Genomic DNA, 55,800 nt, shown 5'->3' with positions numbered 1-55,800 from the left:
CAGACGGCTGCACGCCGGGCGCGGGAGTTCATGCGACCCGCGCGCATTCCCGGATCGGAGACCTCGACGTGACCCAAGACCTGACCGGAAAAACCGCCGCGATCACCGGTGCAGCCTCGGGGATTGGCCTTGCCTGCGCGCAACGCCTGCTCGCCGCCGGATTGCGCGTCGTCCTCATCGACCGTGACAGTGAGGCTCTCGCGAAGGTCTGCGCGCCTCTCGGCCCCCATGCCATTCCGCTCGTCGTCGACCTCACCGACCCTGCCTCCGTCGCCGGCATGCTGCCTGCGATCCTCGACAAGGCTGGGCCGCTCGACATCTTCCATGCCAATGCCGGCGCCTATGTCGGGGGACCGGTCAGCGAAGGTGATCCCGATGCCTGGGACCGCATGCTCAATCTCAACGTCAACGCTGTCTTCCGCAGTATCCACGCCGTGCTGCCGCATATGATCGCCCGCAAGACCGGCGACATCCTCGTGACCAGCTCGGTCGCCGGCGTCGTCCCGGTGGTCTGGGAACCGGTCTACACCGCCTCGAAACACGCGGTGCAGGCCTTCGTGCATACGCTGCGCCGCCAGGTCATTCCGCATGGCCTGCGTGTCGGCGCCGTCCTGCCCGGCCCGGTGGTGACAGCGCTGATCGCCGACTGGCCAAAGGAAAAACTCGATGCCGAACGCGCCCGCGGCGGCTTGATCGAGCCTGAAGAGGTGGCGGAAGCGGTGCATTTCATGCTGAGTCGCCCGCGCAACGTCACGATCCGCGACCTCGTGATCCTGCCGCAAAGCACGGATCTCTAGCCGGCAACGGTCTTCGACCGCAGCGAGGTGAACGAGCCTTAAAATACAATTGTGTCATCAAACATTCATTTGTATGATCCAAGGCAAAGCCGCTGCCCGGCGCTCGCACCGGGGATAGACGGTCGCCCGATGAAGTGGCGAACTCCGGAGGGAACATGCAGCGTATCGTGCAGATTTCCGACACGCATCTGAGTCCGACCAAGCGGCATTTCGCCGATAATTGGGCTCCGCTGACCGAATGGCTCAGCGCACAAGCACCGGACCTCGTCATCCATACCGGCGACGTCACGGTCGATGGTGCGGATATCGACGAGGACATGCGTCATTGCCGCGCCCTGCTCGATACGCTGGGCGTGCCGGTGCTCAGCATCCCCGGTAATCACGACGTCGGCGAGGCCTATCATCCGCATCAGCCGGTGAACGACGCCCGCCTCGGGCGCTGGCGCCAGCATCTCGGCGCGGATTTCTGGGTTCGCGATCTGGAAGACTGGCGACTGATCGGCCTCAACTCGATGCTGTTCGGTAGCGACGAGGCCGAGGAGGCCCGCCAGCTCGGATGGCTCGACCGGCAGATCGCAGGGGCGCAGGGCCGCCGGCTCGGCTGGTTCCTGCACCGCCCGCTTTTCGTCCAGGCGCCCGACGAGGGCGACATGGGCTACTGGAGTGTTCCGCCGCGTCCACGCGCGCATCTGCTCGATCTCATCAGTCGCCACGAGGTCGCCTTCGTCGCCTGCGGCCACCTACACCGCGCGCATGACTTCACGATCGCCGGCACGCGCTACATCTGGGGGCCCTCATCCGGCTTCGTCGTCGGCCCCGAATTGCAGCCGGGCGTGGCCGGTACGACGACGCTCGGTGCCGTCTCCTATGTCTTCGACGGACGGGATTTCTCCGCCGAAATCCACGAAATATCCGCGCTGAAGACGCTCTGGATCGACGACGTGATCCACGAGGTCTACCCGCCGCGCGCTGCCTGAAACGCCTCCCGGCCGCCACCGGGCGCCGGGCCGAAACACGCCCAACGATGAGCCCGCAGGGCCGCAGAAAGGCGAAGCCATGGCCAAGGTCACACTCTCCTCGATCGCCAAATCCTTCGGACCGACGAAGGTCCTGGGCGGCGTCGATCTCGATATCGCCGATGGCGAGTTCCTGACGCTGGTCGGCCCGTCCGGCTGCGGGAAATCGACGCTGATCCGGATCATCGCCGGACTGGAGCATCAGGACGGCGGCAGCGTCGCGATCGGCGGCAATGGCGTCGACCATCTGCGCCCGCATGAGCGCCGCGTCGCCATGGTCTTCCAGACCTATGCGCTCTACCCGCATATGAGCGTCGGCGCGAACATCGCCCTGCCCCTGACGATGTCGCGGCTCAAGCTCTGGCAGCGCCTGCCGCTACTGCGGCAGATTTCAGCCCAGCGCAGGACCGTGATGCGCGGCATCGAGGCCGATGTCGCGGCAGTGGCGACACAGCTCCAGCTCGACCATCTGCTCGCCCGCAAACCGGCCCAGCTTTCCGGCGGGCAGCGCCAGCGCGTCGCGCTCGGTCGCGCGATGGTGCGCAACCCCGACGTCTTCCTCATGGACGAGCCGCTCTCGAATCTCGACGCCAAGCTGCGCGTCCATATGCGCACGGAGCTGGCCGAGCTGCACAAGCGCCTCGGCGCGACCTTCATCTATGTCACGCACGACCAGGTCGAGGCGATGACGATGTCCGACCGCGTCGCGATGATGGATTCAGGCTCCGTGCGGCAGCTGGGCACGCCCTCCCAGCTCTACGAGAAGCCGGCTTCGCTCAAGGTCGCGCAATTCATCGGTAGCCCCACGATCAACCTGCTGCCGGCGACGGTCGCGCAGGGTGGGCGCCTCGAACTCTTCGGCCGGCCGCTGGCGCTCGCGGTTCCGCTCGCCGCCGGGCAAGCGGTGACGCTCGGCATCCGTTCCGAGGCGCTCACCCTCGTCTCGGGCGAGCCCGGCGGCCAGGGCCGGGCCTGGTTCTCGGCCCGCCTGCGGCGCAAGGAGAATCTCGGCTCCGAGTACATCCTGCATTTCGATCTCGCCGGGCGCGACGCGGCCGGCGTGACGATGCGCGCGACGCCGACCGTAGCCGCCGGTGTCAACGAGGCTGCCGAGGTCACGCTCTGCTTCGACGAGGCCGCAGCCCATGTTTTCGCCGCCGATGGCGAGCGCATCGAGCCACGCAGCCCCGGTGCTGCGACCGGCTCCGTCGTGCCGCTGAGGGCCGGGGCATGACGCTCGCCCTCGCCTCGCCCGCCGGCTTTGCTTCCGCCACGCACCGCAGGCGCTGGATCGAGCGCGTCACCGGACTCGGCTTCGCGCTGCCCGCCTTCATCCTGCTCCTGCTGACGATCCTGCTGCCGCTCGCCGTCCTGCTCTGGCTGAGCATGACCAATTACGAGTTCGGCGGCACCGACATGGACTGGGTCGGCCTCGCGAATTTCCAGAAGGCGCTGGCCGATCCGATCATCCGGCGCTCGCTCGTCAACACGCTGCTCTATGTCGCCATCGTCGTGCCCGGCGGCGTGTTCGGCGCCTTGCTGATCGCCGTGCTGGTGCATCGGCGCAAGCGCACCCGCTCCTTCTACGAGGTCGTCTATTTCCTGCCGGTGACCTCGACGCTGATCGCCATGGCGACGGTCTGGCAATTCCTGCTCCATCCCTCGCTCGGCCCGGTCAACGGCCTGCTGAAATGGCTGGGCATCGGCCCGATCGCCTTCCTCAGCGAGCCCTCGACGGCGCTGACGACGCTCGCCGTGATCGGCATCTGGCAGCTGATCGGCTTCAACATGATCCTGTTTCTCGCCGGGCTGACCGCGATCCCGCGCGATCTCTACGAGGCCGCCGATATCGACGGCTGCTCCAGCGGGATCGACCGTTTCCTGACCATCACCTGGCCGCTGCTCGGGCCGACGACGATGTTCGTCCTGGTCACCACGATGATCACCGCCTTCAAGATCTTCGACACGGTGGCGGTGATGACGCGCGGCGGGCCGGTCGGCTCCACCGAGGTGCTGCTCTACAACATCTATCTCGAGGGCTTTCAGTATTTCCACACCGGCTATGCCGCGGCGCTGACCTTCATCTTCCTCGCCTTCATCCTCGTCTTCTCAGCCGTGCAGACCTTCGCCCTCGACAAGAAGGTGCACTACTGATGACCGATCTCGCGCTCCCTGCCGCTCCGGTCACGCCCACTCATTCGGTGCTGCGCCGGTTCGTGACACTCGTTCTGGTCCACGGCGTGCTGATCGCCGGCGCTATCTTCATGCTGGCGCCGTTCATCTGGATGCTGGTGACCTCGATCAAGCCGCCAGCCGAGATCTTCAACGCCGAGATCTCGCTCTGGCCGAAGCGGTTCTACGGCCTCGAGAACTACGGCTTCGCGATGGAGAAAGCTCCCCTGCTGCGCTTCGCGCTGAACGGCGTCATCCTCTGCGGGGGAATCCTGATCGTGCAGCTTCTCGTCGCCATCCCCTGCGCTTATGCGCTGGCGAAGCTCGATTTTCCCGGCCGCAACGCGCTCTTCGTACTGGTCCTGCTCGGCCTGTGCATCCCGGTGCAGGTGCCGGCGATGCCGCTCTATATCGCGCTCGCCCAGCTTGGGCTGCTCAACACCTATTTCTCGATGATGGTGCCGTTCTTCCTCTCGGTCTTCGCCATCTTCCTGTTCCGCCAGTTCTTCCGCAGCTTTCCCGACGACATCATCAACGCCGCCCGGCTCGACGGCATGAGCGAGTTCGAGATCGTCTGGCGCATCGTCACGCCGAGCGCCTGGCCGGCCATCGCCGCCTTCTCGGTGTTCTCGGCGGTAGCACACTGGAACGATCTCTACTGGCCGCTGATCGTCATCTCCGACGCCAAGCTCGCGCCGCCGCCGCTCGGAATGATGTTCTTCGCCGATGCCGAGACCGGATCGAATTACGGCGCGCTGACCGCCGCCGCGACGATCCTGACCGCGCCGCTCGTCATCGCCTTCCTTGTCGCCCGTCGCCGTTTCATCGACGGCATCACCATGACCGGGGTGAAGTAGCCGGCAGCACTGCCGCACCCCCGCCCAAAGTTCAGGCCTGAAGCAACTGCAACCCGACAGCACCGCTGTCCATGCCAAGGAGATCACGCATGAAACCTCTCGGCAAAGCCCTTGCCGCTGCGGCATTGACCCTTCTCGCCTCGACAGCCGCGAAGGCCCAGGTCACGCTCGACGTGCTCTACGCCTTCCCGGCCTTCGCCAAGTTCCACGAGCCGATCGCCGCGGAATTCATGAAGAAGCACCCGGATATCAAGATCAATTTCCGGGCGCCGGCCGCGAGCTATGACGAGGGCCATCAGGCGATGCTGCGGTCTTCGGTGACCAACCAGCTGCCGGATGTCTATTATTCCGGCTTCCATCTGCTCACCGAACTCGTCGAGACCCTCGACAAGCGCAAGCAGGTCGTCGATCTCGGTCCGCTGCTGAAGGCCGAGCCGGAAGCCTGGCGCAAGGCCAATTACTCCGATGCTCTGCTCTCGCTCGGCCAGGTCGCCGGCAAGCAGGCGGGCCTCGCCTTCAACGCCTCGACGCCGCTGATGTATTTCAATGCCGAACTGGTGAAGAAGGCCGGCGGCGACCCCGACAAGATGCCCGATAACTGGGCCGACACGGTCGCGCTCGCCAAGAAGATCCGCAGCGGCGACACCGCTGGCGTGGCCTACAACATCCATGACTGGCCGGACGACTGGCTCTGGCGCGGCATGATCCTGCAGGGCGGCCATTCCATGCTCGCGCCCGATGGCAAGAAGGTCGCCTTCGGCGGTGAGGTTGGCGAAAAGACGCTCGCGACGCTGCGTAGCCTCGTCACTGAAGGCGGCATGCCGCTGATCGACTGGGATCAGTCGCGCCAGCAGTTCATCGCCGGCAAGATCGGCATCTTCTTCGACACCCCGGCTCGCCTGCGCCAGGTCACCGACCTGATCGGCGACCGCTTCACGCTGAAGACTGCCCTCTTCCCGGTTGACGACAAGGCCAAGGGCAAGCTGCCGACCGGCGGCAACGCCGCGCTGATCACCGCCAAGGACCCCGCCAAGCAGAAGGCCGCCTGGGAGTTCATCAAGTTCGTGACCGGCCCGGAAGCCCAGAAGATCGTCGTCGAGACCGCCGGCTACATGCCGACCAATCTGCGCGCTGGCGAAGATGCCTTCCTCGGCCCGTTCTACAAGGAGAACGCCAATTTCCGCACGATCAACGGCCAGGTCTCCCGCGCCGCGCCGTGGGAAGGCTACCCGGGCGGCAACTCGGTGCGCATCTGGCGTCAGCAGCGCGAGGTCGTCTCCGGCGTGATGCGCGGCGAGATCCAGCCCAAGGCCGGCATCGAGCGCATCGTCTCCGAGACCGAAGCCCTGATGAAGTAAGCGGCGGCGCCTCGTCGCCCGCTCAATGCCGCCCGGTCCTCACCCGGCCGGGCGGCTCTCCTGTTCCCGATTGCCGGACACGTCCCCAATGATCATCGCCCAGCTCAGCGACTTCCATGCCCGCCCGCACGGCAACCCAGCCTATGGCATCGTCGAGACCAATCCGGCGATCGAGCTGGCCGTCGACGAGATCCTGAAGCTGGAACCGCGGCCGGACTGCGTGCTGGTTACAGGGGATCTCTCTGATTGCGGCCTTCCGGAGGAATACGGCATCGTTCGCGCAGCGCTGCAGCGCCTGCCGATGCCGGTCTATGTCATTCCCGGCAATCACGACCGCCGCGACACCTTCGCAGCGGAACTAGGCCCGGCCCATCCTTACCTGCCGCAAACCGGCTTCCTGCACTACGTCGTCGACGATTTCCCGGTCCGGCTGATCGGGCTCGACACCGTCGTCGCGGGCGAGGATGGCGGCGAGATCTGCGCAGCGCGCGAGGCCTGGCTCGCTGAGCAGCTTGCACAAGGACAGGGCAAGCCCACCCTTGTCTTCATGCACCATCCGCCCTTCCCTGTCGGCGTCGACGGCATGGACATCATGCCCTGCAAGGTCTCGCCGGGCTTTGCCAAACTGATCGCTCGCCATCCCGAGATCGAGCGCGTGCTCTGCGGCCATTACCACCGGCCTATCCAGCTGCGCTTCGCCGGCACCATCGGCTATGTCGTGCCGGGAACGGCTCATCAGGTCGCCCTCGATCTCAGGCCCGGCACCGAGAACCGCTTCGTGATGGAGCCGCCGGCGCTCGCGCTCCATGTCTGGAAGCCCGGCCTCGGCATGATCAGCCATCTCCAGCCGATCGGCGACTATGGACCGCGGCGGGATTTCGTGCTCGATCCCGCCTATCCCGGAAAGCCGCAAATGGTGCCCGCTCGATGACCGAACCACGCCTTCTCGCACTGCTCGACCAGGCCGATGCCCTCGCCCGCCGCGCTGGCGACGTGCTCGTGCAGATGCAGGGCGCCGAGCTTGGCGTCACCCGCAAGGAACTGAACGACGTGGTCACGGCGGCCGACCTCGCCTCCGAGCGCCTCGTGATCGACGGCCTGCGCGTGCTGACGCCTGAGGCGGCGATCCTCTCGGAAGAGGCCGGCTTCTCCGGCTCGGAGCAGGCGCCGCGCTGGATCATCGACCCGCTCGACGGCACGGTGAACTACGCCTCTGGCCTGCCCTGGTTCTCCGTCACGCTGGCCTATCAAGAGCAGGGCCGCACCGTGCTCGGCCTCACCCATGCCCCGCTCGCCGGGCTCTCCGCTCGCTTCGCCGAAGGCGGCATCGCGACCGTCGATGGCCGACCGGCGCGCGTCTCGGCCACGACACGCCTCAGCGACGCGGTCGTCTCGATCTGCCTGACCTCGCATTACAGCACCGAGGACGCGAACCGGACGAGCGATGTCATCCGCCGTCTCGCCGGCCTGTGCCGCGGCGTGCGGGTCATCGTCTCCGGCGGGCTGGAAATGTCGCTGGTCGCGGCGGGGCGGCTCGACGCCTTCATCGGCCTCAAGGCCGATATCGTCTCGCATGCCGCGGCGATGCCATTGGTACGGGCAGCCGGTGGCAAGGTGACGACGATCGACGGCCGGGATTCGCTCGACGAGGACCTGGAGAAGGTCGTGACGAACGGCCTGATCCACGACGAGCTGTTACAGGCGATCCGCAGCGCCTGACGCGGCGGCCCGTCAGGCCGGCGCCGGGCTCTCCAGCACGGCCGCCGCCGCATCCTCGTCCGTGATCAGCACCGAGGCGAGCTTCCCGCGCAAGGTGGCCGCGATGACCTCCGCTTTGTTCGTCCCGCCGGAGGCGAGGATCACGGTCGGGATCCGGCGCAGCGCATCGAGCGGGAGCGCGATGACCCGGCGATTGATCGGATGCGCGATGGCCTGCCCGTGGCGGTCGATGAACTGGCCGAGCATATCGCCGACCGCGCCGGCTTCCGTCAGCTCGGCGACACGGACATCGCCCGGCAAGCCATAACGCACCAGCAGCGAGCGCTCGCTCAAATCGCCGGCGCTGAGGATCGCGACATCGGTCGCCCTGATCCGGCTGAAGGCCGCCTCGAACACGTCCTGCGCCAGGATGGTGTCGCGCGATTGCGGCGCCCCGGCATAGATCGGCGCCGCCAGATAATGGCATTGCGCCTGCCAGAGCCGGGCGAAATGGCTGGCGATCTCGAAGGTGTTGATCTCGATCCCATAGGTCAGCCCGCCCATCATCGAGGTGACCGCGAGGTCGCGATACTGCCCGGGGCGGATATGGCGAATGGTTTCCCGCAGCGTCCCGCCCCAGCCGACACCAAAGACGCCGGTGGGGTTCTCCTCGATGACCCGCGAGACGAACTCGCCGGCCGCCTTGCCGATCTGCGCTGCGATCTGATCGGGATCGGCGGGGCTGGGCACGACGATCGCGTCTTTCAGGCCGAACTGCGCCATCAGCGCGCGTTCAAGCCTCACGCAGCTCTCCAGCCGGGAATTGATGGTGATGTTGACGAGCCCGCTGCTGCGAGCCTCGACCAGAAGCCGGTTGACGCGCAGACGGGTCATCTTCAGCCGGTCCGCAATCTCCGCCTGGGTCAAACCTTCCATGTAATAGAGCCAGGCGGCTCGAACTTGCGTCTGCGGTTCCTCCGGCATGGCGGTATCCTGATGCGATGGGCTCCGCCTGCGAGGCGGTCGGCATGGTCTTCGAAGCTGGCTTACATCGCTTTCAGGCCATCCCACAACGCGCAGAGCCGCAGCGGTTTCGCGCTTGACGAAAACCAATGTAAATCAGAAAATACATTTGTTGAAGGCCTTCCGCGAAACGAGCGCAGACTTCCATGTCCAATGCCATCTTCCTCCACGCCGCGGGCGATGCCCGCGTCGCCCCGTTCAACCTTCGCGAGGGAGCGGCGGGGGAAACCCTGCTCGATGTCGCCGCCGTCGGGCTCTGCGGCAGCGATCTGCACTACTACAAGGATGGCGGCATCGGCTCGGCGGTGATCGCGACGCCCTTCGTGCCAGGCCACGAGTTCAGCGGCTGGCTGACCGAGGACCTGCCGGAGCTCGGCCTGACGCGCGGCGCCCTCGTCGCCGTCGATCCCAACCAGGCTTGCGGCAAGTGCGAGCATTGCCGAAACGGCCATCCCAATCTCTGTCCCGATGTCGTCTTCATCGGGGCTCCCCCGCATGACGGGGCGATGACGGAGCGGATCTGGGTGCCGAAATCGCAGATCGTGCCGGTGCCCGAGACCTTCTCGCCGAGCGAGGCGGTGATGCTGGAACCTCTCGGCGTCGCGATCCATGCGGTGGACCTGGCCAAGCCGCGCCTGCTCGAACGTGTCGCGCTGATCGGCTGCGGCCCGATCGGCCTGCTGATCCTGCAGGTGCTGCGCACGGCCGGCGTCGGCGAGATCCTGGCCTGCGATCCGCAGCCGCATCGCCGCGAGCTGGCGCTGAAGCTCGGCGCGAACAAGGCCGGCGCCAGCGTCGCCGACATCGCCGAATGGACGAAGGGCGAAGGAATGCCCCTCGTCATCGAGGCCACCAATGCCCCCGAAGGTTTCCGCGACGCCATTCGCGCCGCCCGCATCGGCGGCCGTGTCGTGCTGGTCGGCATTCCCGACGGCGACAGCTACGTGATCCCGGCCGCAGAAGCCCGCAGGCGCGGGCTCAACATCAAGTTCTCGCGCCGGATGGGCCATGTCTATCCGCGTGCGATCGAACTGGTGGCGCTCGGCAAGGTCGATGTCGAGGCCGTGGTCAGCCATCGTTTCCCTCTTGCAGAAGGGCCGGCCGCCTTCCGCCGTCATGCGTCGAATGAAGACGGTATGGTCAAGAGCATGATCTATCCGGGCGACTTGCCAGAAGACCATCGCTGAAGCCCGACACCGCTGAACCCGCGCCACAGGCCTTGATGTGACCTATATCGGCATCGATCTCGGGACGTCGTCGGTCAAGGCCGTGCTTGTCGATGACAGGCAGCATGTGCTCGGCTCAGTGACGAGAGAGCTGACCATCGCCCGCCCCTTCCCGCTCTGGTCCGAGCAGGCCCCCGCCGACTGGATCGCCGCGACGCTGGATGTCTTGCACGGCCTCAAGAGCGCAGCCCCCGAGGCTTTTCGCCGTTGCGCTGGCATCGGCCTCTCCGGGCAGATGCATGGCGCGGTTCTGCTGGACGAATGCGATCAACCGCTACGCCCCTGCATGCTCTGGAACGACGGCCGCGCCGCCGCCGAATGCGCCGGGATCGAAGCGAGCGAGCCGGATTCCCGTGCGATCACCGGCAACATCGCCATGCCCGGCTTCACGGCGCCCAAGCTGCTCTGGATACGCCGGCACGAACCGGAAATCTTCCGGCGCACCCGCAAGGTGTTGCTGCCGAAGGCCTATCTGAGGCTGGCGTTGGCCGGCGAGGCGATCGAGGAGATGTCCGACTCCTCCGGCACGCTCTGGCTCGATACCGGCCGTCGCGCCTGGTCGGACCGGATGCTCGCTGCGACCGGGCTCGATCGCAGCCACATGCCCGCCCTCGTCGAGGGCTCGCGACCTGCCGGCCGCATGCGCCCCGAACTCAGCCACGAACTCGGCTTCGACGCCCCGCCTCTCTTTGCCGGCGGCGCGGGCGACAATGCCGCAGGAGCGGTCGGGCTGGGCGCCGTCGCGCCGGATAGCTGCTTCCTGTCGCTCGGCACATCCGGCGTGCTCTGGCGCACCACCGCCGGCTTCGAACCGCGCGCCGGCAGCGCCGTCCATGCCTTCTGCCATGCCCTGCCCGATCGCTGGCACCAGATGTCGGTCCATCTCTCGGCTGCCGCGAGCCTGAACTGGTGGGCCGCGGTCTGCGGACAGTCCGAAGCCGTGTTGCTGAGCGAGCTTCGTGCGCAGGTCGAGCAACCGTCACCGGTGCTGTTCACGCCCTATCTGTCGGGTGAACGCACCCCTCACAACGATCCGCAGATACGCGGCCTCTTTGCCGGCCTCGGCCACGAGACCGATCGCAAGGCCATGACCCAGGCCGTTCTGGAAGGCGTCGCCTTCGCTTTTCGGGATGGCAAGGAAGCGCTTGAAGCCGAGGCATCGCCGATCAGCGAGGCCATGGCCATCGGTGGCGGGGCACGTTCGGATACGTGGCTAGCGATCCTTGCCGACGTCTTGAACCTGCCGCTGAGGCGCTACCGGCAAACCGAAGCCGGCGCGGCCTTCGGCGCGGCGCGTCTCGCGCGTCTCGCTTGCACCGACGAAAGTCCGGAGGCGGTCTGCACGCCGCCATCCGGCGAGGCCGATATCTTCACGCCGCACCCCGACAGGGTAGCGGCCTATGCCGAGCGCCACGCCTTCTGGCGTCGTGCCGCGGAGGTCTGTCGCACGCTGCGCTGACCGAGATGAAGTTTGACAGATGATCGGGCGAATGCTCTTCATGTGAGCATCCGTTCAAATCAACTGTTGTCCGATGCCCTCACCGCACCCGCCCTTCGACCTCGTCATCCTCGATTGCGACGGCGTGCTCGTCGACAGCGAAACCATCAGCTGCCGGACCCTGGTCGATCTTCTCTCGCCTTTCGACGAGAGCTATGATCTGGAGGCGGTCATGCGCCGCTATCTCGGCCGGCCGGCCAGCGCAGTCATCGAGGATTACGAGAGAATGACCGGCCGCCCGGCCTCGGCTGATTTCACGCAGGACTGGCGGGCGCAGCTCTTCGCGGCGTTCAGACGCGACCTCCAGCCGGTCGAAGGCGTCCGCGATGCCGTCGAAGGCCTGAGCAGTGACTATTGCGTGGCTTCGTCCAGCGACGAGGAGCGCATCGAGCTTTGCCTGCGCAAGACCGAACTCTGGGACCTGTTCGCCGGACGGATCTTCAGCACGACGCGCGTCAAGCGCGGTAAGCCCGCGCCCGACCTCTTCCTGCTGGCGGCAAGCGAGCGCGGCGTCACGCCCGAGAGGTGCCTGGTGATCGAGGACAGCGTCAGCGGCGTGACCGCGGCGAAGGCGGCGGGCATGACGGCCTATGGCCTCGCCGCCGGCAGCCATTTCGCCGTGCTCGACCAGCGCCAGGCCCTGCTGGCAGCCGGAGCCGATCGGCTTTTCGAATCCTGGCGAGAGCTCGCGCTTGCGCCCGCGCCACACTGAGACGGCGATGGCAGAGAACGACAGCGCCCGCCTTGAAGACGCCGCCCGCGCCGGCTGGCTCTACTACATCGCCGGCCGCACGCAGGACGACATCGCGCAGATCCTGAATATCTCGCGCCCGGCAGCGCAACGCCTCGTCTCGCTCTGCCGCAGCGAGGGCCTGATCAGCTTCCGGATGAACCATCCGATCAGCACCTGCATGGACCTCGCGGCCAGACTGCGTGACCGCTTCGAGCTGCTGCATTGCGATGTTGCCCCCTCCGACGGCTCGCCGGAAACCGGCGCAGCGGGCATCGCCGCGCTGGGCGGCGTGCTGATCGAACGCTGGCTGCGCTCGCGTAAATCGCTGGTCATGGCGCTCGGCACCGGCCGCTCGATGCGCGCCAGCATTGAGCGGGTGCCCTCGATGTCCTGCCCGCTGCACCGGCTGGTTTCGCTGGTCGGAACGATCTCGCCGGACGGATCGGCCAGCCCGTTCGACACGCTGGTCAAGCTCGCCGAGATCACCAAGGCACAGCATTTCCCGATGCCGCTGCCACTTTATGTGTCGAGCCCCGAGGAGCGTGCCCAGCTCGTCGAGATCGAGTCGATCCGCCGCATCCGCGCCATCGCCGGCGAGGCCGATCTCTGGGTCATGGGCATCAGCCAGATCGGCGAGGACGCCGTGCTCTATCGCGACGGCTTCATGAATCGCAGCGAATTGCTCGACATGGTCCGCCACGGCGCCGTCGGCGAAGTCACCGGCTGGGTCTTCGACGCGGAAGGCCGCTTCCTAGACCGCGGCACCAACCTGCGCGTCACCAGCGTCCCGCCGGAACCGGGCAGCAGCCGCCTGCGCATCTGCATCGGCCAGGGCCCGGCCAAGGCCCTGCCGCTGCGCGCCGCCCTGACCGGCAAGATCATCAACGGCCTCGTCACCGACGAGGACACCGCCCGCGCCCTGCTCGCGGACTGACCCCCACCCATCACCTCATTCATCCGCCCCGCGCGCGAGCGATTGCACGCGGCTGTCATCCGCCCGTCACCAACGGTTGACATAACAGGCCAGTGTGCGAGCATATGCTTCAACAAAGAGCATATGCTCGCAGAAGACGAATGAGGGAGGCTTTGACATGCGACCTTTCTATGGTGCTTTGGCGGGCGCAGGCGCCCTGCTGCTGACGGGGATATCCGCCGTGCAGGCGGCAACCGAAATCGAACTCTGGCACGCGATGAGCGGCGCGCTCGGCGAGCGCGTCGACGAGGTCGTGAAGAAGTTCAACGACTCGCAGAAGGACTACGTCGTCAAATCGATCGCCAAGGGCACCTATGACGAGGTCCTGAACGGCACGATCGCGGCCTATCGCGCCAAGCGCCAGCCCGAGATCGTGCAGTCGAATGAGCGCTCCTTCCTGACCATGGTCAATTCCGGCGCCATCGTCCCGACGAACGAATTGATGGCCGAGCAGGGCATGCCGCTCGACACCTCGAAATTCATCGCCCCGGTGGTCAGCTACTTCGCCATCAACGGCAAGCTGCAGGCGATGCCGTTCAACTCCTCGACGCCGATCCTGTTCTACAACCGCGACCATTTCAAAGCCGCCGGCTTCGACAAGCCCGGCGCGACCTGGCAGGAGCTGGAGCCGCAGCTCGACGCGATCAAGGCCAAGGGCGTCTCGAAATGCGCGATGGTGCTCCCCGGCGACTACGAGTGGAGCTTCCTCGAGAACTACAGCGCCGTGAACGACATCCCGTATGCGACCAAGCGCAACGGCATGGACGGGCTCGACACCAATTTCGTCTTCAACAAGGGCAAGCTCGTCGGCCAGGTCGAGCGGATGAAGCGCCTCGTCTCGTCGGGCGTGATGCAGCTCGCCGGCCAGGGCATCATCCCGATCCAGCTCTTCACCTCCGGCGAGTGCTCGACGATCATCGCCTCCACCGCTTCGCACGCCGCCGTCGTCGCGGCCGCCAAGTTCGACTGGAGCGCGAGGGAAATCCCCTATGAGCAGGGCGTCACGCCGCGCAATAGCGTCATCGGCGGCGCCGCGCTGTGGACCCTGAAGGGCCATACGCCGGAGAAATACAAGGCGGTCGCCGCCTTCTACGACTTCCTCGCCAAGACCGACACGCAGGTCTGGTGGCACCAGGCGACGGGCTATGTTCCGGTCACGACCGCCGCCTATGATGCCGCCAAGGCGCAGGGCTATTACGAGAAGAACCCGACCCGCGAGATCGCGGTGCTCCAGCTGATGCGCGGCACGCCCAGCGACAATTCGCTCGGCTTCCGCATCGGCAACAGCAACCAGATCAATGTCGCGATCATGGAAGAGGTCTCGGCCGCCTTCCTGGGCAAGAAGCCGGTGCAGCAGGCGCTCGACGATGCCGTGTCGCGCGGCAACGAGGCGCTGCGTCGCTACGAGCAGCTCAATGCTGGCAAGAAATAAGTCGGCTGGCCTTCCCGCGGCGGCTGGTGGAGGCGGTCCACGCCTCCGCTCGCCGCTGCGGCGCCTTTTCCTGAAGGGTGCCGACGATGGTCAGGCGGAAAGCGGGCTCAAGCGCGCGCATTTCAAGGAATGGCGTCTGCCCTTCTGGCTGCTCGCGCCGCAGCTCTTCATCCTGCTGCTGTTCTTCTTCATCCCCTCGATCAGGGCGCTGATCCAGGCTTTCCAGTTGACCGACCCGTTCGGCGCCACGACCCAATGGGTCGGCTTCCAGAATTTCGAGCGGCTCTTTCGCAGCAACGTCTACTGGTCCTCGGCGCAGGTCACGCTGATCTTCACGATCGCGCAGAACGTGCTGACCCTGTCGCTCGCGCTGCTGCTGGCCTTTGCCTCGAACCATATCCTGCGAGGGCGCGGCGCCTATCGCACCGTGCTGCTGCTGCCCTATGCCATCGCGCCCGCGATCGCCGGCATCATGCTCGCCTTCCTGTTCAATCCCCGCGTCGGCCCCGTCGCCCATATGCTGCAGGGGATGGGGCTGGACTGGGACCCTAACCGCAATTCCTGGCATGCGCTCGCGCTGGTCGTGATGGCCGCCTCGTGGAAGCACATCTGCTACAACTACATCTTCCTCGTCGCGGCCCTGATGTCGGTGCCCCAGTCGATCCTCGAATCCGCCTATCTCGATGGCGCGGGGCCGATCCAGCGCTTCCTGCGCATCTCGCTGCCGATGATTGCGCCGACGCTGTTCTTCCTGATCGTCATCAACTTCGTCTACGGGCTGTTCGAGACCTTCGCCATCGTCGACGCGACCACGCGCGGCGGCCCGGCCGGCGCCACCTCGATCCTCGTCTACAAGGTCTATCAGGACGGCTTCGTCACGCTCGACCTCGGCTCCTCGGCCGCGCAATCCGTCGTGCTGATGGCGCTCGCCCTGTTCCTGACCTTTGCGCAGTTCCGCTTCGTGGAGCGCCGCGTGAACTACAGCGTCTAGGCCCGCGATGAACGAGCGCACCCCCGTCATCGACGCTCTCTGTCACCTCATCCTGCTGGTGGGCGCGGCACTCGTCTGCCTGCCGATCTATTTCGTCTTCGTCACCGGATCGCTGACGCAGCAGGAGATCATGCGTGTGCCGATGTCCTGGCTGCCGGGCAGCCAGTTCTTCGCGAATACGCAGACGGTGCTCAGCAGCGCCAATTTCGGCCGGCTCCTGCTCAACTCCTTCATCATCGCAACCGGCATCACCATCGGAAAGCTCGCGGTCTCGGTGATCGCGGCCTTCGCCGTCACCTATTTCCGCTTCCCCTTCCGGATGACGGCCTTCTGGCTGATCTTCATGTCGCTGATGCTGCCGATCGAGGTCCGCATCGTGCCGACCTATGAATCCGCCGCGAATGTCGCGCTGCCGCTCAACATCCTCGGCTCCTGGCTCGGCATCAAGGCGCTGGTCGATCTCGACTGGAACCTGGTCAACACCTATTCCGGCCTGATCCTGCCGCTGATCGCCTCGGCGACCGCGACCTTCCTCTTCCGCCAGTTCTTCCTCACCATCCCCGACGAACTCTGCGAGGCCGCGCGCATCGACGGCGCCACGCCATGGCAGTTCTTCCGCCTGATCCTGCTGCCGCTCTCGCGCTCGAACATCGTGGCGCTGGCGATCATCCTCTTCCTGATGGGCTGGAACCAGTATCTCTGGCCGCTCCTGCTCACGACCGAGCCGGCCATGGCCAATGCCGTGATCGGCCTGAAGAAGCTGATGCCGCAGAGCGACTCGCTGCCGACCTGGCATCTCCTGATGAACGCGGCCTTCCTGACGATGCTGCCGCCGACCATCGTCATCCTCATCCTCCAGCGCTGGTTCGTGAAGGGGCTGGTGGATAGCGGCAAGTAATAGCCAGCAAGAAACTCGCAACAGGCTAGCAGGGCTTTTCAACATGCGGATCATCGGTCATCGCGGCGCGCGCAACATCTGGGCGGAGAACAGCCTGAGCGGGTTCCGCAACGTCTGCGCCCTCGGCGTCGATGCCGTCGAGCTCGACGTGCATCTCTCCATCGATGGCGAGATCACGGTGATCCACGATCCGCTGCTGGAACGCACCACTGACCACAGGGGGCCGGTCGCGCATCTGTCGCGCGCGGCGCTCGCCAAGGTAACGCTCGACGATACGCTGGGCGAAACGATCCCGACCTTGCCGGAAGTGCTCGACGTCTTCGGTCCGACCGGGATCGAGCTCGAAATCGAGATGAAGATGGATGCCTACGGCAATCCCTATCCCGGCCTGCTCGACAAGGTCATCGCGCTGGTCGAAGCGCGCAAGATGGCCTCGCGCGTCGTGCTGACCTGCTTCGTTCCGGAGGTGATCGAGGAAATCCGGGCGAAGGCGCCGCGTATGCGCCGGCTCGCCTCGGTGGATCGTCGCTCCTGCGAGGCCTTCGGCGGCGTCGATCGGACCTTGCAGCGCTTCGTCGACCTCGGCTGCATCATCGCCGTCGAGCAGTCGCTGCTGCGGCTCTGCGTCGACCGCGCCGTCGGCATCGTCGGCCGCGACAAGCTCGGCGCCTGGGTGCCCAACACGGTGCGCGATCTCGATTTCTGGTTAGGACAGCCGATTGCTCAGATTACCAGCGACCGCCCCGACCTCGCTCTGATGCTGCGTGCGGCTCGGAAGGCCTGAGCCATGGCGGTGCGCCTGTCCCGCGCGACACTCGGGCAGCTCGGCCCGGCGGTTAGCGTTCCCAGTTATCGCGCGGAAGAACTGAGCCCCGGCATCGTCCATATCGGCGTCGGCAATTTCCACCGCGCGCATCAGGCCGCTTATCTCGACGAATTATTCGAGCGCGGGCGCGATCATGACTGGGCGATCATCGGCACCGGCGTGCGCGAGAGCGACGCCGAAATGGGCCAGGATCTCGCCGCGCAGGATTTCCTGACGACGGTCGTGACGCAGGAGGCCGAGAGATCGCAGGCTCGCGTCACCGGCGCGATGATCGATTTCGTCGCTCCGGGCAATGCGGCCGCGATCCTCGAACGGCTCGCCGATCCCCGCACGCGGATCGTCTCGCTGACCGTCACCGAAGGCGGCTATTACATCGATCCGGCAACGCAGGCCTTCGATCCCGGCCATCCCGATATCGTGGCCGATGCCGCCGATCGCCTGGCATCTCCGAAGACCGCCTTCGGCCTGATCGCCGCCGGGCTTCTCAGGCGGCGCGCAGCCGGCCTGCAGCCCTTCACGGTGATGTCCTGCGACAACCTGCCGGGCAACGGCCATGTCACGGCGGATGCGGTTGCGGGGCTCGTCGACCTGATCACCTCCGCGGACGCGCGCTGGATTCGCGAGTGCGCCGCCTTTCCCAACGGCATGGTCGATCGCATCACGCCGGCGACATCCGAGCGCGAGCGTCAGGCGCTGCGCGACGATTTCTGCATCGCGGACAGCCGCCCGGTCTTCTGCGAGGGTTTCCGGCAATGGGTGCTGGAGGATCATTTCCCTGCCGGCCGCCCGCGTCTCGAAGAGGTCGGTGTGCAGTTCGTCGCCGATGTCGCACCGTTCGAGCTGATGAAGATCCGCATCCTCAATGGCGGCCACGCGGCGATCGCCTACCCGGCCGGTCTTCTCGACATCCACTTCGTCCATGAGGCGATGCAGGACACTCAGATCGCTCGCTTCCTCTCGGCCCTGCTCGACGACGAGGTCATCCCTGTCGTCCCGCCGGTGCCGGATACCGATCTAGCAGACTACAAGCGCACGATCGAACGGCGCTTCGCCAATCCGAAGATCGGCGACACCATTCGCCGGCTCTGCCTCGACGGCTCGAACCGCCAGCCGAAATTCATCCTGCCGACGCTGCGGGATGCCTTGCAGGCCGGGCTGCCAGTCGACGGGCTCGCGCTCGTGAGCGCGCTCTGGTGCCGGTACTGCTACGGCGAGACGGAAAGCGGGCAGCCGATCGCGCCGAACGACCCGAGCTGGTCGCGGCTTACCGCGCAGGCGCAACAGGCCCGATCCGCGCCGGAGACTTGGCTGCAGATGCGGGATATCTATGGACATCTGGCGGATGATCCGCGCTTCCGGGAGGCGTTCGGCCGATCGCTGCAGGCAATCTGGCAGTCCGGAACCCGGGCGAGCATCGATGCCTATCTCGCATCGCACCGATCCCGGTGATGCTTGGCTGGGGCGGGAGGATTCGAACCTCCGCATGGCGGTACCAAAAACCGCTGCCTTACCGCTTGGCGACGCCCCAATCTGCGGCGCCTTCTAGAACGCGGCGGCGCGGCACGCAACCGTCATGCCGCCTGCATCCCTGCTCGCGCTGCAAGAATTCCTCCACAACCTGCAAAGAGCCTGTTGCGCGGGAGCCGCGTGCTGGCTATAAGCCGGCCACCAGCAGATCGGAGTGTGGCTCAGCCTGGTAGAGCACCTCGTTCGGGACGAGGGGGTCGCAGGTTCAAATCCTGCCACTCCGACCAAAATTTCCCGTGATGTTTCAAGACGTCAGAGAAATGGCCCTCACGGGCCTTTTTCTTTTTCCGGCTGGAACTCCCATCGGGAAACCGTCACCCAACCGTCAACTGGCATGCCTATTGCGTCGGCTCCGAAACGGAGACGACCATGTTGCGCGACTGCCCGGCCGATGCGAAAGCCACGCTTGCCCTGATCGCCCTTTCGGCGATCTGCATCCTGGGCTGGCTCGCCGATCTCGCCCTTTGAGCGAGACCCGGCGACTCGCCCCTGTCGCCCCGCCCCGACAATCTCTAGAGTGCCGCCTCATCGAATCGAACGGTCGGGCCATGAAGCGCATCACCCTCCTTGCCGGCATCCTCGGATTGGCCGTCTTCCTGTCAGGCTGCGACAAATGCGGCAATTTCGGCCCGTTGTTCGGGTCCTCAGACACCAAGAGCTGCGGCGGCAAGTCGACCAACTAGCCGCATCCCCGAGATGAGCGACGAGATCGAGTTCGACCGCAGCGCGACGACGGAGGCCGGCACGGTCGCGAACCTGTCGCCGCTGGTGCGCCGGATCATCGCCGGCAATAGCGGGCCGATGACCTTCACCGGCACCTGCTCCTATATCGTCGGCCGCGGCACGGTCGCGATCATCGATCCCGGCCCCGACGACCCCGGCCATGTCGAGCGCCTGCTGGCGGCGATCCGTGGCGAGACGGTGAGCCATATCGTCGTCACCCATACCCATCGCGACCACTCGCCCGCCGTGCCGGCGCTGAAGGCTGCGACCGGCGCGATGGTGGTCGGCTGCGGGCCGCATCGCCCGTCGCGGGAACTCGGACCGGGCGAGGGCCGCGTGCTCGATGCCGCGGCCGATACCGATTTCGTGCCCGACGCGGAAATGCACGACGGCGACGCCGTCTCCGGCCCCGGCTGGAGCCTCGCCGCCGTCGCGACGCCCGGCCATACCGCCAATCACCTCGCCTTCACGCTGGCCGAGGAAGCGACCCTGTTCTCCGGCGACCATGTCATGGCCTGGTCAACCTCGGTCGTCGCGCCGCCAGACGGCTCGATGGCGGCCTATATGGCCTCGATCGAGAAGCTGCGCGGGCTGGAACATGCCCGCTACTGGCCCGGCCATGGCGGCCCGGTGACCGAGCCGCAGCGCTTCCTGCGCGGGCTCGTCCAGCATCGGCGCCAGCGCGAGGCCGCGATCCTGAACCGGCTTGGCGCAGGCGACGAGACCATCGCCGCGATGGTGCCGGTGATCTATCAGGGCCTGGCGCCGGTCCTGCACGGAGCCGCGGCGCTTTCGGTCCTGGCCCAGCTCGAAGACCTCGTCCTGCGTGGGGCCGTCCAGTCCAGCGACGCGATACCCGCCCTCGCCAGCCGCTACAGGCTCGCCTGACGCCGGCTGCTCAGCGGCTCTCCATCAGCAATTCGATCTCGTCGGCGAAGGCCGTGACACGCGCGGCATTGGCGCCGAGATCATGACTGCCGAGACGCGAGGCCGAGCGGATATCGATGCGGCTGCCATCGACGCGCGGCCTGACCCGGATGGTGATGTCTTCGGAAAAGCGCAGGAGGCGGCCACGCGCGACGGCCTCGACCCGCCCTGCGCCGCTGCGCCCACCCGGCCGCGCCGTCTCCAGCACCTGCCAGCCCAGGCCGAGCGCCGCGCGTCTGGCGAGATCGAAGGCGGCCTCCGCCGGCAGTTCGAGCAGGATCGGCACCGCCTTGGGATAGGCCTGCCGCTGCAGGCGCCGCCTTTCGGCCGGCACGTCCGGCGGGACCCGTCCGGCACGAGCGGTCAGCGCGGCCTGCGAGCGGCTGAAGGCGGGCGGATCGTCGATATCGGTCGAGACATCGGCGAGCGCCGGCCGGGTCACGAATCTCAGCGCGACATAGCCGGCTGGCGCGAGCAAGATGAGCGCGAGCAGCATTGCCCCCGCAGCCATGCCGACGCCGCGATGGCCCGACTGCCAGATGCGAATGAAGGCGATGATGGCAAGGCCAAGCGCCGCAAGCACGAGGAGATAGGCCCCCACGACCGGCGCGAGCCCCTCGATGCTCGGCTCACGCAGACGCACGAGCAGCAGCGACAGCAGCAGGACCGCGCAGGAAAACCACGCCAGCCGGCGGCTCCAGACGGCCGCGCGCGAAACCGGTTCCTCGAAGACGAGACGGCGGTGCATGCCCTTTCGTGCCCGTCATGCAACCGGAAGGCAAGCCGCGGCACAAGCGAAGCGTAATCTTAATCAAATCGACAATAAAACGGCGGGACGAGGTCAGGCCACCGGCCTGCCTCTCGATCTTCCTCACTGCCTTACCGCCGCATGTCACGCTCGAGTACCCCGTGAAATTCTTCCCCTCGTCGATCCAGAACTATCTCGTCGCCACCATGGCCTGCCTGTGCGTGCCCGGCATCGGTGCGCTGGGCTACATGGCGTATCAATCCATCTCGGATGTGCGCAGCAACATGGAGCTGGGCGAGCTGGTCCAGGCCGACAAGGCCCTGCTACTCGCCGGCAATGCGATCCGCACCGCACGCGGACAGGCCCAGACCAGCATCCAGGTCGCAGACGATCCAGTCGCGATGCTGAAGCAGATCGAGGAGAGCAATCGCAGCCGCATCGCAGACGCAGTCGCCCAGCTCGACGAGACCGGCCTGCCTGGCCGCAAGGAGCTGATCGCCGGCATCCTGCAGCAGCAGAAGCTGACCGACGCCAGGATGGCTGATCTCTATGCCGAGGCGGCGAAGCCGAAGGCGCAGCGCAGCCTGGCCGCCACCATGCCCTGGTATAACGGCGTCGGTGCGATCGAAGGCGCGATCGTCAAGGCCTCGGACGAGACCTCCAACGCCGCCCGCCTCGCCGACCCGATCCTCGCCGATCTGCAGGGCTTCAAGTCGGCCGGCTGGGACGTCCGCTCGAATTACGGCACGCAGTGCTCGGTGCTGCGCCCGGTCTTCGGCTCGGGCAAGGCGCTGGAAACGGCACAGATCCGCAAGCTCGGCGAATTGCGCGGCGTTTCCAACGCCGCTGGCGACACGCTGAAGCAGCTTGCCTCCCGCCCCGGCGTCGGCAGCGAGCTGGCCCGGAAGGTCGGCGTCATGTCGGCCGAGGTCGAGGCTTCCAACCGCAAGATGGACGAACTGATCGGCAAGCTCGGCCAGGGCGCCGGCCCCGTCATCGCGGCGGAAGAGTGGACGCAACAGTGCAACGGGCCGTTCACGGCCATCGTCTCGGCCGTCACCCAGTCGCTCGACGACATGGTGGTGCGCACCGACAAGAAGCTCAACGCCGCCTGGGTCAAGCTCGGCATCGTCGCCGCGTTGCTCGCCACCCTGCTCGCGATCTGCGTGATGAGCCTGCGCGGCGTGCAGCGCCGGATCGCACGGCCGCTGGTCTCGCTGAAATCCGCGCTGGACGAGATGCAGCAGGGCAATTTCGCCCAGGCCATCCCGGCCGCCCCGTCGCCGGACGAGATCGGCGCGCTGAGCGGCGCCCTCGAAGTCTATCGCGAGAACGCGCTCGCCCTCGAGCAGAACCGGCGCGACCGCGAACTCGCTATGCTCGCCGATGCCGAGCAGGCTGCCCATGTCCAGAAGCTGCTCGGAGAGGTCGCCAATATCGTCGCCGATGCCCGCGTGGGTAATTTCTCCGGCAAGGCGCAGGTCGGCGGCATGGAAGGCCCGCTCAAGGAGCTCGTCGAGGGCATCAACGAGATCAACGCGGTTGTGGACGGCGCGACGACGGAGTTTGCCGAGGCCCTGTCCGCAATCGCCGGCGGTGACCTGACCAACCGGGTCGAGACGGCCTATCGCGGCCGCTTCGCCGACCTGAAGGGCGCGATCAACGAGACGGTGGACCGTCTGTCGGACACCGTCGCGACGATCCAGACGACCTCGGCCGATGTCGGCTTGGCCGCGCGCGAGATCAACATGGGTGCCGACGACCTGTCGAAGCGCACCGAGGAACAGGCCTCCTCGCTGGAGGAGACCGCGGCGACGACCGAGGAGCTCGCAGCTTCGGTCAAGGCCTCGGCCCAGGCCTCGAAGGATGCAGCCCGGATCGCCGACGAGGCGATGCAGGCAGCCGAGAGCGGCGGCGCCATCGCCGGCCAGGCGGTCGACGCCATGGCCCGGATCGAGACGGCCTCGCAGAAGATCTCCGACATCATCCGGGTGATCGACGACATCGCCTTCCAGACCAACCTGCTGGCGCTCAACGCGGCCGTCGAGGCAGCGCGTGCCGGCGATGCCGGCAAGGGCTTCGCAGTTGTGGCGTCCGAAGTGCGCACGCTGGCGCAGCGCTCGAGCTCCGCGGCCAAGGACATCTCCGGCCTGATCTCCTCGTCCAATGTCGAGGTCGGCGAGGGCGTCAAGCTGGTGCGGCAGGCCGGCGAGCAGCTCAGCCGCATCCTCGCGGCCTCGCAGAAAGTCGCGGCGACGATCGCCGATATCTCGGCGGCGTCGGGCGAGCAGGCCAACGGCATCGACGAGATGAGCCAGGCGGTGGCGCATCTCGACGAGATGACCCAGCAGAACGCGGCCCTGTCCGAGCAGAGCGCGGCCTCGGCCGGCTCGCTGTCCGGCCGGATAGAGCAGCTCAACGCGCTCGTCGCGACCTTCCGCACCGGCCGCGAGCAGGTGGGCCAGACGGCTTACGCCCAGCCAGCCGCGATGGCTCCGCGTACGGTCAAGGCGCCGCTGCGGGCGGCTTCCGCCGAACCGGCGCGCCTGCGCCAGCTCGCCGAGGCGGCCTTCGTCCAGTCCAAGGCCATGCCCGCCCCGCGCAAGGTCGCCAATGGCGGCCGGGTCAGCGATTCCGGATGGGAGGAGTTCTGAGGCCCAGCCTCCGAACCAGTCTCGAACACGACACGCGCGGCGCCCCAAAAGGGCGCCGCTTGCGTTTCCGGCTTCAGCTCATGCTTGCCGATTTCGCTCCGAATCATCGCCGTCATCTCGGGCTTGACCCGGGATCCATGCCGGAACGCCTCCGATCAAGGTTCAGGCATGGATCCCGGATCTCCGCTGCGCTCCGTCCGGGATGACGCGCTCTTTCTGAGACCAAGAGAGAAGAACGCTGGTCACACCGGCAGGCGATAATCCCTGAACATCTCGCGCAGCTTCGTCTTCTGGATCTTGCCGGTTGCCGTGTGCGGGATCGCCTCGACCAGCACGACATCATCCGGCAGCCACCATTTCGCGATCTTGCCGGTCATGAAGGCGAGCATCTCGTCCTTGCCCGGCGTGCGGCCGGGCTTCGGCACGATCACCAGCAGCGGCCGCTCGTCCCATTTCGGATGGGCGACGCCAATCACCGCTGCTTCCGCGACGTCCGGGTGGCCGACGGCGAGATTTTCGAGATCGATCGAGGAAATCCATTCGCCGCCGGACTTGATCACGTCCTTGGAGCGGTCGGTGATCTGCATGTAGCCGGCGGGATCGATGGTCGCAACGTCGCCAGTATCGAAGAAGCCGTGATCGTCGAGGATATCGTCCTCGCTGCGATAATAGGCGCCCGCCACCGCCGGCCCGCGCACCTTGAGCCGGCCGAAGGTCTTGCCGTCCCAGGGCAGGTCCGCGCCGGCATCGTCGGTGAGGCGGAACTCGACGGTGAAAGGAGGATGGCCCTGCTTCACCTTGAGATCGTAGAGCGCATCGCCTTCCAGCCCCTCATAGACCGGCTTCATAGAGCAGAAGGAGCCGAGCGGGCTCATCTCGGTCATGCCCCAGGCATGGGCGACATCGACGCCATATTTGCGTTCGAAGACCTCGGTCATCGCGCGCGGGCAGGCCGAGCCGCCGATGACGACGCGCTTCAGCGTCGAGAGCTTGCCGTTCGTCGCCTCGAGATGCTGCAGGAGACCCAGCCAGACGGTCGGCACCGCCGCCGTCATGGTCACGCCCTCCTCCTCCAGCAACTGGTGCAGCGAGGGGCCGTCGAGCTTGGCACCGGGCATGACCAGCTTGGCGCCGGTCATCGGGGCGGAATAGGCCAGCGACCAGCTATTGGCGTGGAAGAGCGGCACCACCGGCAGCACCGTGTCGCGCGCCGACAGGCCCATGAAATCCGGCGCGGCGCAGGCAAGCGCATGCAGCACATTCGAGCGGTGCGAATAGAGCACGCCCTTCGGCCCGCCCGTCGTGCCCGAGGTGTAGCACAGCCCCGCCGCGGTATTTTCGTCGAAGCGGCCCCAGGCGAAATCGTCGTCCGCCTCGGCGAGCCAATCCTCATAGGCGACGGCGTTCTTCAGGCCGCATGACTGGAGATGCGCGGCATCGGTCAGGATGATGTAGCGCTCGATCGTCGGGAGCTTGTCCTGGATCGCCTGGATCATCGGCACGAAGGTCAGGTCGAGGAAGAGCAGCCTGTCTTCGGCATGCCCTGCGATCCAGGCGATCTGCTCCGGGAAGAGCCGCGGGTTGACCGTATGCGTGATCGCGCCGATGCCACTGATGCCGTACCAGAGCTCGAGATGCCGGTCGGTATTCCAGGCGAGCGTCGCGACCCGGTCGCCCAGTGCGACACCCTCGCGCTGCAGGCGCTTCGCCACCTTCAGCGCGCGGCTGCGGATCTCGACATAGCTGCGTCGCCGGAGCGCTCCATCCTCGACGGCGCGACTCACCACCTCGCGGGTGCCGTGCTGGACGGCGGCGTGGTCGATGATGCGGTGGAGCAGAAGGGGCCAGTCCTGCATCAGGCCGAGCATGCGCTTATCCTCCCGAGAGTATGTGCCGGTGAGGATAGCGACGGGCTCGCGCGAAAGGGAAGTCATCCGATCGAAGGCTCGCCTGCGCGCACGAGATGGTTTAGGCCTGATCCTTCAAGAGCGGGGGGAAACGCCATGACCGCAGCGAAAGCCGTTCAGCCGGCCGTGACGGAACCGGACCGGGTCTGGTTCCGCTTCATGCGGCTGCACCAGCGCATGCTGATGCAGATGACGGGGCGCATCCGCACGCTTGGCCTCTCGATTCCGCAATTCGATCTGCTCTCGACCCTGACCGAGCAGGAGGGCATCAGCCAGAGCGAACTGGCCGAGAAGCTCTATGTCACCAAAGGCAATGTCTCGGGCCTCGTCGACCGGCTGGTGCAGGCCGGGCTGGTCGAGCGCCGCGCCATCGCCGGCGACCGACGCTCCTATGCGATGCACCTGACGCCGGAAGGCCGCCGCCTCGCCGAAGCCGGCATCGCCGCCCAGCGCGAATTCGTCGCCAGCACGCTCGGCAAGCTCGGGCCGGACGACCTCGCCGAGCTCGACCGGCTCGTGCTGGCCTGGCGCGATCTCGCCCGCGCCGCCGATGCCGAGTGACCGGGCATGGCTGACGGCATCGACCTGACCGCCTCCGCCACGACCTTGCGTCAAGCGCTGCTCGCCCGCCGCTTCAGCGCCTCTGATCTCCTTGAGGCGACCTTCGCCCGCATCGATGCGCTGAACCCGCGCCTCAACGCCATCGTGGCGCAGGATCGCGAGGCCGCCCGCGCGATGGCGAAAGCTTCGGATGCGCGCCTCGCCAATGGCACCGCCCGCCCGCTCGAAGGGCTGCCGATCACGATCAAGGATGCCTTCGACGTCGCCGGCCTGCCCTCCTCCGGCGGTCTGCCAGCCTATCGCGAGCGCGTTCCCACCGAAGACGCCGCCCCCGTCGCAAGGTTGCGGGCCGCCGGTGTGGTCATCATCGGCAAGACCAATGTCCCGGTCTTCTCCGGCGATTTCCAGAGCTACAACCCGGCCCATGGCGTGACCAACAATCCCTGGGACGAGACGCGCTCGCCCGGCGGCTCCTCGGGCGGTGCCGCGGTCGCGGTCGCGACCGGCATGAGCGCCTTCGAGCTCGGCTCCGATCTCGGCAGCTCGATCCGCTGGCCGGCGCATGCTTGCGGCGTCTTCGGGCTCAAGACGAGCTGGGGACTGGTCTCGACCTGGGGTGCGATCCCACCGCCGCCCGAGCGACGCACGCTGCGCAATGTCGACCTGATGGTCGCCGGCCCGATCACCCGCGCGACTGAGGACCTCGACCTGATCCTGCCGGTGATCGCCGGGCCGCGCGACACCGCCCTCCCCTCCGCGCCTCTGCCCGAGCCGCGCCGGCCCAGCGCCAAAGGCCTGCGCGTCGCGCTCTGGGCTGTCGATCCCTTCGCGCCGGTCGACCGGGAGGTGTCGGATGCCGTGCGCGAGGCGGCGCGTCGTCTGGCCGAGGCCGGTGCAATCGTCGACGAGACCGCTAGGCCCTCTGTCCGCTTCGCCGATGCCTTCGAGGTCTATGCTCTCCTGAATCATGCCGTCGTCGCCTATGGCCTGCCGCCCAAGGTGCGCGCCCGCATCCAGGCGCAGGCCTCGCGCTTCAGCCCCAACGACCTGTCGCATCAGGCCCTGCAGGCGCGCGGCGCCCGGATGACACCCGGCTTCTACCAGCAGATCGACCAGCGCCGCCGCACCCAGAAGCGGCAATGGGCCAGCTTCTTTTCCCGTTACGACGTGGTGCTCTGCCCGCCGGCCCCGGTCGCCGCGATCCCGCATGACCATGGCCCGGATATCCATGCGCGGCGGCTGATCGTGAACGGCGAGGAGCGGCCCTATCTCGATTTCCTGCTCTGGGCCTCGCTCGCGACGGGCGCCGACCTGCCGGCCCTGTCCGCGCCGGTCATGCGTTCGCGCGAGGGTCTGCCGCTCGGCGTCCAGATCATCGCGCCCTTCGGCGAGGACCGGACCGCCATCGCCGTCGGCGCGATGCTGGAAGAGCTGGGCGGGCGTTTCATGCCGCCGCCACTTCCGCGGTCGTGACTTCGCGCGGAAACACGACCGTCATCCCGGGCTTGCCCCGGGATCCATCGCATGGTGTCGCACTCTACGATGGATCCCGGATCTCCGCTTCGCTTCGTCCGGGATGACGCGCGCTTTCATCCGAAACCGTCACACATTCGGGCCTGGAGACACACGCTACGCCCGCTCCGCGCGAACCCTTTCCGTTTCGCTCGCCCTGCGGCAGAGTCTACCGTCCCCTGCGCCAAAATCGCTCAACATTTGCGGTCAGTTCAGCTTACACTGGCAAGAATATTAAACAGAACCGGGAGCCCATCATGCTGTCGAATGTCGCCGTCAGGGATATCGAGACCCTCGTCCATCCCTATACCAACCTCGCCACGCATCGGCAGACGGGCCCGCTGATCCTGGAGAGCGGCAAGGGCATCTATGTCTACGACTCCTCGGGCAAGGAATATATCGAGGGCATGGCGGGGCTGTGGTGCACCTCGCTCGGCTATTCCAACCAGGAACTGGTCGAGACCGCCTATGAGCAGATGAAGAAGCTGCCCTTCACCCATATCTTCGGCGGGCGCAGCCATGACCCGGCGATCGAGCTGGCCGAGAAGCTCAAGGAAATCGCTCCGGTTCCGATCTCCAAGGTGTTCTACGGCGCGTCGGGCTCCGACGCGAACGACACCCAGGTCAAGATCGTCTGGTATCTCAACAACGCGCTCGGCCGCCCGCAGAAGAAGAAGATCATCTCGCGGCTGAAGGGCTATCACGGCGTCACCGTCGCCTCGGCCTCGCTGACCGGCCTGCCGAACAACCATATCGATTTCGACCTGCCGCTGCCGGGCATCCTGCACACCTCCTGCCCGCACCACTACCGCTTCGCCGAGCCGGGCGAGAGCGAGCAGGACTACTCGTCGCGCCTTGCCGCCGAACTCGAAGAGATGATCCTGCGCGAGGGGCCGGACACGGTCGCCGCCTTCATCGCCGAGCCGGTGATGGGCGCCGGCGGCGCGATCATCCCGCCGGAGGGCTATTTCGAGAAGATCAATGCCGTGCTCGCCAAGTACGACATCCTGTTCATCTCGGACGAGGTCATCACCGGCTTCGGCCGCACCGGCAAGATGTTCGGCACCGAGACCTATGGGCTGAACGCCGACTCGATCTCGCTCGCCAAGCAGATCACCTCGGCCTATTTCCCGCTCAGCGCCGTGATGATGAACGACAAGATCTATGACGTTCTGGTCGACCAGAGCCGCAAGATCGGCACCTTCGGCCACGGCAACACCTATGCCGGCCATCCGGTCGGCTGCGCCGTCGCGGTGAAGACGCTGGAGATCTACCAGCGCGACAGAATCGTCGAGCATGTCGAGAAGGTCTCGCCGACCTTCCTGCGCCGCCTGATCAAACTGAACGAGCATCCGCTCGTCGGCGAGGCCAAGGGCGTCGGCCTGATCGGCGGCGCCGAGCTGGTCAAGGACAAGCAGACCAAGGCCTCCTTCGAGACCAAGAAGGGCGTCGGCGCCAAGGCCGTGGCCTATGCGCTGGAAGAGGGCTTCATCACCCGCGCCATGGGCGACCGCCTCGCCTTCTGCCCGCCGCTCGTGATCAACGAGGCCGAGATCGAGGAAATGTTCAACCGCTGCGAGCGCGCCCTCGACAAGACCCTGAACTGGGCCAAGGCCGAAGGCTTGCTGGCCTGACATCGCCGGCATTGCGGAACCACGAAAGGCCGGGCGGCGACGCCCGGCCTTTTGCTGTTCAGCAATATGGCGAAATCGGAGATCGCCGCCCGAAAACGCCATGAACAGATCACAGACGCGCCCCAGCGCCGTCCCGATCCGCCGTCAGACAGGAGAGGTCGGCAGGCGCGAGCCGCCGGCACGAGGTCGCTTCAGACGAGTCAGGAACCATGTTTCAACGCGACGCCCATTCCCCGGCACCGGCCCGCAAGGGGTTCCACGACGCCACGGCGCGGGCGACCTATGCCTCCCGCTTCCGCCCGATCGCAATTCGGGCGGTCGCCGCGGGAACCCGACAGGCACCGCCTGCGTTGAAGCAGCACGGTGATGCACGTCAGGCCGATTTGCCCGGCGTTCTCCGCCACGGTTTCTACGACTGAAACCTCCCCTTCGAGACCCATGACTTGGCCGGTGCGGAGCTTGCTCCCACCGGCCTTTTCTTGGGCTGAGGGCGCCCAAACGAAAACGGGCGGCCCGAAGGCCGCCCGCTCGAACATTCTGGATTAGCCGTCTGATCGATCAGACCACGATGACCTTCGCGCCGACCGGCACGCGGTTGAAGAGGTCGATCGCGTCGATGTTGCGCATCCGGATGCAGCCGGATGAGGCCGAGCGGCCGATCGTCTCCGGCTCGTTGGTGCCGTGGATGCGGTAGAGCGTGTCGTGGCCGTTCTGGTAGAGATAGAGCGCGCGGGCGCCGAGCGGGTTTTCCGGCCCGCCATTCATGCCGCCGGCAACCGGCTTCAGATGCGGCCAGCGCTTGACCATCTCGGCCGGCGGCGTCCAGCGCGGCCATTCGGCCTTGCGCTGCACCACGGCCTCGCCGGTCCAGCCAAAAGCCTCGTCACCGGTGGCGACGCCGTAGCGGATCGCCTTCTTGTTCGGCAGGACGAGATAGAGGAACTTCTCTTTCGTATCGACATAGACCGTGCCCGGCGGCTGCCCGGTCGGATCGCTGATCTCGTAGGGGAGATAGGGCAGGTAGGTGTCGAACTTGGGGACGAGCGCAATATATTCCGCATCACGGGCTGACAGCTCCGGCGCGCTGACGCTCTTGTACTGGCAGGCGCCCAGCAGGGCGGACAGTGCCAGTGCAACGAAAACGGTCTTCTTCATAGCCTCCACCCAGCCGACCCGAAGGCAGCCTTTATGATGAATCGAACGTTAACGCTTCGTATCGCCAGAGCGCTTCCCCACAAGCGGCGGCTCGGCGAAGCACTAGGCCTCAAACGACCATCGTGCAATCCGGTTCCCCAAATGGCCGTCGGAAGGCCACAATGCGTGGCAAACCAGCCACGCATTGTCCTGCAGCCTGCCCCAGCGCGTGGATAACCGACTTTGACGACCCTGTTCTTCACCCATCCAGCCGGCCTTCGACATGCGATGCCGCCGGGGCATCCCGAATGCGCAGACCGATTGAAAGCCGTCGAGCACGCATTGGAGGCCGAGCGTTTCGCGGCACTGATTCGGCTGGAGGCGCCGCTCGGCACGCTCGACCAGGTCGCGCTGTGTCATCCTGTATCCTACGCGCAGGCGCTCATCGCCTCCGTGCCCGCGGCCGGGTTCGTGCAGGTCGATGCGGACACGCTGATGTCGCCCGGCACGATGGAAGCGGCTTTGCGCGGCGTCGGCGGCGCGGTCGCGGCCGTGGACGAGGTGATGGCCGGCAAGGCGCGCAACGCCTTCGTCGCGATGCGCCCGCCCGGCCATCATGCCGAGCGCGAGCGCGCCATGGGCTTCTGCTTCTTCAACCATTCCGCGATCGCGGCCCGCCATGCGCAGAAGGCGCACGGCGCCCAGCGCGTCGCCATCGTCGACTGGGACGTCCATCACGGCAACGGCACGCAGGACATCTTCTGGGACGATGCCAGCGTGCTCTACGCCTCCGTCCACGAGATGCCGCTCTACCCCGGCACCGGGGCGGCCTCGGAGCGCGGCACGCAAGGCACGATCGTCAATGTCCCCTTGCGAGCAGGCGACGGCTCAGACGAGTTCCGCGACGCTTTCGAGACCGCGATCCTGCCGCGGCTCGATGCGTTCCGCCCCGATCTCGTGGTGATCTCGGCCGGGTTCGATGCGCATTGGCGCGACCCGCTCGCCGATCTCAACCTGCGCGAGGCCGATTTCACCTGGGCGACGCAAAAGCTGATGGAGGTGGCCGACCGCCATGCCGGCGGCCGGATCGTCTCGGTGCTGGAGGGCGGCTACGATCTCGACGCTCTCGCGAAATCGACCGCCGCCCATGTCTCGGCGCTGATGGAGGGCTGAGCGCCGGGCCTGCCGCCTATTCCAGCGGCGACGTCTCGGCGATCTCGATGCCGAAGCCGGAAAGGCCGACGAAGGAGCGCGGCGAGGAGGCGAGATTGATGATCGAGCGGACGCCGAGATCGCGCAGGATCTGCGCGCCCAGGCCGACCTCGCGCCATTGCTGGCTGCGCAGGGCGTCGGAGTTCTCGTCGTCGACGGGCTTGATCGGCACGCCGGCGCTGCCGTCGCGCAGATAGATCAGCACGCCCTTGCCTTCCTGCTGGAAGCGGCGCAGCGCGCACTGGATCGAGCTGGCGCCACCGAGCACGTCGGCGACCACATCGGCGCGGTGCAGGCGGGCCGGCACCTTGTCTCCATCGCCGAGCTTGCCCATCACGAAGGCGAAATGCTGGGTGCTGTCGAAAGGCGTGACATAGACATGGCCAGTGACGTCGCCGAACGCGGTCTTGACCGGGAAGGAATGCACGCGCTCGACCAGCTTCTCGCGCAGCTGGCGATAGGCGATCAGGTCCGCAACGGTGATCTGCTTGAGGCCGTGCTTTTCGGCGAAAGCGGTGATCTGCGCGCCCTTCATCACCGTGCCGTCGTCATTGGCGAGTTCGCAGATGACACCGACCTGCGGGAGGTCGGCGAGCTTGCACAGGTCGACCGCCGCCTCAGTATGGCCGGAGCGCATCAGCACGCCACCGTCCTTGGCGATCAGCGGAAAGACATGGCCCGGGCGGACGAAATCGGCGGCGCCCATATTGCCGTTGGCGAGCGCGCGCACCGTGTTGGTGCGCTGCTCGGCCGAGATGCCGGTGGTCAGCCCGTGCTTGACGTCGACGGTGATGGTGAAGGCCGTGCCGAGCGGGGCATCGTTCGAGGAGACCATCGGGTCGAGGCGCAGGCGCCGGGCCTCGCTCGCGGTCAAAGGCGCGCAGACGATGCCGCAGGTGTTGCGGATGATGAAGGCCATCTTCTCCGGCGTGCAGAGCGAGGCGGCGACGATGAGATCGCCCTCGTTCTCGCGATCATCGTCATCGGTGACGATGACGATCTCGCCGCGGGCGAAGGCTTCGATGGTCTCTGCGACATTGTTGGACATGGCAGCCTCGCGCGGCCCTGACAGGCCGAGGAAATCATTGGGGGTGACGGTGCCGCCGGTGGCGGCGGTGATGCGCTCGGCGCTTTCGCGGGAGATCCAGGCGGCCGGGTCGTTGCAGAGCGCGGTCACGCTGGCCGGCGACAGGCCGACCTGCCTGGCGAAGGTGCTGCGTGCGATCTTGTTCTGCCGGAGCCAGACGTCGAGCTTCATGCCGTGAAGCTAATACGACGACATTTCATTATCAATGAATCAGCGATGCATTTTCAGTATTGCTGAAATGCAAACTCTTTGGTGCATCATGCTCGGGCTTGCCCCGAGCATCTCATGACCAGGAAGGCTCTCGTACCAGAGCCCATTTCAGCCAGAGATTCTCGGGTCTGCGCTTCGCTTCGCCCGAGAATGACGGCGATGTCACTCCTGGAACGGCCAGCGCGGCTCGACGACGCCGACCTGCGCGCGGTGACGCAGATACTGGTCGGCCAATACGCAGGCGACCATCGCCTCGCCGACCGGCACGGCGCGGATGCCGACGCAGGGGTCGTGGCGGCCCTTGGTGAACATTTCGGCCTCGCCGCCGGTGCGGGTCACGGTCGCGCGGGTCGCCAGGATCGAGGAAGTCGGCTTCACGGCGAAGCGGGCGACGATCGGCTGGCCTGTCGAAATGCCGCCGAGGATGCCGCCGGCATGGTTGGAGAGGAAGAGCGGCTTGCCGTCATTGCCGGCGCGCATCTCGTCGGCATTCTCCTCGCCGGAGAGTTCGGCCGCGCCAAAACCCTCGCCGATCTCGACGCCCTTGACCGCATTGATGCTCATCAGTGCCGAGGCGATCTCCGCATCGAGCTTGGCGTAGATCGGCGCGCCCAGGCCCGCCGGCACGCCCTCGGCTACGATCTCCAGCACGGCACCGATCGAGGAGCCGGACTTCCTGATGCCGTCGAGATAACCCTCGAAAAAGGCGGCAGCCTTGGCATCGGGGCAGAAGAACGGGTTGCGGCCGACCTCCTCCCAGTCCCAGTTGGCGCGGTCGATCTTGTGCGGCCCCATCTGGACGAGGGCGCCGCGCACGATCATGCCGGGCACGACCTTGCGGGCGATGGCGCCGGCGGCGACGCGCATCGCCGTCTCGCGCGCGGAGGAGCGACCGCCGCCGCGATAGTCGCGGATGCCGTATTTCACGTCATAGGTGAAATCGGCATGGCCTGGCCGGTACTTGTCCTTGATGTCGGAATAATCCTTCGAGCGCTGGTCGACATTGTCGATCATCAGCCCGATCGAGGTGCCGGTCGTCACCTGTACGCCGTCGCTCTCGCGGGCGAAGACGCCGGAGACGATGCGGACCTGGTCCGGCTCCTGGCGCTGCGTGGTGAAGCGCGACTGGCCCGGCCGGCGGCGGTCGAGATCGCCCTGGATGTCGGCCTCGGTCAACGGGAGCAGCGGCGGGCAGCCGTCGACGACGCAGCCGATGGCGGGCCCATGGCTCTCGCCGAAGGTGGTGACGCGGAAGAGATGGCCGAAACTGTTGTGGGACATGAGCGTGCCTGCGGAACCGATCCTGCCCTCATAAGCGGTAACCGGCCGGGGCGAAAGCGCGCGACCGCGCCGATCAGCGATGGGCGTGAGACATCACTGATCGGGACGGCGCGCCGAAGCGTCAGCGGGTCGCGGGGATGGCCGGGCCGAGACCTTGTCGCAGCGCCGTCCGAATGAGACGCGCCAATTCGGAATGGATGTCCTTGCGCGAACGCTCGCCGGGTTCCCCGCACAGGGGCTCCTCTTCTCCTTCGGAGCGCAACATCTCGGCGGCCCCGTCCTTGCACTCCGGCAGGAAGCTGTAGTGATGGGCGCCGGTCACGGTCGCATAAGTCCCTTTCGGCGTTTGGGACGCCAATTGATCGGCGACGACGCCGGGAGGAATGGTCGTGGGAGCGCCGAGATTGACGAAGCTCATGGGAATGGCGACCTCGGCGAGGCTTCGTTCGTCATAGGCCTGGGCCAGACCGGGATCGACCATGACCGCGGCCTTGATACGGGGGTCACGGTCCGATTGCTCGAACAGTGCGCGATCGACCGCACGCAGGTTCACCTTGTCGACCTTCTTGCTGGCCCCGTTCACAAAGCCGATGCCGCCGGCATACGAGGCGCAATCCCATCGGGTTTGGGCGTCGCAATACCGGGCATAGGCTTCCAGCGTAGTGCGGGCGCCGGCGATCCTCATGGCGGCGGCGCCGCCGAGCGAGAAGCCGACGACGCCGATCCTGTCGCCATCGACGCGAACGCGCCATTGCGGGTCGGTGATCAGCCGATCCGCAACCGCGGACAGATCCTGCCTGCGCTGCCACAGCTTCGGAGTGTCGGCCGGGGTGGAATCCCCCGATGTCGTGCCCGGATGGTCCGGGCCGGCCACGATAAAGCCGGCCTCGGCGAGCTCCGTGGCAAGCCAGCTCATGGCCTGAGCGCTGCCTCCAGAGCCATGCGACAGCAGCACGAGCGGAAAGCGTCCCTCAGCCTGGGGAGCGTCGCGCATCACGGGCGTGCCCTTGAACAAGCCGTTATCGCCTACCAGCACCGGCTGGCCGCCGGGCGCGGACGGATACCAGAGGGTGACGGATAGCTGGCGGCCATGTTCGTCGGCAGGGATGACCAGCTGGCGCATACCGACATCGCCCAAGCACGGGGTGACGAGGCCGGTGGCGAGGAGCGCGGCGGACAGGGCTCGCAACATGGACATAACGATTCTCCGATGGCTAAAAGCACAGAGAAATCGTCGCCTATCGGACGGGCCGGCGCGTTCTCGATCGCGATCGAGGTCGTTTCCGATCGCGATCCGGGCCACGATCGGCCAAATCTCCTCATCCCGATGCCTTGACGCTCATGATCTTCGTTCCCTTGCCTTTCGTCGCCGCCTTGCTGCTGCTGATCCTACTCGCGATGCTCCTGAGCCAATCCGAGCGGCGGGTGAACGCTCCGTTTCTCCTGCTCATCGGTCTCAGCGCCTTGCAGTCGTTCCTCGTCGGCATGCGCTGGGGTTACGACATCGCCGCGATACGCTATTTGTTGCCGGTCTGTGCCGCCTGCCTGCCGCCGCTGGTCCTGGCCAGTTTCCGCAAGCTGGTGCATCGAGACGAGCCGGACGGCACGGTGGCCGTAGGATTTTGGGTACTTCCGCCCGCAATGATGGCCGGGCTGCTGTTCCTGGCACCTCGGCTCATCGATGCCGCGCTGGCTGCCCTGTTCGTCGCCTATGCGGGGGCGCTGTTGCGGCTCGGCCGCCTCGGCCCCGACGGGTTGGACGAGGCGCGTCTCGACGCCGCCGGCCCCGCCCATCGGGCGATGCTCGTCGCGGCGGCTTCGCTGTGCCTGTCGGCCGCGATCGACTTGATCATCTTCCTGGATTTCGAATGGGCGCGGGGGCGGCATGCCGCCTTCATCGCCGGCAACGCGAATCTACTGGGACTGTTCTGCATCGGCGTCACGGCGGCGATCGCCGCTCGCGCCGAGGTTTCCGCCGAACCCACCCCCGAGGCCGATCTGTCGGCCGCTACGGTGGAGCAGGACAGGGAGATGCTAGGACGCATCGAACGCCTCCTTGAGGAAAGGAAGCTCTTTCTTCGAGGAGGATCTGACATTATCGCGGCTGGCACGCCGGGCCGGCGTCCCCAGCCGGCAGATCTCCCGAGCAGTCAACCGGATGACCGGCAAGAACGTCTCGCAATACATCAATGATTTTCGAGTCGCGGAGGCCTGCCGGCTGCTGCCGGCGAAACGCTCGGTGACGATGGCGATGCTGGAGGCCGGGTTTCAGACCAAGTCGAATTTCAACCGGGAGTTCCGTCGCGTGACCGGGCTGAGCCCGGCGGCATGGCGCGATCGGAACTGCCCGTCGGCCTCCGACTGAACCGCCGGCGTGTCAGTGCGCCGGCGCCTTCGCCGGCGCCGCCGGCGCGCCCTCCCAGCGCGTATGCGCCGGCAGGTTCTCGCCCTTCATGATGACGGTGAGCAGGCCGATCTGGGCGTAGTCGCCGACATGGGTGTCGTAGAGCACGGTCGCGCCCGCGCCGACGCAGACGCCCTTGCCGAGCCTGACACGGCCGACCTTCATCACCCGGTCCTCATAGAGATGAGTCTGCAGCGCCGAATGGGCGTTGACCGTGCAGAAATCGCCGACCCGGATGCAGTCGAACTCGGTGATATCCGTCGAGTCGAGCCAGACGCCCTTGCCGTATTTCGCGCCGAACAGCATCAGGAACCAGGGCAGGAACGGCGTGCCGCGCAGATAGTCGAACAGGACCTTGCCGCCGAGGCCCCAATACATCACCGCCACCGCCTCGGTGCGCATCGCCCACCACGACCACATCGGCTTCATCACGGGCTTGTAGACGCCCATCATCAGCCATTTGACGGCGGCGCAGATCAGCGCCTGCACCACGGCGATCGCGACGGCCACGCCCATGAAGGAGAGCACGAGGCCGATCCAGTCGCCCTCGTTGATGCGCTGCTGCAAGACCATGTCGACCGCGATCGTGCCGAAGGTGATGAACAGCATCGCCGGGAAGGAGGTGTGCAGCGCCTCGAACAGGCCGCGCCCGAACTGCTTGGCGAAGGAGGGCTTGTAGGTCCAGTCGGCGCCGAGATCGACCTTCTGCCGCGTCGGCAGGCGGATCGGCGGCGAGCCGAACCAGGTGTCGCCCGGCTGCATGCGGTCATTGGCGGGGGGTTTCGACTTGATGCCGATCAGCACGCGATCGGGGATGACGGCGCCGGGCGGCACCACCGCGTCGTTGCCGACGAAGACCTGGTCGCCGGTGCGCGTCGCGTCGAGGCGCATATAGCCGCGGCGCATGTCCTCGTCGCCGAAGACGACCTCGTCGGCGATGAAGTTGCCGGCGCCGATGCCGGTGAGGTCATAGCGGCCGGAGAGATTGGTCGAGATTTCCGCGCCCTTGCCGATGCTGGCGCCCATCAGCCGGTACCAGGCGCGCATGTAGATGGTGGCGAAGAGCGAGGAGAGCGTCTCCAGCGTCACCTCGGTCGCCAAAGCCACCGTCCATTTGCGGGCGTAGAAGCCGGAATGGATCGACCAGGAGCCCGAGGTCACGCGCGGCAGGATCGCCCAGCGCAGGCCCGCCATCAGCAGCACCGTGAAGGCGATCAGGCCGATCGCGGTCGGCCAGGTCAGGATCGGCAGGAACCAGAGATAGCTGATATCGGTCCAGCCGGCGATGAAGTAGTCGATCTTGTCGAACAGCCAGAAGGCCGGGAAGATCGGCAGCAGGCTGACCGGCGGCAGCACCACCAGCATCAGGATGTAGAAACAGGTCAGCAGCGCGCGGCGGCCGGGCGAGGCCTCGGCCTGCGGCGGCAGCGCGGCGACATCGACCATGCCGATCTTGCGGGCGGGCGTGCCGTCCCAGATCTCCGCCTCGCCGACATGGGCGCCGGGCCGAATGGCGGTCAGGTCGCCGATTTCGGCGTGGTCGCCTATCACCGAATCGTGGCCGAGCACGACGGAGGCGCCGGCCGAGACGTCCTTGCCGATGGTGATGCGGCCGATGATCAGCTTGTCGCCGATCGCCTCGCCATTGGCGAAGGTGGTCTTGGAGCCGAAGCTGGTGCCGTCGCCGATCTCGATCAGGTCGATGGCGCCGGCCTCGTAATCGGAGATGATGACGTCGCGACCGACCCTGGCGCCGAGCAGGCGCCAGTAGAAGCGCATCACCGGCGTGCCCTGCAGCCATTTGATATGGACGAGCCCGGCGACGCGGGCGGCAAACCACCAGCGGAAGTAATAGACGCCCCAGAGCGGGTAGACGCCTGGCTTGGTGCGGCCGAGCACCAGCCATTTGAGCGCGATGGCGATCAGGCCGGTCACGACGATGATCGCGACATAGACGCCAAGCAGCGCCGCGATCTGGCCGAGCAGCGGCAGGTCCTCGCCCGAGAGGATCATGTAGGTGACGAAGACGCCGAGCCATTGCGCCGTCGCAAGGCCGATGATGACCGGCAGTGCCGCCGCCTGCGCAAGGCCGCAGAGGAAGCGCCGCAGCAAGGGCGGCGGCGTGAAGGAGAGGTCCTCGGCTTCGGCGACGCCTCGCTCGTCGAGGAGTGCCGCCATCCCACGCAAATTGCGGGCGGCATAGACGTCCTGCAGCGTGATGCCGGCATAGGCCGGCGTCTCGCGCACGATCGAGATGAAGCGGGCCGCCAGCAGCGAATGGCCACCGAGATCGATGAAGAAATCGGCCTCCAGCGGCAGGCTGGCCGTACCGAGCACGCGCTTCGCCGCCTCGAGTAGCGCGGCTTCCGTCGCGTTGCGCGGCGGCTCCTGCTCGCCATCGGCGCTCGGCGCCGTCAGCGGCGCCGCCTTCAGCATCTTGCGGTCGACCTTGCCGGAGACCATGCGCGGCAGCGAGCCCGCCGCCTCGAAATGCGCCGGCACCATATAGGGCGGCAGCTTCTCGCGGAGCGCGGCCCGCAACACCGGGCCGTCGACCGCGACGCCGGGCTCGGGCACGACGAAGGCGACGAGGCGCTCGATGCCGTCATCGGTGCGCAGCACGACCGCCGCCTGGGCGACGCCGGGCTCGTCGGCAAGCTTGGATTCGATCTCGCCGAGTTCGACGCGGAAACCGCGGATCTTGATCTGGTCGTCGATGCGGCCGTGGAAGACGATATTGCCGTCAGCGTCGAGGCTGACGGCATCACCCGAGCGGTAGAGGATCGGATCGCCCCCGCCGGCGACGCCCGCGAAGGGATTGGCGATGAACTTCTCGGCCGTCAGCTCAGGGCGGCCGTGATAGCCCTTGGCGACGCCGGGGCCGCCGATCAGCAATTCGCCCTGCTCGCCCGGCTGGACGAGGCGCATATCCTCGCTGACGACATAGGCCGTGTAGTTCGGGATCGGCTTGCCGATGGTCACGGTCTCGCCGGGGACGACCTCGGCTGCGGTCGCGACCACCGTCGCCTCGGTCGGGCCGTAGGTGTTCAGGATGCGGCGGCCGGGCTTCGACCATTTCTGCACGATCGCCGGCGGCAGGGCCTCGCCGCCGAGCAGGATCAGCTTCAGCGAGGGCACGTCGGCCGGCAGGATGCCGAGCAAGGTCGGCACGGTGTCGATGATGGTGACGCCGGCCTCGTTCAGGATGTCAGGCAGCTTCTCGGCATCGCCCATCATCTCGGGCGAGGCGACGAACAGCGTCGCGCCGACGAGATAGGGCGTCCAGATCTCCTCCATCGACAGGTCGAAGGCGACCGAGGCACCCTGGAACGCAACATCATCCGGCCCGAAGCCGTAGACCGCGTTCCCGGAGCGCAGGAAATGGCAGATATTGCGATGGCTGATGACGATCGCCTTGGGCGTGCCCGTCGAGCCCGAGGTGTAGATCAGATAGGCCGGATGATCCGGGGTCAGGCCTGCGGGACGCGTCGGCGGTTCCGTGCCATCGGCGCCAGCTGCAAGGCCCTCGGGCGTCCAGACGGTGCGCTCAGTCGCCTCGGCCCGGCCGGACCAGCCGGCGCAGGTGACGATGCCCTTGGCCTGGGCATCGTCGAGGCAGGTCGCGATGCGCTCGACCGGCGCCTCCGCATCGAAGGGAATCCAGGCGGCGCCCGCGCGCGTGATCGCGATCTGCGCGACGAGGAGATCGATGCCGCGCGGCATCCACAGGCCGACCATGTCGCCGGGGCCGATGCCGGCGAGCTGGAGGCCCCGCGCCTGACGCCCGGCCTGCGCCCAGACCTCGGCATAGCTGAGGCGGCGCGAGAGATCGGTGAGCGCGGGATGATCGGGACGGGTCGCGACCGTGGCCGCGAAAATCTCGGCCAGCACCTCGTCCCGAATCAAATCGGGACGCTTCTCGCCCGCCAGCATGGCAAGAGTGTTGGCGGCAGCCGCGTCAGACGCCGCCGACAGCTTCGTCATATCGTTCATCGCGCCCCGCTGCGCTGAAAGGCCCGTCGCTGATGCCGCGGCAGACCCTGCCTTCGGCCGTGCGATGCGCTAACACGCACCTCGTGAAGAAAACCGGAATCGTCGCTCCCGCTTCGCGACATCCGCATGAGCCCCCGGCCGGGCCGGCCGCCGCATCACGCAGCCTCGCTAGCATATTCTCCCTGCAGAATCACGCGTGAACCTGGCATGAATGCCGCCCAGGCCATCACGACCCGACTACGAGCAAACTCAGAGCCAGTCGGCCTTGTTCCCGCTGACGACGAGCAGCTTGCCCTGCCAGATCTCGACCATCGAGGCCTCGCGCGGCGCCACCGCCCCGACCAGCGCCAGAATGGCCCGCGCCACGCCGCCATGGCTGACGATCACCGTCTCGCGCTTGAGTTCCTCGAGAACCGGACGGACGCGATCGGCCAGCATGCGGTAGCTTTCGCCGCCCGGCGGCACGAAGCCCCACTTGTCGCGCTCGCGCAGATGGGCCTGCTCGCGCTCGGCCTTGCGGATGTCGCGCCAGGTGAAGCCTTCCCACTCGCCGAAGGTCAATTCGCGCAGGCGGTCATCGATGCGGTATTCGCCGGCCGGCAGCGCAAGTTCGCGCCGGAGGATGTCCATGGTCTCGCGCGCCCGCTGCATCGGCGAGCCGATATAGTCGAGATCGGCATAGGCAGGTTCCAGCGCCTTCAGCCGGCCGGCAGCTTCGGCGGCCTGGCGGCGGCCGAGCTCGTTCAGCGGAATGTCCTGCCCGCCCTGCAGGCGGCCCTCCCGATTCCAGTCGGTTTCGCCATGGCGGACGAGGATGAGGCGATGAGGCAGCGAGAGCGGAACCATGTCTCGCTTCTGCACGCCGGCACCGAAAGGGTCAAAGCTCTTCCCCGCGCTTTCCGTCGATGGCGACAATCGGCCGCTTTCTGTGGCCGAATTTACACGGCCTGTGTATAGCGCCCTTGCTCGATCACCCGCGGAACCGCATGTCCCCTGTTCTCACCCTGCCCGACGGCCGCAGCCTGACGCTTCCCACGACGCCGCTCGTCATGGGCATCGTCAATGTCACGCCCGATTCGTTCTCGGATGGTGGGCTGCTGAAGAACGCCGAAGCGGCGATCGCCCATGGCGTGCGCCTCACGGCAGAGGGCGCGGCCATCGTCGATATCGGCGGCGAATCGACGAGGCCCGGCCATGCCACGGTCGATGCCGAAACCGAGATGGCGCGCGTGCTGCCGGTCATCGCCGGACTGAAGGCCAGGGTCGATACGCCGATCTCGATCGACAGCTACAAGGCCGAGGTGGCGGAAGCGGCGCTCGCGGCCGGCGCTGCGATCGTCAACGACGTCTGGGGCGCCCAGCGCGATCCCCGCATTGCCGAGGTCGCGGCGCGGGCCGGCGCGCCGATCATCCTGATGCATAACCGCGAGAGCATCGATGCCTCCATCGACATCTTCGATGAGGTGCTGCGCTTCCTCGAACGCTCGATCGCGATCGCGACGCAAGCCGGCGTGCCGCTGGGCCAGATCGTCGTCGATCCCGGCATCGGCTTCGGCAAGACGATCAGGCAGAATCTCGACCTGATCCGCCATCTCGACCGGCTCGCCGTGCTCGGCTGCCCGGTCCTGCTCGGCGCCTCCCGCAAATCGACGCTCGGACGCATCACCGGCCGGGAGGTTCCGGCCGAACGGCTCGCCGCCAGCATCGCCGCACATCTCTATGGCGCGAGCCGCGGCGCCGCCATCATCCGCGCCCATGACGTCGCCCCGCATATCGACGCGCTGAAGACCTGGGCGGCCATCGAAGACAGCATGAAAGCAGACCCGTGAGCGAAACCGGCCGCATCCTGATCGAGAAACTCGATATCTACGCCTATCACGGCTTCTTCTCGGAAGAGGAGCGGCTCGGCCAGCGCTTCGTGCTCGACCTCGTGCTCGACGCCGACCTGCGCGCCGCCGCCGCCAGCGACCGCCTGGCCGACACGGTCGATTACGGCCGCGCCGTCGCGATCGTCGCAGAGGTCTTCACGGCCAGCCGGTATCATCTGCTGGAAGGCGCTGCCCGGGCCGTCGCGCTGGCGCTTTTCGACGCCTTCCCTCCCCTTACGAGCGTCGAGGTTACGCTGCGCAAGCCCGCGCCGCCGATCCCGGCGACGCTCGGCTCGGTCGGCATCCAGTTGAGGTTCCAGCGTGAAGGTTGAGGCCGCACTCGCCTTCGGCGGCAATATCGGCGACCCCGTCGCGGCCTTCGCCGCGGCGCTGAAGGGGCTGCGCGGGCATTCCAAGGTGGCGCTCGGCCGGCTGTCCTCGATCTATCGCACGCCGCCCTGGGGCAAGACCGACCAGCCGGAATTCCTCAACATGGCCGCGCTGGTCGAGACCTCGCTGCAACCGGCGGACCTGCTCGCCTTCTGCCTCGATCTGGAGCGCGCCGGCGGCCGCGAGCGCCGCGAACGCTGGGGGCCGCGCACGCTCGATATCGACATCCTGACCTATGGCGATGCGATCATCGATCAGGCCCGGTTGCAGATCCCGCATCCGCGCATTCCCGAACGCGCCTTCGTATTGACGCCGCTGGCCGAGATCCTGCCGCAGCGCCTGATCGGCGGGCGCAGCGTTACAGAGCTGCTGGCAGCCGCCACAGACGAAACGATCCGCCGCGACGATGCCGCGACGGATCGGTTGAAGGCACTGCTGGCGGCGTGAGCCGCCGGGCAAGCTAGTCCTCGTAGAGCTCGCGCAGAACAGCCAGAACACGGCTGAGCGTTGCCGGTGGAGCCGATCCCAGCCGCTTGATCAGCCGTGTCTTGTCGAGGGTGCGGCTCTGCTCCAACAGAACCAATCCATCGGTGCCCTGAAAGGAGATCGGAATCCTGAAGCCGGCCGGACGGCTTTTGGAGGTCATGGGCGCAACGATGACCGTGCGCAGATGGTCGTGGATTTCCGGTGGCGAGATGATGAGACAGGGCCGCGTCTTCTGGATTTCGCTGCCGACCGTCGGGTCGAGCGTGGCGAGCCAGATGTCGCCGCGATTCACCATGTCAGCTCGGCATCCTCGGCATTGCCGAATTCCGGCCAGACCAGCGCATCATCGCCTGCTTCGGCGATGCGCTTCGCATCCTCGGCCCAGCCTTCGCGTGCCCGTGTCTGCACGGGCTCAATGATGATACGACCCTGCTCGACGGTGAGTTCGACACCGTCGCCAGCCTTGGCACCGATCTCGGCCAGAAGGGGCTTCGGAATGACGATGCCCGCCGAATTGCCGATTTTCTTGACGGCGCTGCGCATTGCTTCCTCCAGGAGGCCAATATACGCGCCGCGCCGGCTGGTTACAACAATGTTATAACCAGAATCGGTCTCACTCGCCCTTGTCGAGGGTGATGTCCGGCGCGGTCGGCACCTTCATGCCGACGACATGGTAGCCGGCGTCGACATGCATGATCTCGCCGGTGATGCCGCGCGACATGTCGGAGACGAGGAAGACCGCGGTCTCGCCGACCTCCTCGATGGTCACCGTGCGGCGCAGCGGCGAGTTGTACTCGTTCCAGCGCAGGATGTAGCGGAAATCGCCGATTCCGGAAGCCGCCAGCGTCTTGATCGGGCCGGCCGAGATCGCGTTGACGCGGATCTTCGAGGGTCCGAGATCGGCGGCGAGATACTGCACGCTCGATTCCAGCGCGGCCTTGGCGATACCCATGACGTTGTAATGCGGCATCCACTTCTCGGCGCCGTAATAGGTCAGCGTCAGCAGCGAGCCGCCATCCGGCATCAGCTTCTCGGCGCGCTGGGTGATCGCCGTGAAGGAGTAGCAGGAGATCAGCAGCGACTTGGAGAAGTTCGCCTCGGTGGTCTCGACATAGCGGCCGGTCAGTTCGTCCTTGTCCGAGAAGGCGATGCAGTGGACGACGAAGTCGAGCTTGCCCCAGAGCTTCTCGACCTCGGCGAAGACCGCGTCGATCGTGGCGCCGTCGGTGACGTCGCAATGGCCGACGACATGGCCGCCGAGTTCCTTGGCGAGCGGCTCGACCCGCTTCTTCAGCGCGTCGCCCTGATAGGTGAAGGCGAGTTCCGCACCCGCGTCCGCCGCAGCCTTGGCGATGCCCCAGGCGATGGACCGGTTGTTCGCGACGCCCATCACGAGGCCGCGCTTGCCCTTGAGGAGATTGGCGGTCGGCGAAACGGCGTTGGAATCAGGCATGGGAAACCCGCAGATGAATGACGAGCAGGTCTCTTAGAACAGTCGCAGGGAAACGGGAACCGCTTTGATGCCCGCCTCCACGGCAGAATCACGCATGGAAGCGCCATCGGCAGCCTGCACGACCCGATTTTCGGCCGTGCGGGCACCCAAGCCGGCTTACTTGGCTTCGTCGCGCGCCTTCATCAGCGCCGTCAACTCCGCATCGCTCGCCGGCATCTCGATATCGATGGCGACGAAGAGATCGCCGACCGCGCCCTTCTCGCCCTTGAGGCCCTTGCCGCGCAGGCGGAACTGCCGGGCCGTGCCGGTCAGCGGCGGGATGTTCATCTCGACCGCGCCGGTCAGCGTCGGCACATGCAGCGGCCCGCCGAGCACGGCCCTGGCGAGCGGCACCGCGACGCGGGTGCGCAGGTCGTTGCCGTCGACGATGAAGCGGGAATCCGGCTTGACCTTGATGGTCATCATCACGTCGCCGGCCTCGCCCGAGAACGGATCGGTCTGGCCGAGCCCGCGCAGGCGCATCACCTTGCCGTCGCTCACCCCCTCGGGGATCGTGATCTCGACCTCGCGCCCGCCCGGCAGCTTGACGCGACGCGTCCCGCCGGTCGTGGCCTGCGCCAGCGTGACCTCGAGCGTGAAGCTCTGCTCCGGCGGCTTCTGCGGCTCGGGCTTGCCACGGGCGCGCCGGCCGGCCTCGCCGAAGAGCGAGGAGAAGATGTCGGATGCGTCGAAGCCGGCCTCCCCCGCTCCGCCGCCCGGACCGGCGCGACCGCCGAAGGGATGGCCGCCGCCCTGGCCGAAATTGAACTCGAAGCCGCCGCTGCGCCCGCCCCGGCCGGCGCCCATGCCCTCGAAGCCCTGGAAGCGCGGCTTGCCCTCGGCATCGATCTCGCCGCGGTCGAACTGCTTGCGCTTGGTCTCGTCGCCCAGGATCTCATAGGCGGTGTTGAGTTCGGAGAACTTGTCCTGCGCCTTGGGATCGTCCCGGTTGCGGTCCGGGTGCAGCTCCTTGGCGCGCTTGCGGAAAGCCTTCTTCAGCTCCGCATCGCTCGCGCCGCGGGCGACGCCCAGAACCTGATAGGGATCGCGCATCCAAAACCTCGTTTCCACGCAAAATCGAACGCCCAGCGTCAGAAGCCGCCAGCCGTCCGTCCCGCCCTATGTGGGGGCGGTGTGGCGCGTGCGCAACACCTGCTCAGGGGCGTTTTGCACCCGGTCCGGTGGCGAAGCAAGCGGCGTGAAAAGTCCTAGCTCAGGCCCTTCCAGGGGCCCATGTCCTTGACCGCCCAGTCGCCGCCCGAAGGACGGCAGGCCGTGCCCTGCAGCTTGACCGGCCGGGCCTGCGTCTGGACGCTGGCGATGAAGGCGCGGCAGATCTCGTCGGAGCGCAGGAACGGGCCGCCTACGGGTATGAAGGAGCCCTTGATGCCGCTCTGGGGATTGTCCCAGGAGACGGCGGCGCCGTTGCCCTGGGGATCGAGCGCAACGCCCATCGCCCCGTCGGCGCGGCGCATGTCCTCCGGCCCGAGGTCCGCCGCCAGGCTGGCGAGCGGGCCGGCATGATCGCCGCCACGGGCCGGCAGGACCGACGAGGTCGTCATCGCCGATGTCGCGGCGATCTCGTCCTCGCTCTTGCTGGACAGGCCGAGAATCGGAAAGGAGACCGAGCAGCCCGCGCTGAACACGGCCAACAGCACGGCGGCAGCCAGCGGGCGCATGGGGGCTGCGCAACGGTTGAGGCTTTGGAACGCCCCCGCGCCTGCCCTATATAAACCAGCCGACTGAACCCGGATCACTTTTTGCGCTCGCCCAACGCCCCACTTCCACTGATCGAGGATTAGAACGTGCAACCGTTAACGAGCGGTGACTTCACCGAGGAAAACGAGCCTTTCACCTTGTTCCAGAAGTGGTTGGACGAGGCGACCAAGTCCGAGCCGAACGACCCCACCGGCATGGCGCTCTCCACCGTCGATGCCGAGGGCATGCCGAACAGCCGCATGGTGCTGCTCAAGGGCCACGATCCGGATGGTTTCGTGTTCTACACCAACACCGAAAGCCAGAAGGGCCAGGAACTCATCGGCCAGCCCAAGGCCGCCGCCCTGTTTCACTGGAAGAGCCTGCGCCGGCAGATCCGCATCCGCGGCACGGTCGCGCTGGTGAGCGATGCCGAATCGGATGCCTATTTCCAGTCCCGTCCGCGCGACAGCCGGATCGGTGCCTGGGCCTCGCAGCAGTCGCGCCCGCTGGAGAGCCGCTTCGCGCTGGAAAAGGCGGTGGCGAGCTATACGCTCAAATTCGGCATCGGCGAGATTCCGCGCCCGGCCTACTGGCGCGGCTTTCGCATCAACCCGACCTATATCGAGTTCTGGCGCGACGGCGCCTTCCGTCTGCATGACCGCATCATCTTCCGCCGCGACGCGTCCGACGCGCCCTGGACGAAGACGCGCTTCTACCCCTGAGGAAATCAGCCCCATGGCGATGCCCAAGTTCGATTTCCCGAAGACTGAAGCCGGCAAGCGCCCGGTCATGCTGCTGACCGGGGCGAGCCGCGGCATCGGCCATGCCACGGTGATGCAGTTCGCCATGGCGGGCTGGCGCATCCTGTCCTGCTCGCGCCAGGCCTTCTCCGACAAATGCCCCTGGCCGTCGGGCGCCGACGATCATATCCAGATCGACCTCGGCGACCCCGAGGACACGATGCGCGGCATCGCCGAGATCAAGAAGCGGCTCGCCGCCGAAGGCGGCAAGCTCAATGCTCTGGTCAACAATGCCGGCATCTCGCCGAAGGGGCGCAATGGCGAGCGGCTCGGCGCCGCCACCACCTCGTTCAACGACTGGCACAAGGTCTTCCAGGTCAATTTCTTCGCGCCGATCATGCTGGCGCGCGGCCTGCTCGACGAGCTCACCGTGGCGAAGGGCGCGATCGTCAACGTCACCTCGATCGCCGGCTCGCGCGTCCATCCCTTCGCGGGGGCGGCCTATGCGACCTCGAAGGCGGCGCTCGCCAGCCTGACGCGCGAGATGGCGGCCGATTTCGGGCCGTTCGGCATCCGCGTGAACTCGATTTCGCCGGGCGAGATCGATACCGCCATCCTCTCGCCCGGCACCGAGAAGATCGTCGCGACCCTGCCGATGAAGCGCCTGGGCAAGACCGACGAGGTCGCCAAGGCGATCTATTTCCTCTGCACGGACGCTTCGAGCTATGTCACCGGCTCGGAACTGCACATCAATGGCGGGCAGCACGTTTGACCCGCGCGTCGGCAAGATGAGCGAGGACGGCGGCCAGGTCATCCGTTTTCCGACGCCCGGCCGGGCCGCGGCGCGGCCGGTGCTGGCGGCCTCCGTCGCGGTCTTCCGCGACGGCAAGGTGCTGCTGGCGACACGGACGAAGCCGCCGGCCGACCAGCTCTGGTCGCTGCCGGGCGGCAAGGTCGAGGCCGGCGAGACGCTTGAGGAAGCGGCCCTGCGCGAGCTGGAGGAAGAGGTCGGCGTCACCGCCCGCATCCTCGGCTTCAACCGCCATGTCGAGATCTTCGGGCGCGACGCCAAGGGCGCCGTGACCCACCATTTCGTCGTCGCCTCCTTCGTCGGCGAATGGCTCTCCGGCGAGCCGCGCACGGGGCCGGAGGCAGGCGCTGTGATGTGGGCCGATCCGCTCAAGCTCGGCGGAACTCAAGACGACACGCGAGCTCGGCGACGTGCTGCGCCGTGCGCATCAGATCGTCACGACGGGCGTACCCGCATGACGATGAGGCTTCGCCATCCGGCACTTCTGATCGCGCTCATGCTGCTGCCGATGGCGGCGGAGGCGCAGCAGAGACCCCAGCCGGCTGCGAAACCTCCCGCGGCCAAGCCGGCGGAGCAGCCTGCCCCGGAGCCGGCCGGCCCGCCCTATGAGCCGCAACTCCTGCAGCTCTCCGAGATCATGGGCTCGCTCGCCTATCTCAGGACGCTGTGCGGCGGCCGGGAAGCGCAGGACTGGCGGGCACGGATGGCGGCTCTGATCGAGGCCGAGGGCCGGACGCCGCAGCGGCGCGACAGGTTAACCGCAGCCTTCAATCGCGGTTTCAAGGCCTATTCCCTGACCCACCGCTCCTGTACCGAAGCGAGCCAGGAGGCCTCATCGCGACTTGCGGCCGAGGGCGAAGCGCTTTCGCGGGCGCTCGCCGGGCGCTATGGCGGATAGGCAACAGCTGTTGCCGTAAGGCTTCTTCCACCGGATTTTCCCGGTCGCGTTAACCTTTCTTAAAGGCCACGGTAGCGTGCCGCTCTGGCACGGCTTATGTCTTGAGCATCGCCCAAACGTCGCGATCCGGAGCACAAGCGCCGCGATTCGCGTCAGACAGAAGGCTCAAGAGTCCCGTTTCGATGCCGATCCAGCCAGACGACACGATGCTCGACCCGAATCTCGCCGAGGACGACCACGGCGACGTCCGCCGCGTGGCCTATGGCTATGTCGAGGACGCCTTCAACGAGGCGCAGCAGGACGGGCTCGATCCCGACGCCATGGCGCATGCCGCCCTGTTCGCGGCGCTCCGCACGCTGGTCGAGACCTATGGCGAGGACGCGACCGCGACCTTCGCCGAGACGCTGGCCGACAAGGTGCGCTGCGGCGCCTTCACCTGCGGCACGCGCCACTAAGCAGGTTGGTCAGGGCGCTGTCGCCGGCTGCGCCCGTATCGCTTCGATGATCCGCAGCACGGCCGCGCTTTCGCCGAGCGGCAGCTCGGGGCAACTGCCATTCCCCGCCCGAATCGCTGCCATCGCCGCTTTCGCCTGGAATTGAAGGCCGCTGCCTGGGAAGGCGAAGTTTTCGCTGATCCGGCCGGACCGGGGCAGGCGATCGAGCAGGCGCGCCATGCCGCCAATCCCGCGCTCGTAAGCTGCGACGGCGCGACTGGCATCGGCATACCAGCTCAATCGCTGCACCTTCAGGAACGGTGCCTCGAAGATGAGGCCACCGCGCTCGCCCTCGACAAGCAGCCGGTTCGCCCCGTCTCGATCGAAGCCGCAGGAGAGTTCGGCGACGGCCGCCGGATAGTCCAGCCGGAAGAAGCTGCGCCGGTCGACCCCGGTTCCGGCGGCGAGCCATCTCCCGCTCACCGCCTGCGGCTCGCCCAGCAGATGCAGTACCAGCGAAAGCGGATAGACGCCCAGATCGAAAGCAGCTCCTCCGCCAAGAGCCGGATCGAAGAAGCGGCTGCCGGATTCCTCAGCATGGAGATAGGAGAGATCGGCGCGGATGCGCCTGACCTTGCCGATGCGGCCGGCGGCGAACTGCTCGCGCGCCCGGCGTACCGCCGGCAGGAAGCGGCTCCACAAAGCCTCCATCGCGAAGACGCCGCGCTCGCTTGCCGCCTGCGCGATCTTTTCGACATCGGCGCTGGCCAGCGCGATGGGCTTTTCGATCAGGACCGGTTTGCCGGCCGCGATGGCCTTCAAAGCCTGCGCGGCGTGTAGATGATTGGGCGTCGCGATATAGACCGCCTCGATGGCCGGGTCTGCGAGGAACGCGGCTTCGTCGTCATAAGCCTTCGCTCCGCCGAAGCGAGCGGCAAAGCCCTGCGCCTTCTCCAGCGAGCGCGACTGCACGGCGACAATGCGCGCCTGCGGCAGCAGGCCGAGATCGGCGGCGAAGAGCCCGGCGATGACGCCGGTGCCCATGATCCCCCAGCCGAATGGCCTGTCCTGCGCCAAGCGCCCCTCCCTCGCTGGCGACGAGCGATAGCGGAGGGGCGTTAAGACGTCGTGTGCTCCGCAGCATTTGCCCCCTTTGCGGCCCGCAGAACCACGGCGTCATCCCGGGCTTGCCCCGGGATCCATCGAAGGGCTTCGGAGCTCTACGATGGATCCCGGATCTCCGCTTCGCTCCGTCCGGGATGACGGTGTGGTTCCAAGCGAATCCGGCAGCGTTCACACCGCGAGCGCGAAACCGTCCTTGCGGTGGTCGGAGGCGCCGAACATCACGCCGCGCTTGTGATCGACCCAGATCGCCTGGCAGCCGCCGAGCGGCTCCTCGGACCAGACGACGTCATGGCCGCGCGCCTTCAGGTCGGCGGCGATGCTCGCGGGGATCGTGGTCTCCAGCGAGAGCTTGCCGTCATAGGCGAAGCTGCGCGGCGCATCCGAGGCCTGCTGCGGGTCGAAACCGCGGTCGAGAATGCCCGAGAGGAAATGGACATGGCCGGTCGACTGATACTGGCCGCCCATCACGCCGAACGGCATGATCGGCTTGCCGTCCTTGGCCAGCATGCCCGGAATGATCGTGTGGAACGGGCGCTTGCGCGGCGCGATCGCGTTGGGATGGCCCTCGATCAGGCGGAAGCCCGAACCGCGGTTCTGCAGCATGACGCCCGCCTTGGCGGCATAGATGCCGCTGCCGAAGGCGGAGAACAGCGAGTTGATGAAGGACACCATGTTGCCCTGGCCGTCGACGACGCAGAGATAGATCGTGTCCTTGTGCAGGGGCATGTCGAAGGCTTCGGGCGCCGCCGCCTTCTCCAGGCTGATCTGCTGGCGGATGCGACCGACGAACTGGTCGGACAGGAAGGCTTCGGTATCGAAGGGGCTCACAGTGGGATCGGCGACCAGTGCGTCGCGCTGGCGATAGGCGGCCTTGCTGGCCTCGGCGAGGAGATGGATGCGGTCGGCCTCGCTCAGCTTCCCGTCCTTCATGTCGAAGCCTTCGAGGATGCGCGCGATCAAGAGCGCGGCGATGCCCTGGCCGTTCGGCGGGCATTCCCAGAGACGATGGCCGCGATAATCGGCGCCGATCGGATCGACATAATCCGGCTTCGAGGCCGCGAAATCCTCGAGGCTGATCAGGCTGCCGGCCGCGTTGAGCACGGAGACCATGTCCTGCGCGAGTTCGCCCTCGTAGAAAGCGGAGCGGCCCTCGCGGGCGATGCGGCGCAGCATGTTGCCCAGCGCCGGGTGAACCATCTTGTCGCCCACCGCCGGGGGATGGCCTCCCGGCAGGTAGACCGCGTTGCCGAGGCCGTGCTTCTCGATGCGGCCGCGGGCCTTGGCCCAGTCGAGCGCGACGCGCGGCGTCACCACGAAGCCCTCCTCGGCGGCGCGGATCGCGGCTGAGAAGATCTCGTCGAGGCTCTTGCTGCCATGGTCGGCGACGAGCCGGCACCAGGTGTCGATGGCGCCGGGCACCGTGACGGCATGGGTGAATCCGCCGCGATCGCCGTCATGCCTTGGCCGAGGAACCAGCCGAGCTCGGCCTTGGCGGCCGAGCGGCCCGAGCCGTTGATGGCGACCATCCTGCCATTGGCCGGGGCGTAGATCGCGAAGCAGTCGCCGCCGATGCCGGTCATGTGCGGATCGACCACCGCCTGGACGGCGACGGCCGCGATGGCCGCATCGATGGCGTTGCCGCCGTTGCGCAGGATTTCGACGGCAGCCAGCGTCGAGGCCGGATGCGAGGTCGCCGCCATGCCGCGAGCGCCGACAGCAACCGGACGGCCCGGCACCATGAAATCGTGATTGCCCCAGCTCATGCGTCGTCTCCACCTCTGCGGCGCAGTCGCTGTGCGGCGCCTTGTTTCACTCACCGCTTTGGCGCGCCGGCCGGGGGCTTGGCAATCCCGCCCGGCGCATGACCGACGCCACCTGCCCCTCGCCGTACGCAACTGTGGCGGTTGACATCCCGGCATGGAGGACTATCGCCGCGTCCGAAGGACGGGCCGGCCATGCAAGACTACATCCGCAAGATCATCGGGGCGCGCGTCTACGATGTCGCGATCGAAAGCCCGCTCGACCCGCTGCCGCGCCTGTCCGCGAGGCTCGGCGGCAGCGCCCTGCTGAAGCGCGAGGACCTGCAGCCGGTCTTCTCGTTCAAATTGCGCGGCGCCTATAACAAGATCGCCGGTCTCACCGCGGTCGAGGCCGAGCGCGGCGTGATCTGCGCCTCGGCCGGCAACCATGCGCAGGGCGTGGCGCTGGCGGCGAAGAAGCTCGGCATCAAGGCAACCATCGTGATGCCGCGCACCACGCCGGACATCAAGGTGCAGGCAGTGCGCAGCATGGGCGGGCGCGTCGTGCTGCATGGCGAGAATTTCGACGAGGCCTATGGCCATGCCCGCAAGCTCGAAGCCGAGAAGGGGCTGACCTTCGTCCACCCTTACGATGACCCCGACGTCATCGCCGGCCAGGGCACGGTCGGCATGGAAATTCTGCGCCAGCATTCCGAGCCGATCGAAGCGATCTTCGTGCCGATCGGCGGCGGCGGGCTCGCGGCCGGCGTCGCGGTCTACGCGAAATTCCTGCGGCCGGAGATCAAGGTGATCGGCGTGGAGCCCGAGGATGCCGCTTCCATGGCCGGCGCCATCGCGGCGGGCAAGCGCATCGTGCTCGACCAGGTCGGGCTCTTCGCCGACGGCGTCGCGGTGCGGCAGGCGGGCGAGGAGACGTTCCGGCTCTGCCGCGAATTGCTCGACGAGGTCGTCACCGTCTCGACGGACGAAATCTGCGCGGCGGTGAAGGATATCTTCGAGGATACCCGTGCCATCGCCGAGCCTTCGGGCGCGGTCAGCCTCGCGGGCTTGAAGGCCTATGCGGCGCGGGAGGCCAAGCGCACGGGTGCGCTGATCGCGATCAACAGCGGCGCCAACATGAATTTCGACCGCCTGCGCCATATCGCCGAGCGGGCCGAGATCGGCGAGCATCGCGAGGCCCTGCTGGCGGTGACGATCCCCGAAAAACCGGGCGCCTATCGCGCCTTCATCGAATTGCTCGGCCGGCGCGCCATCACCGAGTTCAACTATCGCTATTCCGATCCGAAGGCCGCGCGCATCTTCGTCGGCGTGCAGCTCTCGGAGGGCGATGCCGAGAAGCGCCAGATCATCGCGATGCTCTCAGAGCACGGCTATCGCGTGCTCGACATGAGCGACAACGAACTCGCCAAGCTGCATATCCGCTACATGGTCGGCGGCAAGGCGCCGGGGCTCGGCGACGAACTGATCTTCCGCTTCCAGTTCCCGGAACGGCCCGGCGCGCTGCTTAAGTTCCTCAACAGCCTCTCGGCCGACTGGAACATCTCGCTGTTCCATTACCGCAACCATGGTGCCGATTACGGCCGCATCCTCGCCGGCATCCAGATCCCGCCGGCCCAGCGCGGCCAGCTCGCCAAGCGGCTCGACGCGCTCGGCTATCCCTATTGGAGCGAGAGCGACAACCCGGCCTACCTGTCGTTCCTGGCGGAGATGCCCGCGCCGTGAATCGGCTTAAGGTGGAGGCATGACGCTCGACCAGCTTCGCATCTTCGTCGCCGTCGCCGAACGCGAGCACCTCACGCAGGGCGCGCGCGTCCTCCATCTCACGCAATCGGCGGTCAGCTCCGCGATCACGACGCTGGAGGCACGCTACGCGACGAAGCTGTTCGACCGGATCGGCCGGCGCATCGTCCTGACCGAGGCCGGCAAGCTCTTCCTGATCGAAGCACGCGCCGTGCTGGCGCGAGTTGCGGCGGCCGAAGCGGTGCTTTCCGATCTCTCGGGGCTGGCGCGGGGCTCGCTTGCGCTGATGGCGAGCCAGACCGTCGCGAATTACTGGCTGCCGCCGCTGATCCAGCGCTTCCGCCGGGAGCATCCCGGCATCGCCGTCTCGCTCGCGATCGGCAACACCGAGACGGTGAGCGCCGCCATCCATGACGGCGCGGCCGATCTCGGCTTCATCGAGGGCGAGATCGACGACCCGGCGCTGGCGATGACGGCTCTCGACGAGGATGAGCTCGTCATCGTCGTGCCGACCGGCCATCCCTGGGCGGAGAACGCCCCTTCGACCAAGGAGCTGTCGCAAGGCGCCTGGGTCCTGCGCGAGGCGGGATCGGGGACGCGGGCGATGTTCGAGGCGGCGCTGCCGGCGTTCGGCCTCCGCGCTGGTGATCTCACCGTCGCGCTGGAATTGCCGTCCAACGAGGCGATCTGCGCCGCCGTCGCCGCGGGCGCGGGTGCAACCGCGATTTCACGTCTGGTAGCCGCCAACGCCATCGCGGCCGGGCGGCTCGCCACCGTGGCGCTGCCATTGCCGAAGCGCCGCTTCCTCGCCCTGCGTCACAAGGAACGCTACCTCGCCAAGGCGGCGGCGGCTTTCCTGGCGCTCTGTCAGGCGGGCTAGCTGGCGGCTTGAGCCCCTTGTCATTCCGGGGCTCCGCGCAGCGAAGAACCCGGAACCCACGACCAGGCGAGCCGATTTTAACCGAACACCTGATGTCTCACCCCGTCGTGGGTTCCGGGTTCGCGCCTTCGGCGCGCCCCGGAATGACAACTGTGTGGCTGAAAACCGCTGCTGAGACGGCCTGAATCTCAGGCCGCCGCGGCGGCGCCCGGCGCGGCGCGCATCAGCATGCCGAAGAGATCGCGGGAATCGTCGGGGTCGGCGATCAGGTCGAGATCGACATAGGTGCCGGCCTCGCGGATGCGCTCATAGACATAGCGCAGCGCCGAGAAATCCTCGATCGCGAAGCCGACCGAGTCGAATAGCGTGATCTGGCGTGCGTCGGTGCGGCCCGGAGCCGTGCCAGTGATGACCTTCCAGAGTTCCTCGACGGGATGATCGGCATCGAGCTGCTGGATATCGCCCT

At 66.9% G+C, this 55,800-nt stretch carries 52 protein-coding genes, 2 tRNA genes and 2 pseudogenes (2 of these 56 running past the window's edge); 38 read left to right on the top strand and 18 right to left on the bottom strand.

Going from position 1 to position 55,800, the window contains the following annotated elements; translation table 11 throughout:
• From ACFJGT_RS01870 to ACFJGT_RS01830, 9 genes and pseudogenes are all read left to right on the top strand, one after another.
• A pseudogene (locus ACFJGT_RS01870) lies at positions 1-72 on the top strand (FGGY-family carbohydrate kinase); it begins 1,582 nt to the left of the window's first position.
• Entirely contained in the window at positions 69-797 is a 729-nt protein-coding gene (locus tag ACFJGT_RS01865; protein WP_377845284.1) for an SDR family oxidoreductase, read from the top strand. The pseudogene ACFJGT_RS01870 and the gene ACFJGT_RS01865 overlap by 4 nt, the downstream one beginning before the upstream one ends.
• A 155-nt stretch (positions 798-952) precedes the next feature.
• Positions 953-1,774 carry a metallophosphoesterase family protein gene (locus ACFJGT_RS01860; protein ID WP_377845282.1) on the top strand — a complete coding sequence of 274 codons (822 nt, stop codon included), beginning with the start codon at positions 953-955 and terminating at the stop codon, positions 1,772-1,774.
• A gap of 79 nt (positions 1,775-1,853) precedes the next feature.
• The gene (locus tag ACFJGT_RS01855; protein ID WP_377845279.1) at positions 1,854-3,047 is read left to right on the top strand and encodes an ABC transporter ATP-binding protein; all 1,194 of its coding nucleotides are present in this window, start codon (positions 1,854-1,856) and stop codon (positions 3,045-3,047) included.
• Entirely contained in the window at positions 3,044-3,967 is a 924-nt protein-coding gene (locus ACFJGT_RS01850) for a carbohydrate ABC transporter permease (RefSeq protein WP_377845277.1), read from the top strand. Before ACFJGT_RS01855 ends, ACFJGT_RS01850 begins: the two co-directional genes overlap by 4 nt.
• Positions 3,968-4,077: 110 nt before the next feature.
• Positions 4,078-4,842, top strand: a complete 765-nt coding sequence (locus tag ACFJGT_RS01845; protein WP_377848896.1) for a carbohydrate ABC transporter permease — start codon at positions 4,078-4,080, stop codon at positions 4,840-4,842.
• Positions 4,843-4,931: 89 nt separating this feature from the next.
• On the top strand, positions 4,932-6,200 hold the full coding sequence (locus ACFJGT_RS01840; RefSeq protein WP_377845275.1) for an ABC transporter substrate-binding protein: 1,269 nt from the start codon (positions 4,932-4,934) through the stop codon (positions 6,198-6,200).
• An 88-nt stretch (positions 6,201-6,288) separates the two neighbouring features.
• Complete coding sequence (locus ACFJGT_RS01835; RefSeq protein ID WP_377845273.1) at positions 6,289-7,131, top strand: phosphodiesterase; 843 nt, start codon at positions 6,289-6,291, stop codon at positions 7,129-7,131.
• On the top strand, positions 7,128-7,919 hold the full coding sequence (locus ACFJGT_RS01830) for an inositol monophosphatase family protein (protein WP_377845271.1): 792 nt from the start codon (positions 7,128-7,130) through the stop codon (positions 7,917-7,919). The genes ACFJGT_RS01835 and ACFJGT_RS01830 overlap by 4 nt, the downstream gene beginning before the upstream one ends.
• A 12-nt stretch (positions 7,920-7,931) precedes the next feature.
• Here the strand turns inward: ACFJGT_RS01830 and ACFJGT_RS01825 are convergent, their stop codons facing one another.
• Positions 7,932-8,882 (bottom strand): sugar-binding transcriptional regulator, encoded by a 951-nt coding sequence (locus tag ACFJGT_RS01825; RefSeq protein WP_377845268.1) that lies wholly within the window; start codon positions 8,880-8,882, stop codon positions 7,932-7,934.
• 185 nt (positions 8,883-9,067) lie between these two features.
• Between ACFJGT_RS01825 and ACFJGT_RS01820 the strand changes: the two genes are divergently transcribed.
• From ACFJGT_RS01820 to ACFJGT_RS01780, 9 genes are all read left to right on the top strand, one after another.
• Positions 9,068-10,108, top strand: coding sequence for a zinc-binding dehydrogenase (locus ACFJGT_RS01820; protein WP_377845266.1), 1,041 nt, complete (start codon positions 9,068-9,070; stop codon positions 10,106-10,108).
• A 37-nt stretch (positions 10,109-10,145) separates the two neighbouring features.
• Positions 10,146-11,606 carry a xylulokinase gene (gene xylB / locus ACFJGT_RS01815; RefSeq protein WP_377845264.1) on the top strand — a complete coding sequence of 487 codons (1,461 nt, stop codon included), beginning with the start codon at positions 10,146-10,148 and terminating at the stop codon, positions 11,604-11,606.
• A gap of 73 nt (positions 11,607-11,679) precedes the next feature.
• On the top strand, positions 11,680-12,357 hold the full coding sequence (locus ACFJGT_RS01810) for an HAD family hydrolase (protein WP_377845261.1): 678 nt from the start codon (positions 11,680-11,682) through the stop codon (positions 12,355-12,357).
• Between the two features lie 7 nt (positions 12,358-12,364).
• Positions 12,365-13,312 (top strand): sugar-binding transcriptional regulator, encoded by a 948-nt coding sequence (locus ACFJGT_RS01805; RefSeq protein WP_377845258.1) that lies wholly within the window; start codon positions 12,365-12,367, stop codon positions 13,310-13,312.
• Between the two features lie 157 nt (positions 13,313-13,469).
• On the top strand, positions 13,470-14,783 hold the full coding sequence (locus ACFJGT_RS01800; RefSeq protein WP_377845256.1) for an extracellular solute-binding protein: 1,314 nt from the start codon (positions 13,470-13,472) through the stop codon (positions 14,781-14,783).
• Entirely contained in the window at positions 14,767-15,774 is a 1,008-nt protein-coding gene (locus ACFJGT_RS01795; protein WP_377845254.1) for an ABC transporter permease subunit, read from the top strand. Before ACFJGT_RS01800 ends, ACFJGT_RS01795 begins: the two co-directional genes overlap by 17 nt.
• Before the next feature lie 7 nt (positions 15,775-15,781).
• A complete protein-coding gene (locus ACFJGT_RS01790) occupies positions 15,782-16,672 on the top strand; it encodes an ABC transporter permease subunit (RefSeq protein WP_377845252.1) in 891 nt (296 codons plus the stop codon).
• 43 nt (positions 16,673-16,715) lie between these two features.
• The gene (locus tag ACFJGT_RS01785; protein WP_377845250.1) at positions 16,716-17,456 is read left to right on the top strand and encodes a glycerophosphodiester phosphodiesterase family protein; all 741 of its coding nucleotides are present in this window, start codon (positions 16,716-16,718) and stop codon (positions 17,454-17,456) included.
• A 3-nt stretch (positions 17,457-17,459) separates the two neighbouring features.
• Positions 17,460-18,947, top strand: a complete 1,488-nt coding sequence (locus tag ACFJGT_RS01780; protein ID WP_377845247.1) for a mannitol dehydrogenase family protein — start codon at positions 17,460-17,462, stop codon at positions 18,945-18,947.
• Between the two features lie 4 nt (positions 18,948-18,951).
• On the opposite strand, the gene ACFJGT_RS01775 is transcribed toward ACFJGT_RS01780, so the two are convergent.
• A tRNA-Gln gene (locus tag ACFJGT_RS01775) sits at positions 18,952-19,026 on the bottom strand.
• 149 nt (positions 19,027-19,175) lie between these two features.
• Here ACFJGT_RS01775 and ACFJGT_RS01770 point away from each other — a divergent pair.
• The 3 genes from ACFJGT_RS01770 to ACFJGT_RS01760 all read left to right on the top strand — a co-directional run bounded on the left by ACFJGT_RS01770 (position 19,176) and on the right by ACFJGT_RS01760 (position 20,636).
• A tRNA-Pro gene (locus tag ACFJGT_RS01770) sits at positions 19,176-19,252 on the top strand.
• Between the two features lie 321 nt (positions 19,253-19,573).
• On the top strand, positions 19,574-19,708 hold the full coding sequence (locus ACFJGT_RS01765; protein ID WP_377845244.1) for a hypothetical protein: 135 nt from the start codon (positions 19,574-19,576) through the stop codon (positions 19,706-19,708).
• Between the two features lie 13 nt (positions 19,709-19,721).
• Entirely contained in the window at positions 19,722-20,636 is a 915-nt protein-coding gene (locus ACFJGT_RS01760) for an MBL fold metallo-hydrolase (protein WP_377845242.1), read from the top strand.
• Between the two features lie 10 nt (positions 20,637-20,646).
• Here the strand turns inward: ACFJGT_RS01760 and ACFJGT_RS01755 are convergent, their stop codons facing one another.
• Complete coding sequence (locus tag ACFJGT_RS01755) at positions 20,647-21,423, bottom strand: DUF1499 domain-containing protein (protein ID WP_377845240.1); 777 nt, start codon at positions 21,421-21,423, stop codon at positions 20,647-20,649.
• Between the two features lie 161 nt (positions 21,424-21,584).
• Between ACFJGT_RS01755 and ACFJGT_RS01750 the strand changes: the two genes are divergently transcribed.
• Positions 21,585-24,077, top strand: coding sequence for a methyl-accepting chemotaxis protein (locus ACFJGT_RS01750; RefSeq protein WP_377845238.1), 2,493 nt, complete (start codon positions 21,585-21,587; stop codon positions 24,075-24,077).
• Positions 24,078-24,319: 242 nt separating this feature from the next.
• Here ACFJGT_RS01750 and ACFJGT_RS01745 read toward each other — a convergent pair whose 3' ends face one another.
• Positions 24,320-25,945: a long-chain-fatty-acid--CoA ligase gene (locus ACFJGT_RS01745; RefSeq protein WP_377845236.1), complete on the bottom strand. Its 1,626-nt coding sequence runs from the start codon at positions 25,943-25,945 to the stop codon at positions 24,320-24,322.
• Between the two features lie 135 nt (positions 25,946-26,080).
• On the opposite strand from ACFJGT_RS01745, the gene ACFJGT_RS01740 reads away from it, so the two are divergent.
• The 4 genes from ACFJGT_RS01740 to ACFJGT_RS01725 all read left to right on the top strand — a co-directional run bounded on the left by ACFJGT_RS01740 (position 26,081) and on the right by ACFJGT_RS01725 (position 30,110).
• Positions 26,081-26,545, top strand: coding sequence for a MarR family winged helix-turn-helix transcriptional regulator (locus ACFJGT_RS01740; protein WP_377845233.1), 465 nt, complete (start codon positions 26,081-26,083; stop codon positions 26,543-26,545).
• Positions 26,546-26,551: 6 nt separating this feature from the next.
• Positions 26,552-28,018, top strand: coding sequence for an amidase (locus tag ACFJGT_RS01735; protein ID WP_377845231.1), 1,467 nt, complete (start codon positions 26,552-26,554; stop codon positions 28,016-28,018).
• Positions 28,019-28,314: 296 nt separating this feature from the next.
• Positions 28,315-29,691, top strand: a complete 1,377-nt coding sequence (locus tag ACFJGT_RS01730; RefSeq protein WP_377845229.1) for an aspartate aminotransferase family protein — start codon at positions 28,315-28,317, stop codon at positions 29,689-29,691.
• 209 nt (positions 29,692-29,900) lie between these two features.
• The gene (locus tag ACFJGT_RS01725; RefSeq protein WP_377845227.1) at positions 29,901-30,110 is read left to right on the top strand and encodes a hypothetical protein; all 210 of its coding nucleotides are present in this window, start codon (positions 29,901-29,903) and stop codon (positions 30,108-30,110) included.
• A gap of 139 nt (positions 30,111-30,249) precedes the next feature.
• Here ACFJGT_RS01725 and ACFJGT_RS01720 read toward each other — a convergent pair whose 3' ends face one another.
• A complete protein-coding gene (locus ACFJGT_RS01720; RefSeq protein ID WP_377845225.1) occupies positions 30,250-30,846 on the bottom strand; it encodes a L,D-transpeptidase in 597 nt (198 codons plus the stop codon).
• Positions 30,847-31,068: 222 nt separating this feature from the next.
• On the opposite strand from ACFJGT_RS01720, the gene ACFJGT_RS01715 reads away from it, so the two are divergent.
• Positions 31,069-31,998: a histone deacetylase family protein gene (locus tag ACFJGT_RS01715; RefSeq protein WP_377845224.1), complete on the top strand. Its 930-nt coding sequence runs from the start codon at positions 31,069-31,071 to the stop codon at positions 31,996-31,998.
• Between the two features lie 16 nt (positions 31,999-32,014).
• Here ACFJGT_RS01715 and ribB read toward each other — a convergent pair whose 3' ends face one another.
• From ribB to ACFJGT_RS01700, 3 genes are all read right to left on the bottom strand, one after another.
• Positions 32,015-33,295: a 3,4-dihydroxy-2-butanone-4-phosphate synthase gene (gene ribB / locus ACFJGT_RS01710; RefSeq protein WP_377845223.1), complete on the bottom strand. Its 1,281-nt coding sequence runs from the start codon at positions 33,293-33,295 to the stop codon at positions 32,015-32,017.
• Between the two features lie 201 nt (positions 33,296-33,496).
• Complete coding sequence (gene aroC, locus ACFJGT_RS01705) at positions 33,497-34,615, bottom strand: chorismate synthase (protein WP_377845220.1); 1,119 nt, start codon at positions 34,613-34,615, stop codon at positions 33,497-33,499.
• Between the two features lie 121 nt (positions 34,616-34,736).
• Positions 34,737-35,813, bottom strand: a complete 1,077-nt coding sequence (locus ACFJGT_RS01700) for an alpha/beta hydrolase family protein (protein WP_377845218.1) — start codon at positions 35,811-35,813, stop codon at positions 34,737-34,739.
• Positions 35,814-35,956: 143 nt separating this feature from the next.
• On the opposite strand from ACFJGT_RS01700, the gene ACFJGT_RS01695 reads away from it, so the two are divergent.
• Together ACFJGT_RS01695 and ACFJGT_RS01690 are read left to right on the top strand one after the other, a co-directional pair.
• Positions 35,957-36,808, top strand: a complete 852-nt coding sequence (locus tag ACFJGT_RS01695; protein WP_377845216.1) for an AraC family transcriptional regulator — start codon at positions 35,957-35,959, stop codon at positions 36,806-36,808.
• On the top strand, positions 36,774-36,980 hold the full coding sequence (locus ACFJGT_RS01690) for a helix-turn-helix domain-containing protein (protein WP_377845214.1): 207 nt from the start codon (positions 36,774-36,776) through the stop codon (positions 36,978-36,980). The genes ACFJGT_RS01695 and ACFJGT_RS01690 overlap by 35 nt, the downstream gene beginning before the upstream one ends.
• 12 nt (positions 36,981-36,992) lie before the next feature.
• On the opposite strand, the gene ACFJGT_RS01685 is transcribed toward ACFJGT_RS01690, so the two are convergent.
• On the bottom strand, positions 36,993-41,012 hold the full coding sequence (locus tag ACFJGT_RS01685) for a Pls/PosA family non-ribosomal peptide synthetase (protein WP_377845211.1): 4,020 nt from the start codon (positions 41,010-41,012) through the stop codon (positions 36,993-36,995).
• A gap of 249 nt (positions 41,013-41,261) precedes the next feature.
• Positions 41,262-41,858 (bottom strand): histidine phosphatase family protein, encoded by a 597-nt coding sequence (locus ACFJGT_RS01680; protein WP_377845208.1) that lies wholly within the window; start codon positions 41,856-41,858, stop codon positions 41,262-41,264.
• A 140-nt stretch (positions 41,859-41,998) separates the two neighbouring features.
• Here ACFJGT_RS01680 and folP point away from each other — a divergent pair, with 140 nt between their 5' ends.
• The 3 genes from folP to folK are packed head-to-tail and all read left to right on the top strand — an operon-like array spanning position 41,999 to position 43,717.
• A complete protein-coding gene (gene folP, locus ACFJGT_RS01675; RefSeq protein WP_377845206.1) occupies positions 41,999-42,841 on the top strand; it encodes a dihydropteroate synthase in 843 nt (280 codons plus the stop codon).
• The gene (gene folB, locus ACFJGT_RS01670; RefSeq protein ID WP_377845204.1) at positions 42,838-43,212 is read left to right on the top strand and encodes a dihydroneopterin aldolase; all 375 of its coding nucleotides are present in this window, start codon (positions 42,838-42,840) and stop codon (positions 43,210-43,212) included. Before folP ends, folB begins: the two co-directional genes overlap by 4 nt.
• Complete coding sequence (gene folK, locus ACFJGT_RS01665; RefSeq protein ID WP_377845201.1) at positions 43,202-43,717, top strand: 2-amino-4-hydroxy-6-hydroxymethyldihydropteridine diphosphokinase; 516 nt, start codon at positions 43,202-43,204, stop codon at positions 43,715-43,717. Before folB ends, folK begins: the two co-directional genes overlap by 11 nt.
• A 13-nt stretch (positions 43,718-43,730) precedes the next feature.
• Here folK and ACFJGT_RS01660 read toward each other — a convergent pair whose 3' ends face one another.
• The 5 genes from ACFJGT_RS01660 to ACFJGT_RS01640 form a co-directional block, all read right to left on the bottom strand.
• On the bottom strand, positions 43,731-44,051 hold the full coding sequence (locus tag ACFJGT_RS01660; protein WP_377845200.1) for a type II toxin-antitoxin system PemK/MazF family toxin: 321 nt from the start codon (positions 44,049-44,051) through the stop codon (positions 43,731-43,733).
• Positions 44,045-44,299 carry an AbrB/MazE/SpoVT family DNA-binding domain-containing protein gene (locus ACFJGT_RS01655; RefSeq protein ID WP_377845197.1) on the bottom strand — a complete coding sequence of 85 codons (255 nt, stop codon included), beginning with the start codon at positions 44,297-44,299 and terminating at the stop codon, positions 44,045-44,047. Before ACFJGT_RS01655 ends, ACFJGT_RS01660 begins: the two co-directional genes overlap by 7 nt.
• Before the next feature lie 70 nt (positions 44,300-44,369).
• Complete coding sequence (fabI, locus tag ACFJGT_RS01650) at positions 44,370-45,209, bottom strand: enoyl-ACP reductase FabI (protein ID WP_112764453.1); 840 nt, start codon at positions 45,207-45,209, stop codon at positions 44,370-44,372.
• Between the two features lie 156 nt (positions 45,210-45,365).
• Positions 45,366-46,301, bottom strand: a complete 936-nt coding sequence (locus tag ACFJGT_RS01645) for a DnaJ C-terminal domain-containing protein (protein WP_377845194.1) — start codon at positions 46,299-46,301, stop codon at positions 45,366-45,368.
• A 155-nt stretch (positions 46,302-46,456) separates the two neighbouring features.
• Complete coding sequence (locus ACFJGT_RS01640) at positions 46,457-46,927, bottom strand: RT0821/Lpp0805 family surface protein (protein WP_377845191.1); 471 nt, start codon at positions 46,925-46,927, stop codon at positions 46,457-46,459.
• A gap of 126 nt (positions 46,928-47,053) precedes the next feature.
• On the opposite strand from ACFJGT_RS01640, the gene pdxH reads away from it, so the two are divergent.
• The 4 genes from pdxH (at position 47,054) to ACFJGT_RS01620 (ending at position 49,850) form a co-directional block, all read left to right on the top strand.
• Positions 47,054-47,668: a pyridoxamine 5'-phosphate oxidase gene (pdxH, locus tag ACFJGT_RS01635; protein ID WP_377845188.1), complete on the top strand. Its 615-nt coding sequence runs from the start codon at positions 47,054-47,056 to the stop codon at positions 47,666-47,668.
• A 67-nt stretch (positions 47,669-47,735) separates the two neighbouring features.
• Positions 47,736-48,458 (top strand): SDR family NAD(P)-dependent oxidoreductase, encoded by a 723-nt coding sequence (locus tag ACFJGT_RS01630; protein ID WP_377848895.1) that lies wholly within the window; start codon positions 47,736-47,738, stop codon positions 48,456-48,458.
• On the top strand, positions 48,439-49,395 hold the full coding sequence (locus ACFJGT_RS01625; protein ID WP_377845186.1) for a TIGR02301 family protein: 957 nt from the start codon (positions 48,439-48,441) through the stop codon (positions 49,393-49,395). Before ACFJGT_RS01630 ends, ACFJGT_RS01625 begins: the two co-directional genes overlap by 20 nt.
• Positions 49,396-49,577: 182 nt before the next feature.
• Positions 49,578-49,850 carry a hypothetical protein gene (locus ACFJGT_RS01620; RefSeq protein WP_306224024.1) on the top strand — a complete coding sequence of 91 codons (273 nt, stop codon included), beginning with the start codon at positions 49,578-49,580 and terminating at the stop codon, positions 49,848-49,850.
• 9 nt (positions 49,851-49,859) lie between these two features.
• Here the strand turns inward: ACFJGT_RS01620 and ACFJGT_RS01615 are convergent, their stop codons facing one another.
• Together ACFJGT_RS01615 and ggt are read right to left on the bottom strand one after the other, a co-directional pair.
• Entirely contained in the window at positions 49,860-50,873 is a 1,014-nt protein-coding gene (locus tag ACFJGT_RS01615) for a Gfo/Idh/MocA family protein (protein ID WP_377848894.1), read from the bottom strand.
• Between the two features lie 249 nt (positions 50,874-51,122).
• Positions 51,123-52,717 (bottom strand): annotated as a pseudogene (gene ggt / locus ACFJGT_RS01610) (gamma-glutamyltransferase).
• Between the two features lie 192 nt (positions 52,718-52,909).
• Between ggt and ilvA the strand changes: the two are divergent.
• Both ilvA and ACFJGT_RS01600 read left to right on the top strand, forming a co-directional pair.
• Positions 52,910-54,436: a threonine ammonia-lyase, biosynthetic gene (ilvA, locus tag ACFJGT_RS01605; RefSeq protein ID WP_377845183.1), complete on the top strand. Its 1,527-nt coding sequence runs from the start codon at positions 52,910-52,912 to the stop codon at positions 54,434-54,436.
• Between the two features lie 19 nt (positions 54,437-54,455).
• Complete coding sequence (locus tag ACFJGT_RS01600) at positions 54,456-55,334, top strand: LysR substrate-binding domain-containing protein (RefSeq protein WP_377845181.1); 879 nt, start codon at positions 54,456-54,458, stop codon at positions 55,332-55,334.
• Between the two features lie 188 nt (positions 55,335-55,522).
• On the opposite strand, the gene ACFJGT_RS01595 is transcribed toward ACFJGT_RS01600, so the two are convergent.
• Positions 55,523-55,800, bottom strand: partial view of an ornithine cyclodeaminase gene (locus ACFJGT_RS01595; RefSeq protein WP_377845179.1) — the 3' end only. It continues 781 nt past the right edge of the window; the window shows 278 of its 1,059 coding nt (coding positions 782-1,059); its start codon lies off the right edge, out of view — the gene reads right to left on this strand; its stop codon occupies positions 55,523-55,525.

Origin of the sequence: Allobosea sp. UC22_33, from assembly GCF_042700715.1 — a bacterium.
Lineage (GTDB): Bacteria > Pseudomonadota > Alphaproteobacteria > Rhizobiales > Beijerinckiaceae > Allobosea.
This window is presented reverse-complemented; position numbering and strand designations above follow the sequence as displayed.

What these genes read in the sequence shown, in the direction of transcription:
- ACFJGT_RS01785 (WP_377845250.1), top strand. Translation starts at nt 16,716, where the DNA reads ATGCGGATCATCGGTCATCGCGGCGCGCGCAACATCTGGGCGGAGAAC.
- ACFJGT_RS01760 (WP_377845242.1), top strand. Translation starts at nt 19,722, where the DNA reads ATGAGCGACGAGATCGAGTTCGACCGCAGCGCGACGACGGAGGCCGGC.
- ACFJGT_RS01830 (WP_377845271.1), top strand. Translation starts at nt 7,128, where the DNA reads ATGACCGAACCACGCCTTCTCGCACTGCTCGACCAGGCCGATGCCCTC.
- ACFJGT_RS01730 (WP_377845229.1), top strand. Translation starts at nt 28,315, where the DNA reads ATGCTGTCGAATGTCGCCGTCAGGGATATCGAGACCCTCGTCCATCCC.
- ACFJGT_RS01685 (WP_377845211.1), bottom strand. Translation starts at nt 41,012, where the DNA reads ATGAACGATATGACGAAGCTGTCGGCGGCGTCTGACGCGGCTGCCGCC.
- ACFJGT_RS01630 (WP_377848895.1), top strand. Translation starts at nt 47,736, where the DNA reads ATGCTGCTGACCGGGGCGAGCCGCGGCATCGGCCATGCCACGGTGATG.
- ACFJGT_RS01720 (WP_377845225.1), bottom strand. Translation starts at nt 30,846, where the DNA reads ATGAAGAAGACCGTTTTCGTTGCACTGGCACTGTCCGCCCTGCTGGGC.
- ACFJGT_RS01810 (WP_377845261.1), top strand. Translation starts at nt 11,680, where the DNA reads ATGCCCTCACCGCACCCGCCCTTCGACCTCGTCATCCTCGATTGCGAC.
- ACFJGT_RS01855 (WP_377845279.1), top strand. Translation starts at nt 1,854, where the DNA reads ATGGCCAAGGTCACACTCTCCTCGATCGCCAAATCCTTCGGACCGACG.
- ACFJGT_RS01735 (WP_377845231.1), top strand. Translation starts at nt 26,552, where the DNA reads ATGGCTGACGGCATCGACCTGACCGCCTCCGCCACGACCTTGCGTCAA.
- ACFJGT_RS01850 (WP_377845277.1), top strand. Translation starts at nt 3,044, where the DNA reads ATGACGCTCGCCCTCGCCTCGCCCGCCGGCTTTGCTTCCGCCACGCAC.
- ACFJGT_RS01655 (WP_377845197.1), bottom strand. Translation starts at nt 44,299, where the DNA reads ATGCGCAGCGCCGTCAAGAAAATCGGCAATTCGGCGGGCATCGTCATT.
- ACFJGT_RS01860 (WP_377845282.1), top strand. Translation starts at nt 953, where the DNA reads ATGCAGCGTATCGTGCAGATTTCCGACACGCATCTGAGTCCGACCAAG.
- ACFJGT_RS01755 (WP_377845240.1), bottom strand. Translation starts at nt 21,423, where the DNA reads ATGCACCGCCGTCTCGTCTTCGAGGAACCGGTTTCGCGCGCGGCCGTC.
- ACFJGT_RS01800 (WP_377845256.1), top strand. Translation starts at nt 13,470, where the DNA reads ATGCGACCTTTCTATGGTGCTTTGGCGGGCGCAGGCGCCCTGCTGCTG.
- ACFJGT_RS01645 (WP_377845194.1), bottom strand. Translation starts at nt 46,301, where the DNA reads ATGCGCGATCCCTATCAGGTTCTGGGCGTCGCCCGCGGCGCGAGCGAT.
- ACFJGT_RS01740 (WP_377845233.1), top strand. Translation starts at nt 26,081, where the DNA reads ATGACCGCAGCGAAAGCCGTTCAGCCGGCCGTGACGGAACCGGACCGG.
- ACFJGT_RS01820 (WP_377845266.1), top strand. Translation starts at nt 9,068, where the DNA reads ATGTCCAATGCCATCTTCCTCCACGCCGCGGGCGATGCCCGCGTCGCC.
- ACFJGT_RS01725 (WP_377845227.1), top strand. Translation starts at nt 29,901, where the DNA reads ATGTTTCAACGCGACGCCCATTCCCCGGCACCGGCCCGCAAGGGGTTC.
- ACFJGT_RS01690 (WP_377845214.1), top strand. Translation starts at nt 36,774, where the DNA reads ATGACCGGCAAGAACGTCTCGCAATACATCAATGATTTTCGAGTCGCG.
- ACFJGT_RS01615 (WP_377848894.1), bottom strand. Translation starts at nt 50,873, where the DNA reads ATGGGCACCGGCGTCATCGCCGGGCTCTTCGCCGCCGATCTCGGCCTG.
- ACFJGT_RS01790 (WP_377845252.1), top strand. Translation starts at nt 15,782, where the DNA reads ATGAACGAGCGCACCCCCGTCATCGACGCTCTCTGTCACCTCATCCTG.
- ilvA (WP_377845183.1), top strand. Translation starts at nt 52,910, where the DNA reads ATGCAAGACTACATCCGCAAGATCATCGGGGCGCGCGTCTACGATGTC.
- ACFJGT_RS01840 (WP_377845275.1), top strand. Translation starts at nt 4,932, where the DNA reads ATGAAACCTCTCGGCAAAGCCCTTGCCGCTGCGGCATTGACCCTTCTC.
- ACFJGT_RS01640 (WP_377845191.1), bottom strand. Translation starts at nt 46,927, where the DNA reads ATGCGCCCGCTGGCTGCCGCCGTGCTGTTGGCCGTGTTCAGCGCGGGC.
- ACFJGT_RS01845 (WP_377848896.1), top strand. Translation starts at nt 4,078, where the DNA reads ATGCTGGCGCCGTTCATCTGGATGCTGGTGACCTCGATCAAGCCGCCA.
- ACFJGT_RS01805 (WP_377845258.1), top strand. Translation starts at nt 12,365, where the DNA reads ATGGCAGAGAACGACAGCGCCCGCCTTGAAGACGCCGCCCGCGCCGGC.
- ACFJGT_RS01745 (WP_377845236.1), bottom strand. Translation starts at nt 25,945, where the DNA reads ATGCTCGGCCTGATGCAGGACTGGCCCCTTCTGCTCCACCGCATCATC.
- aroC (WP_377845220.1), bottom strand. Translation starts at nt 34,615, where the DNA reads ATGTCCCACAACAGTTTCGGCCATCTCTTCCGCGTCACCACCTTCGGC.
- ACFJGT_RS01825 (WP_377845268.1), bottom strand. Translation starts at nt 8,882, where the DNA reads ATGCCGGAGGAACCGCAGACGCAAGTTCGAGCCGCCTGGCTCTATTAC.
- ACFJGT_RS01625 (WP_377845186.1), top strand. Translation starts at nt 48,439, where the DNA reads ATGGCGGGCAGCACGTTTGACCCGCGCGTCGGCAAGATGAGCGAGGAC.
- folP (WP_377845206.1), top strand. Translation starts at nt 41,999, where the DNA reads ATGTCCCCTGTTCTCACCCTGCCCGACGGCCGCAGCCTGACGCTTCCC.
- ribB (WP_377845223.1), bottom strand. Translation starts at nt 33,295, where the DNA reads ATGAAGCTCGACGTCTGGCTCCGGCAGAACAAGATCGCACGCAGCACC.
- ACFJGT_RS01695 (WP_377845216.1), top strand. Translation starts at nt 35,957, where the DNA reads ATGATCTTCGTTCCCTTGCCTTTCGTCGCCGCCTTGCTGCTGCTGATC.
- ACFJGT_RS01765 (WP_377845244.1), top strand. Translation starts at nt 19,574, where the DNA reads ATGAAGCGCATCACCCTCCTTGCCGGCATCCTCGGATTGGCCGTCTTC.
- ACFJGT_RS01780 (WP_377845247.1), top strand. Translation starts at nt 17,460, where the DNA reads ATGGCGGTGCGCCTGTCCCGCGCGACACTCGGGCAGCTCGGCCCGGCG.
- ACFJGT_RS01620 (WP_306224024.1), top strand. Translation starts at nt 49,578, where the DNA reads ATGCCGATCCAGCCAGACGACACGATGCTCGACCCGAATCTCGCCGAG.
- fabI (WP_112764453.1), bottom strand. Translation starts at nt 45,209, where the DNA reads ATGCCTGATTCCAACGCCGTTTCGCCGACCGCCAATCTCCTCAAGGGC.
- ACFJGT_RS01700 (WP_377845218.1), bottom strand. Translation starts at nt 35,813, where the DNA reads ATGTCCATGTTGCGAGCCCTGTCCGCCGCGCTCCTCGCCACCGGCCTC.
- ACFJGT_RS01835 (WP_377845273.1), top strand. Translation starts at nt 6,289, where the DNA reads ATGATCATCGCCCAGCTCAGCGACTTCCATGCCCGCCCGCACGGCAAC.
- ACFJGT_RS01660 (WP_377845200.1), bottom strand. Translation starts at nt 44,051, where the DNA reads ATGGTGAATCGCGGCGACATCTGGCTCGCCACGCTCGACCCGACGGTC.
- ACFJGT_RS01600 (WP_377845181.1), top strand. Translation starts at nt 54,456, where the DNA reads ATGACGCTCGACCAGCTTCGCATCTTCGTCGCCGTCGCCGAACGCGAG.
- ACFJGT_RS01680 (WP_377845208.1), bottom strand. Translation starts at nt 41,858, where the DNA reads ATGGTTCCGCTCTCGCTGCCTCATCGCCTCATCCTCGTCCGCCATGGC.
- ACFJGT_RS01795 (WP_377845254.1), top strand. Translation starts at nt 14,767, where the DNA reads ATGCTGGCAAGAAATAAGTCGGCTGGCCTTCCCGCGGCGGCTGGTGGA.